Origin of the sequence: Candidatus Chloroploca mongolica (assembly GCF_004762035.2) — a bacterium.
In the GTDB taxonomy this organism is placed as follows: Bacteria; Chloroflexota; Chloroflexia; order Chloroflexales; family Chloroflexaceae; genus Chloroploca; species Chloroploca mongolica.
Window position 1 is genome coordinate 136,501 of the sequence record NZ_SIJK02000001.1, and the last position, 54,834, is coordinate 191,334.

At 58.9% G+C, this 54,834-nt stretch carries 52 protein-coding genes and 1 pseudogene; 4 read left to right on the forward strand and 49 right to left on the reverse strand.

The window, feature by feature from the left end:
- Positions 1-100: 100 nt before the first annotated feature.
- The 12 genes from EYB53_RS00645 to EYB53_RS00700 form a co-directional block, all read right to left on the reverse strand.
- The gene (locus EYB53_RS00645; protein ID WP_135475650.1) at positions 101-343 is read right to left on the reverse strand and encodes a DUF8691 family protein; all 243 of its coding nucleotides are present in this window, start codon (positions 341-343) and stop codon (positions 101-103) included.
- Positions 344-520: 177 nt separating this feature from the next.
- Positions 521-3,322, reverse strand: coding sequence for a winged helix-turn-helix domain-containing protein (locus tag EYB53_RS00650; protein WP_135475653.1), 2,802 nt, complete (start codon positions 3,320-3,322; stop codon positions 521-523).
- Between the two features lie 154 nt (positions 3,323-3,476).
- Entirely contained in the window at positions 3,477-5,195 is a 1,719-nt protein-coding gene (locus tag EYB53_RS00655) for a bifunctional sulfate adenylyltransferase/adenylylsulfate kinase (RefSeq protein WP_135475655.1), read from the reverse strand.
- A gap of 449 nt (positions 5,196-5,644) precedes the next feature.
- A complete protein-coding gene (locus EYB53_RS00660; protein ID WP_135475657.1) occupies positions 5,645-6,775 on the reverse strand; it encodes a nucleotidyltransferase family protein in 1,131 nt (376 codons plus the stop codon).
- Positions 6,772-7,485, reverse strand: coding sequence for a glycosyltransferase family 2 protein (locus EYB53_RS00665; RefSeq protein WP_135475660.1), 714 nt, complete (start codon positions 7,483-7,485; stop codon positions 6,772-6,774). Before EYB53_RS00665 ends, EYB53_RS00660 begins: the two co-directional genes overlap by 4 nt.
- A 38-nt stretch (positions 7,486-7,523) precedes the next feature.
- The gene (locus EYB53_RS00670; protein ID WP_167857176.1) at positions 7,524-8,210 is read right to left on the reverse strand and encodes a glycosyltransferase; all 687 of its coding nucleotides are present in this window, start codon (positions 8,208-8,210) and stop codon (positions 7,524-7,526) included.
- A complete protein-coding gene (locus EYB53_RS00675; RefSeq protein WP_135475665.1) occupies positions 8,197-8,967 on the reverse strand; it encodes a glycosyltransferase family 2 protein in 771 nt (256 codons plus the stop codon). The genes EYB53_RS00670 and EYB53_RS00675 overlap by 14 nt, the downstream gene beginning before the upstream one ends.
- A gap of 44 nt (positions 8,968-9,011) precedes the next feature.
- Positions 9,012-9,686, reverse strand: coding sequence for a glycosyltransferase family A protein (locus EYB53_RS00680; RefSeq protein ID WP_135475667.1), 675 nt, complete (start codon positions 9,684-9,686; stop codon positions 9,012-9,014).
- 2 nt (positions 9,687-9,688) lie between these two features.
- Positions 9,689-10,666 (reverse strand): sulfotransferase domain-containing protein, encoded by a 978-nt coding sequence (locus tag EYB53_RS00685; RefSeq protein WP_135475669.1) that lies wholly within the window; start codon positions 10,664-10,666, stop codon positions 9,689-9,691.
- Positions 10,663-11,334, reverse strand: coding sequence for a glycosyltransferase family 2 protein (locus EYB53_RS00690; RefSeq protein WP_135475671.1), 672 nt, complete (start codon positions 11,332-11,334; stop codon positions 10,663-10,665). The genes EYB53_RS00685 and EYB53_RS00690 overlap by 4 nt, the downstream gene beginning before the upstream one ends.
- Positions 11,327-12,526 carry an ATP-binding protein gene (locus EYB53_RS00695; protein ID WP_135475673.1) on the reverse strand — a complete coding sequence of 400 codons (1,200 nt, stop codon included), beginning with the start codon at positions 12,524-12,526 and terminating at the stop codon, positions 11,327-11,329. The genes EYB53_RS00690 and EYB53_RS00695 overlap by 8 nt, the downstream gene beginning before the upstream one ends.
- Positions 12,527-12,745: 219 nt before the next feature.
- Positions 12,746-13,048, reverse strand: a complete 303-nt coding sequence (locus EYB53_RS00700; protein ID WP_135475675.1) for a hypothetical protein — start codon at positions 13,046-13,048, stop codon at positions 12,746-12,748.
- A gap of 103 nt (positions 13,049-13,151) precedes the next feature.
- Here EYB53_RS00700 and EYB53_RS00705 point away from each other — a divergent pair, with 103 nt between their 5' ends.
- From EYB53_RS00705 to EYB53_RS00715, 3 genes are all read left to right on the forward strand, one after another.
- Entirely contained in the window at positions 13,152-13,505 is a 354-nt protein-coding gene (locus EYB53_RS00705) for a hypothetical protein (RefSeq protein ID WP_135475677.1), read from the forward strand.
- Positions 13,506-13,545: 40 nt separating this feature from the next.
- Positions 13,546-13,944, forward strand: a complete 399-nt coding sequence (locus EYB53_RS00710) for a C39 family peptidase (protein ID WP_254150815.1) — start codon at positions 13,546-13,548, stop codon at positions 13,942-13,944.
- Positions 13,945-14,754: 810 nt separating this feature from the next.
- Positions 14,755-15,228, forward strand: coding sequence for a hypothetical protein (locus tag EYB53_RS00715; RefSeq protein ID WP_135475681.1), 474 nt, complete (start codon positions 14,755-14,757; stop codon positions 15,226-15,228).
- A 35-nt stretch (positions 15,229-15,263) separates the two neighbouring features.
- On the opposite strand, the gene EYB53_RS00720 is transcribed toward EYB53_RS00715, so the two are convergent.
- Complete coding sequence (locus EYB53_RS00720) at positions 15,264-16,028, reverse strand: FkbM family methyltransferase (protein ID WP_135475683.1); 765 nt, start codon at positions 16,026-16,028, stop codon at positions 15,264-15,266.
- A gap of 164 nt (positions 16,029-16,192) precedes the next feature.
- Here EYB53_RS00720 and EYB53_RS00725 point away from each other — a divergent pair, with 164 nt between their 5' ends.
- A complete protein-coding gene (locus tag EYB53_RS00725) occupies positions 16,193-17,152 on the forward strand; it encodes an O-fucosyltransferase family protein (RefSeq protein ID WP_135475685.1) in 960 nt (319 codons plus the stop codon).
- A gap of 24 nt (positions 17,153-17,176) precedes the next feature.
- On the opposite strand, the gene EYB53_RS00730 is transcribed toward EYB53_RS00725, so the two are convergent.
- The 36 genes and pseudogenes from EYB53_RS00730 to EYB53_RS00905 form a co-directional block, all read right to left on the reverse strand.
- A complete protein-coding gene (locus tag EYB53_RS00730; RefSeq protein WP_135475687.1) occupies positions 17,177-17,926 on the reverse strand; it encodes a hypothetical protein in 750 nt (249 codons plus the stop codon).
- A 14-nt stretch (positions 17,927-17,940) separates the two neighbouring features.
- Positions 17,941-19,005 (reverse strand): hypothetical protein, encoded by a 1,065-nt coding sequence (locus EYB53_RS00735; protein ID WP_097654134.1) that lies wholly within the window; start codon positions 19,003-19,005, stop codon positions 17,941-17,943.
- Positions 19,002-20,087 carry a hypothetical protein gene (locus EYB53_RS00740; protein ID WP_135475689.1) on the reverse strand — a complete coding sequence of 362 codons (1,086 nt, stop codon included), beginning with the start codon at positions 20,085-20,087 and terminating at the stop codon, positions 19,002-19,004. The genes EYB53_RS00735 and EYB53_RS00740 overlap by 4 nt, the downstream gene beginning before the upstream one ends.
- Positions 20,074-21,036, reverse strand: a complete 963-nt coding sequence (locus EYB53_RS00745) for a sulfotransferase family protein (RefSeq protein WP_135475691.1) — start codon at positions 21,034-21,036, stop codon at positions 20,074-20,076. The genes EYB53_RS00740 and EYB53_RS00745 overlap by 14 nt, the downstream gene beginning before the upstream one ends.
- A 7-nt stretch (positions 21,037-21,043) precedes the next feature.
- Positions 21,044-21,988: a glycosyltransferase family 2 protein gene (locus tag EYB53_RS00750; RefSeq protein ID WP_167857178.1), complete on the reverse strand. Its 945-nt coding sequence runs from the start codon at positions 21,986-21,988 to the stop codon at positions 21,044-21,046.
- A gap of 1 nt (position 21,989) precedes the next feature.
- Positions 21,990-22,727 (reverse strand): sulfotransferase family protein, encoded by a 738-nt coding sequence (locus EYB53_RS00755; RefSeq protein WP_135475695.1) that lies wholly within the window; start codon positions 22,725-22,727, stop codon positions 21,990-21,992.
- A gap of 20 nt (positions 22,728-22,747) precedes the next feature.
- A complete protein-coding gene (locus EYB53_RS00760; protein WP_135475698.1) occupies positions 22,748-23,611 on the reverse strand; it encodes a glycosyltransferase in 864 nt (287 codons plus the stop codon).
- A 272-nt stretch (positions 23,612-23,883) separates the two neighbouring features.
- On the reverse strand, positions 23,884-25,644 hold the full coding sequence (locus EYB53_RS00765) for a glycosyltransferase family 2 protein (RefSeq protein ID WP_135475699.1): 1,761 nt from the start codon (positions 25,642-25,644) through the stop codon (positions 23,884-23,886).
- A 6-nt stretch (positions 25,645-25,650) separates the two neighbouring features.
- Positions 25,651-26,607, reverse strand: coding sequence for a sulfotransferase family 2 domain-containing protein (locus EYB53_RS00770; protein WP_254150828.1), 957 nt, complete (start codon positions 26,605-26,607; stop codon positions 25,651-25,653).
- Positions 26,608-26,639: 32 nt separating this feature from the next.
- A complete protein-coding gene (locus EYB53_RS00775; protein ID WP_167857179.1) occupies positions 26,640-27,605 on the reverse strand; it encodes a sulfotransferase family 2 domain-containing protein in 966 nt (321 codons plus the stop codon).
- A gap of 97 nt (positions 27,606-27,702) precedes the next feature.
- Complete coding sequence (locus EYB53_RS00780) at positions 27,703-28,206, reverse strand: class I SAM-dependent methyltransferase (protein WP_167857180.1); 504 nt, start codon at positions 28,204-28,206, stop codon at positions 27,703-27,705.
- Between the two features lie 129 nt (positions 28,207-28,335).
- Positions 28,336-28,593, reverse strand: a complete 258-nt coding sequence (locus tag EYB53_RS00785; protein ID WP_135475707.1) for a glycosyltransferase — start codon at positions 28,591-28,593, stop codon at positions 28,336-28,338.
- A 326-nt stretch (positions 28,594-28,919) separates the two neighbouring features.
- Positions 28,920-29,918, reverse strand: a complete 999-nt coding sequence (locus EYB53_RS00790; RefSeq protein WP_135475712.1) for an O-fucosyltransferase family protein — start codon at positions 29,916-29,918, stop codon at positions 28,920-28,922.
- A gap of 318 nt (positions 29,919-30,236) precedes the next feature.
- Positions 30,237-31,040, reverse strand: a complete 804-nt coding sequence (locus EYB53_RS00795; protein WP_135475714.1) for a sulfotransferase domain-containing protein — start codon at positions 31,038-31,040, stop codon at positions 30,237-30,239.
- Between the two features lie 243 nt (positions 31,041-31,283).
- Positions 31,284-31,496 carry a hypothetical protein gene (locus tag EYB53_RS00800; RefSeq protein WP_135475716.1) on the reverse strand — a complete coding sequence of 71 codons (213 nt, stop codon included), beginning with the start codon at positions 31,494-31,496 and terminating at the stop codon, positions 31,284-31,286.
- A 2-nt stretch (positions 31,497-31,498) separates the two neighbouring features.
- On the reverse strand, positions 31,499-32,209 hold the full coding sequence (locus EYB53_RS00805) for a glycosyltransferase (RefSeq protein ID WP_167857181.1): 711 nt from the start codon (positions 32,207-32,209) through the stop codon (positions 31,499-31,501).
- A 73-nt stretch (positions 32,210-32,282) separates the two neighbouring features.
- Positions 32,283-33,359, reverse strand: a complete 1,077-nt coding sequence (locus EYB53_RS00810) for an O-fucosyltransferase family protein (protein ID WP_135475720.1) — start codon at positions 33,357-33,359, stop codon at positions 32,283-32,285.
- Between the two features lie 11 nt (positions 33,360-33,370).
- On the reverse strand, positions 33,371-34,138 hold the full coding sequence (locus EYB53_RS00815) for a class I SAM-dependent methyltransferase (protein ID WP_135475722.1): 768 nt from the start codon (positions 34,136-34,138) through the stop codon (positions 33,371-33,373).
- On the reverse strand, positions 34,138-34,929 hold the full coding sequence (locus tag EYB53_RS00820; RefSeq protein WP_135475725.1) for an FkbM family methyltransferase: 792 nt from the start codon (positions 34,927-34,929) through the stop codon (positions 34,138-34,140). The genes EYB53_RS00815 and EYB53_RS00820 overlap by 1 nt, the downstream gene beginning before the upstream one ends.
- Positions 34,926-36,491 carry a phosphopantetheine-binding protein gene (locus tag EYB53_RS00825; protein WP_371879049.1) on the reverse strand — a complete coding sequence of 522 codons (1,566 nt, stop codon included), beginning with the start codon at positions 36,489-36,491 and terminating at the stop codon, positions 34,926-34,928. The genes EYB53_RS00820 and EYB53_RS00825 overlap by 4 nt, the downstream gene beginning before the upstream one ends.
- Positions 36,492-36,710: 219 nt before the next feature.
- Positions 36,711-37,715 (reverse strand): annotated as a pseudogene (locus EYB53_RS00830) (AMP-binding protein); the annotation flags it as partial.
- Entirely contained in the window at positions 37,633-38,013 is a 381-nt protein-coding gene (locus EYB53_RS00835; protein WP_135475731.1) for an AMP-binding protein, read from the reverse strand. The pseudogene EYB53_RS00830 and the gene EYB53_RS00835, both read right to left, overlap by 83 nt.
- 70 nt (positions 38,014-38,083) lie before the next feature.
- On the reverse strand, positions 38,084-39,631 hold the full coding sequence (locus tag EYB53_RS00840) for an ATP-binding protein (protein WP_135475733.1): 1,548 nt from the start codon (positions 39,629-39,631) through the stop codon (positions 38,084-38,086).
- Positions 39,632-39,745: 114 nt separating this feature from the next.
- Positions 39,746-40,423, reverse strand: coding sequence for a glycosyltransferase family 2 protein (locus tag EYB53_RS00845; RefSeq protein WP_135475735.1), 678 nt, complete (start codon positions 40,421-40,423; stop codon positions 39,746-39,748).
- Positions 40,423-41,823 carry a glycosyltransferase family 4 protein gene (locus EYB53_RS00850; RefSeq protein WP_135475737.1) on the reverse strand — a complete coding sequence of 467 codons (1,401 nt, stop codon included), beginning with the start codon at positions 41,821-41,823 and terminating at the stop codon, positions 40,423-40,425. The genes EYB53_RS00845 and EYB53_RS00850 overlap by 1 nt, the downstream gene beginning before the upstream one ends.
- Complete coding sequence (locus tag EYB53_RS00855; RefSeq protein WP_135475739.1) at positions 41,820-42,536, reverse strand: hypothetical protein; 717 nt, start codon at positions 42,534-42,536, stop codon at positions 41,820-41,822. The genes EYB53_RS00850 and EYB53_RS00855 overlap by 4 nt, the downstream gene beginning before the upstream one ends.
- Positions 42,537-42,716: 180 nt before the next feature.
- The gene (locus tag EYB53_RS00860; protein WP_135475741.1) at positions 42,717-42,962 is read right to left on the reverse strand and encodes a hypothetical protein; all 246 of its coding nucleotides are present in this window, start codon (positions 42,960-42,962) and stop codon (positions 42,717-42,719) included.
- Positions 42,937-43,359 carry a PqqD family protein gene (locus EYB53_RS00865; RefSeq protein WP_167857182.1) on the reverse strand — a complete coding sequence of 141 codons (423 nt, stop codon included), beginning with the start codon at positions 43,357-43,359 and terminating at the stop codon, positions 42,937-42,939. The genes EYB53_RS00860 and EYB53_RS00865 overlap by 26 nt, the downstream gene beginning before the upstream one ends.
- A 401-nt stretch (positions 43,360-43,760) precedes the next feature.
- On the reverse strand, positions 43,761-45,656 hold the full coding sequence (locus EYB53_RS00870; protein ID WP_167857183.1) for a sulfotransferase family protein: 1,896 nt from the start codon (positions 45,654-45,656) through the stop codon (positions 43,761-43,763).
- The gene (locus tag EYB53_RS00875; RefSeq protein WP_135475747.1) at positions 45,653-46,522 is read right to left on the reverse strand and encodes an FkbM family methyltransferase; all 870 of its coding nucleotides are present in this window, start codon (positions 46,520-46,522) and stop codon (positions 45,653-45,655) included. Before EYB53_RS00875 ends, EYB53_RS00870 begins: the two co-directional genes overlap by 4 nt.
- Positions 46,523-46,861: 339 nt before the next feature.
- Positions 46,862-47,842, reverse strand: a complete 981-nt coding sequence (locus EYB53_RS00880; RefSeq protein WP_135475749.1) for a GDP-L-fucose synthase family protein — start codon at positions 47,840-47,842, stop codon at positions 46,862-46,864.
- A gap of 176 nt (positions 47,843-48,018) precedes the next feature.
- A complete protein-coding gene (locus tag EYB53_RS00885; protein WP_135475752.1) occupies positions 48,019-49,566 on the reverse strand; it encodes an ATP-binding protein in 1,548 nt (515 codons plus the stop codon).
- 339 nt (positions 49,567-49,905) lie between these two features.
- Positions 49,906-51,777: an ABC transporter ATP-binding protein gene (locus EYB53_RS00890; protein ID WP_205712548.1), complete on the reverse strand. Its 1,872-nt coding sequence runs from the start codon at positions 51,775-51,777 to the stop codon at positions 49,906-49,908.
- Between the two features lie 3 nt (positions 51,778-51,780).
- Positions 51,781-52,863 (reverse strand): hypothetical protein, encoded by a 1,083-nt coding sequence (locus EYB53_RS00895; protein WP_135475754.1) that lies wholly within the window; start codon positions 52,861-52,863, stop codon positions 51,781-51,783.
- Between the two features lie 121 nt (positions 52,864-52,984).
- Positions 52,985-54,142: a nucleotidyltransferase domain-containing protein gene (locus EYB53_RS00900; protein WP_135475756.1), complete on the reverse strand. Its 1,158-nt coding sequence runs from the start codon at positions 54,140-54,142 to the stop codon at positions 52,985-52,987.
- A gap of 18 nt (positions 54,143-54,160) precedes the next feature.
- Positions 54,161-54,595, reverse strand: a complete 435-nt coding sequence (locus EYB53_RS00905) for a PqqD family protein (protein ID WP_167857184.1) — start codon at positions 54,593-54,595, stop codon at positions 54,161-54,163.
- Between the last annotated feature and the right edge of the window lie 239 nt (positions 54,596-54,834).

The window sequence follows — 54,834 nt, forward strand, 5'->3', positions numbered from 1 at the left end:
CATTTTCAGCGTAACCCTGGTGAGCTATAAGGGTTCCGCATTTTCAGCGTAACCCTGGTGAGCTATAAGGGTTCCGCGGGCGCGGGCGGGTGCTTCGCCCCTACGACGGGCCATTTGGTGGCAGGTAGCGGACTTGCACAATCTGATAGCCCCACATGGCAAGGCGGTTCAAGACACCGAGCATAGCGGCTTGATCGGGCAAATAACCTGTAAGGGTGCTGATGGTGCCGCTTTCGGTCTCGGTGTAGGTCAGTTGCAGTTGTAATTCGGCTTGCCAGTGCGGTTCAACCTTGCCTTGGATCTGGATAACATATGTTGCATCACGATCAGCAACAAGACGCATACGGTTTTGTCCTATTGATTCATTTTTATTTGCTGGCCGTTGTGCCAGCAATGATACATAGTGCCAGTACTGTCTTTACCCACTCCTAAAAAACCCAAACCTCTGGGGTACGGTTAGTATAAATGAGACAATGCTTCAATGCATCACATAAAATGAAGTAGAAGGTGTAGCGGAGGGTTATTCAGGGGGCAACATACCGAGGGCACGGGCGGCGGCAACCGCTTCACGGCGGCTGCTCACGCCGAGCTTGCTGTAGATGGTGCTGGTATGTTTGCGGACCGTATTGGGGGCAATGATCAGATGATCGGCAATCTCTTTGCTGGACCAGCGGGCGGCAAGCAGGGCGAGGATCTCGGTTTCGCGGCGGGTAAGGACTTCGGGGAGATCAAGGGGGGGCGTTGTGATCGGCGCAGATTCAGCAATGATCCCTGATCGTTCTGCGGCCATCAGGATGCGCTTGAGATAGCCTGGGGCAACCCCGCGCTGGGCAAGGGTGGTGAGCAACGGAACAAGAGTTGGCCCGAAATCGACAAAGGTGCGTACTAGTCCACGCGACTCGGCACGTTGAATGGCTTGCTGGAGCGAGGTCAGGGCCGCCTTCGTTTGGCCGTGAACCTGATGCAACAGTGCTTGCATGGTCAGGACAAGGATCGCGATGCGGGTACTGTGGTTGGTCATCGCATGGTGCTGGACTTGCTCAAGCAGTGCAGCGGCCTGGCGGTGTTCGTCAGCGTTACCAGCCACAATGAACGCATAGATCTGCATAAGCTGGGGCTCTTCGAACGAGATGCTCAGGCCAACGTTCGGCTCAGGCTTGATCTGGCGTGCCAGGGCCAGAGCGGTTGAATCATCGTGGCGCAAGATGGCGAGGCGTATGGCGCACCCCAGGGCTTGATTGCGAAACATTACGCTGCCCTCTTCAATCGCAAATGCATTTGCCTCTTGTTCATAGCAAGCCGCCTCGGCATGCAAGCCCTGCACGGCGGCAATCACGGCCAGGCCAATTACGGCATTGAGATACATAATTGGATTGGCCTGATATTTTAAGCGCACAAGCTGGGAAAAATAATCGGCAGCCTGGGCCAGATTCGAGCGTTCATAGGCTTCAAAGCCCAGGGAAATCAGGCCATAGGAGATCCAGGTGGATGCCACCAGGCTATGCTCTTCAACAACCTCAAGCAAGCACTGGGCGTCGCGCTTGAGCGCTGAAAACTCACCAGCCAGCAAATGCATACCACAGAGAGCCGCGAGGCGTCCGACGGTCAACCATGGTGAGCGGGGATCAACGTGCTTTGGCTGGAGTGAGGTGATGATCTGCTGGCCTTCGCCATAGCGATTGGTCGCAACATACGCGAGGCCAAGGTAGATCAGCGTCTGGCGAATCACTGTAAAGGCCGAGCCATGGTGCGCAGCGTATTCCAGCAATTGGCATGCCTCGGTTGTCCTCCCTTGCCAGTAGCGCAAAATTCCCTTGAGGTTATCGCGGTCGGCGAGGAAGGTCGGCCAGGGCAGGATGGTCTCGTCTGGTGATGTTGCAGCGAGTTGGGCATCAATCTGCTCTAACCCTGTGGCGAGTTGAGCCAGATTCAGATTGCTGGAACCTTTACGGGCGGTGAGAAAGGTGAGCCCGGGGCGTTGTGCGATCAACGTCGGTGGCAAGAGATGCAGCAGGCGCGGCGGCATCCAGACTTGGAATTGTTGGATGATCGCCGCGTTGAAATGTTGCTCGATCACGTCGGCGAGCCCAGGCTCGTCACCAGCAGCGAGAAAATGGGTGATCGCCTCTTCGAGCGCATCATTGCGGGCAAACCAGTGGGCGGCTTGGCGGTGCAAAGCGCGTACGCCATCTTCGCCGCTTGCCAGATGCAAGCGACGCAGCAAGAGATCGCGAAAGAGGGGATGAAAGCGATACCAGCGCTGCTCGTGGTCGAGGGGGGCCAGGAACAGGTTGGCCTGGACCAACTGCTCAATCTGCTCGGCCATCCAGAGGTGGCCGGGATCGGCGGTGCTCGCCTGTTTGCCTGCAAGCAATGTTTGCCCTTGTGCGGTGTGTTCTGCTGGTTGATCGGCGGGCCTTGAGTCATCTGCCAATGTGCATCTAGCCAGGGTTGTCGCCAGACCCGCACAGAAACGGCTTGGCAGGGCAAGACGCAACAAGATCTGTTGCACTTCGTCGGTTTGTTGCGCCAACACTTCATCGGCCAGATATTCGGCAATCTGGCGGTTCGCTTTGACGGGCAGGCGATCATAGCCGGTGCGCTCAAATTGACTGAGGGCCGCCATGTGCAGCGCAATCGCCCACCCTTCGGTCTGCTGCAGCACCAGGTTCAGGGCCTGATGGCTGGGCATGTGTCCGGTCATCTTCACCAGAAACGCCCCTGCCTCGGCCTCGGTAAAACGCAGATCATCGGCACGGATGTCGGTAACCTGGTGCTCGGCATAGAGCCGCCCAAGGGGAAGTGGCGGATCAGTCCGGCTGATCAAGACCACAGAACAACGAGGCGGGAGGTTGCGCACGAGGTAAGCTACACTCTGATGCACCGCCTCGGACGTAATCATATGATAATCATCAAGCACCAGCGTCAGCGGCCCGGGGATCTCGCTGAGGTCAACGAGCAGGGCGTGGAGGAGGACATAGAGTGGTGGGGCCGAGGTTTTGAGCAGCGCAACAGTTGTGGTGCATGCATCAGAAAGAACCCTGGTCACGGCACCGGTGAGATAAGCCAGGAAATGAAACCCATCTTGATCATGTTCATCGAGGGTGACCCAGGCGACCCCAGGTTGTTGGGACGAGCCACAGGTAAGCCACTGGGCTACGAAGGTCGACTTGCCAAAGCCTGCCGGTGCAACGACCAGGGTGAGGCGCGTGGAGGGGTGTGGCCCCAGACGTGCGAGCAGATCGGTACGCGGAACAAGCGTATCACGCAACTGCGGCAGCATCAATTTTGTGGGCACGAGCAAGGGCAGTGCGTATGTCAACGTATCCTCCGGCCAGACCTCAGACCTAACCGACACGTAGATCAGTATACGTCACCTTGCCATTGGCAAGCAAGAGGAAGGTTGTTTATTGCTTAGATAAAACCTACGCCAGCTTTGCTGGCGTAGGTTTTATCTAAGCAATAATGGTGATTTATTAGTTGTTTTCGGTAGCGAGAAAAGATCGGTTTTCGAGGTAATTGATGATAATGCGGGCGTTTTCTTCGGGGGTTGTATCAACGGTGGTGAGCCGGAGTTCGGGGTCGAGCGGTGCTTCGTAGGGATCATCGATGCCGGTGAAACCTTTGAGTTCACCGCGACGCGCTTTGAGATAGAGGCCTTTGGTATCACGGGCCTCGCAGACATCAAGCGGGGTATCAACAAAGATTTCGATGAACTGGCCTTCGTTGATCATGTGGCGACACTCGTTCCGCGTCGTGCGATAGGGACTGATGGCGGCGCAGATGACGACGCCGCCCGCTTTGACGACTTCGCCGGCGACAAAGCCAATGCGCAGGATGTTGGTATCGCGATCTTCCTGCGAAAAGCCCAAGCCTTTTGAGAGATGGGTGCGCACGACATCGCCGTCAAGCACGGTCGGAATGCGTCCCTGTTCCTGGAGCAGAATGGTGAGGATCGACGCAATGGTTGATTTGCCAGCGCCACTCAGCCCGGTGAACCAGAGGCAGAAGCCCTGTTGAAAGCGTGGCGGGTGGCGTTGCCGCAGGATTTCGGCGGTCTCGGGGCGGGTAAACCAGGTCGGCAGCAAACGCCCCTGGGCCAGATACTCGTCGCGCACCTCGGTTCCCGAGAGATTGGCGATTTCGGCGTTGGTCGGGATCTCGTCGCGGGTGACATACCGCTGGTGAGTTTTGAGGTACACCAGTTCGGTGAAGGGCACCATCGTGACGCCGATCTCTTCCTGGTGGCTAGCGAGCAGATCCTGAGCATCGTAGGGGCCATAAAAGGGTTGGCCTTGGCTGTCGTTGCCAGGGCCGGCGTGGTCGCGCCCGACAATGAAATGGGTTGCGCCATAGTTGCGCCGGATCAACGCATGCCAGACTGCCTCGCGGGGGCCGGCCATGCGCATCGCGAGGGGCAGCAGGCTGAGCAGCGTCTTGCTGGGGTCGAAATAGTTTTCGACGACGGCTTTATAGATGCGCACCCGCGTAAAGTGATCCACATCACCTGGCCGGGTCAACCCGACGACTGGATGGATCAAGAGGGCCCCCTCAACTTGCTGAGCTGCCCGACGGATCATCTCTTCGTGGGCGCGATGGAGGGGATTGCGGGTCTGGAAGGCGACGACCCGTGCATGGCCGAGGTCAGCAAGGAGACGGCGAACCTGAGCGGGGGTACGGCGCAACTCGACAAAGTCGAAATAGGTTGGCAACGCCAAGACCTTGAGCGCACCGCTGGCATAGAATTTGCCCCAGCGGGTCATCTCGGCCACCAGCGGATGGCGCGGATCGGTTGTGCCGAGCACCTGGCGCATCTCGGCCTCGGGGTCATAGGCAAAGATCTCTTCGAGATCCATGATGGCGAGGGGGGTATGGTACGCATCGCGCAGCACCACGCGGTCGGTGCCGGTGGGTGGGGCTTCGAGGGGGAGCATGATCGGCATCGGCCAGAGGGTATCGTCAGCCAGGCGCATCTCGGCACAGACGCGTTCATAATCGGCGCGGCCCAGAAAACGCGTCAACGGCGAAAAAGCGCCGCACGCGAGCAACTCGAGATCGCAGACACTCCGTGGTGACAATTGGATACTCGGCAGGTGGGCGGCTTCTTCCAGCAAAATCTGGCGTTCTTCGGCGGACGCGATCAGATTGACGAGGTGACCGCCATAGGGCGGGATCTGAGGATCAGGCAGGTTCATCTAGGTCTTCCATCTATAACAGGTTCTTATGCTGACGGCTTATTATAGCAGCACGGCGGCGGGGGGCACGGCACCGCCGTGCCCCCACGGGCGGGCGGGGGGCACGGCGGGGGGGGGCACACGGCGGCGGGGGCACGGCACCGCCGTGCCCCTACGGGCGGGCGGGGGGCACGGCGGGGGGCATGGCACCGCCGTGCCCCCACGGGCGGCGGGGCGGCGGCTGTAGGGGCACGGCTTGCCCGTGCCCTTCCTTCCATGGGGCACGGCTATTAGTACGGGCACGGCAGCGCCGTGCCCCCACGGGCGGCGGGGGCACGGCGGGGCACGGCACGCCGTGCCCCCACGGGCGGCGGGGGCACGGCGGGGCACGGCAGCGCCGTGCCCCCACGGGCGGCGGGGGCACGGCGGGGCACGGCTATTAGTACGGGCACGGCGGTGCCGTGCCTCTACTAATAGCCGTGCGGCAGGGGGAGGCGGGTGGTGAGACGCTGGAGGCTGCGTTTGAGCGTTGCGCGAAGGGTGTCGGTTGCTAGGCGGGTGCGTAGGTAGGCGTAGAGATGGCCTGGATGCGGGGCAAGGTGCTGCATGGCGGCAGTTTGTTGAAAGACGGCATAGCTGAGTTGCATGCGCTGCCAGGCTGTGCGTTCCCACGGGCGGATCTGATCAAGGTGCCACAGCGCACGGGCGTAGGGTGGCACCTTGATCAGCGCGAGTTCTGCCAGAATGGGCGCGGGTACGTCAGTCACGCCGAGTGCGCGCATGGTTGCAAGCTGTTCGTGGAGCACGAAGGCAAGCTGGCTCTGGGTTGCCATCGCAACAAGCCGGGGCCAATCAATGGGGGCGCGGGCGATGAGCCGGGCACCATCCACCAGCGGGATCAATTCCAGGGCGGGGCCAGTGGTTAGCGCCTGCAACAACTGATCGGTCGGATCTAGGGTCTGCGCCTGCAAGGAGGCATGGGCCAGGGGAACGGCCCGTTCAAACCATTGGCTGCCCCATGCAGCAAGGGGGGCATAGGGCAGCGCGTGCCAGCACAGGCGTACCTGATCGACCTCCTGATTGGCCGAGGGCTTGGCAAAGAGATAGCCCGCCTGCCAGCGTGCAAAGCGGGGTTCGGTGAGGCGAGAGGTTGGAGGGCAAGGCTGCCAACCTGCCGCGCTCAACACCTGGATCGCCGTGCCCCGATCTTCGGTGGGCACCAGCACCTGCGGCACCCCAACAGCGCGGAGCGTCTGAGCCTGATCGGCGGCATAGACCGTGAGCGCCAGGGCCGCCGGGCCAATCAAGAGGGCCGCCTGGCCGGACGCCTCGAGCATCTGCAACACCTCACTGGCCGCCCTGATCGCCCGCTGATTGGCATACCAGACCCGCCGATAGATGCCCTTGATCCGCGGGAGCCACGGATGCTCGGGGGCGATGCGCTGGAGCTGCGAAGCAATGAGCGGGAGCAAGTGAAACTGACCAGGCTCTAGCCGATTGAGCTCGGTGGCTGCCAGCCAAGTCTGTAGGGCCTGCGGATGCGGCTCGTCTGGGTATAACACCGCTTGGAGCAGAGCCTGGGTTGATGGCGAGAGGTTCATGGTGTACCAATGTCTGTTGATCCTGAAGATTGACGGCGTTTGCGCAGCAGCGATTGCCGCATCACCACAAACCACTCACGGCGGAACTGCTCGCGCTGGATCGCGTTATTGGCCTCGTGAATGCGTTTGTGCAGCAGAACCTCCTCAACCACATCAGATGGCACCTGCATATCCTGAGCGCGGGCAAACCAGTCCACCTCGAAAGCCACAGCAAAAGCAGGATCAAACAGACCAACGCGATCGAAGACCTCACGCCGGGCTAGCATCGTGCCTGGGAAACGCCCCTCGATCCCTTGGGCAAAGCCTTCTTCCCGAAAACCGGGACGTGGCGGACACCCAGGATCATAGAACAAACGCAACTGAGTCGTCGTATACATCAGGTGCGGCTGGGCCTGCATCGCGGCGAGTTGCACCTGCAACTTGTTTGGTGTCCACAGGTCATCGGCATCAAGAAAAGCGACAAACTCGCCAGAGGCTTGCCGAAGGGCCAGATTGCGCGCATTGGCAATGCCCAGGTCTGGCTGGAGCAGATAACGAACGCCTGGAAAAGCCTGGGCAAGCTGAGCCGTGCGATCCGTGGACTGATCGTCAATCACAAGGATTTCGTCGGGCGGGCGAAATTGTTGCGCAAGACTTTGCAAAGCCTCGGCCAGAAAGCGTTCGCCGTTACGGACGACGACGATGGCGGTGATAGTCGTTATGTGAGCCATAGAGAAAAAGTCTGGTTAATGGCCTGATAAAATCAGAGCTATTCAGCGACACGTTTGCGCAGGACCGAGTGCCTGAGCGCTGACATGATCCATCGGTTCATTTCACGATCCGTGATAGACGAATTATCCTGATGGATACGCTTATGCACCAGTACCTGATCGCATACGTGTCCAGTGATACCATGGTCGAAAACTCGTGCGAACCAATCAATATCTTCAGCGGTTCGGAGTGCCGGATCAAAAAAACCAACCTGGGTAAATACAGAGCGGCGCAGGACCAGCGTTTCCATAATATAGGCAACAGGCTTCTGTTGGAGCAATTCCACCCGGAAACCCAAGGGCGGGGTATCATCCGGCTCTACAAATGGCTGGATGCGACAGACGGTGTACTGACAATCGGGATGCTCGCGCAGATGGCCAACCTGTATAGCCAGTTTGTCTGGCATCCACAGGTCATCGTGGGAAAGGAAGGCGATCAGTTCGCCCTGGGCATGGGCAATGCCAACATTGTAGGCGTTGGAGATACCGCTGTCGGGCTGGCGCAGATAACGCACATCGCCGAAAGATTGAGCGATCGCGGCCGTTCGGTCGGTGGAGTGACCGTCTACCACCAAGATCTCGGCAGGTGGCAGGGTCTGATCCAGGATACTTTGAAGCGCCTCGGCAAGAAAACGCTCACCGTTTTTCACAATCACAATCACACTGACTGAATCAGGTCGATCCATTCTTTTCCTCATCTTGGCGAAAGATTGGCGCATTGGCAAAGATCACCGTTGCTGTCCTCGCATTTGCTTGCGGCGATTGGCGTCGTCTGACCACAGCTCGTTGCAAGGCCAGCAGAAACTGGTGACGACTGGTTGCCAGATTGCCCGTCAGGTTTGTCTCGTGACGACGATAGGTCAAGACGACATCCGGGTGAATGATAAGCTCCACGGGTTGTTCCAGCAAGCGAAGAAACCATTCGACATCTTCATCCCCACGCAGGCGGGGATCAAATGGCCCCACCAAGTCGAAGAGCTCACGGCGGAAGAGGCTCTCTTGCAGCAAGAGGATCGGTCCAGGTCGGCCATGATTGGTTATGGCGCCGTGATCACGGTGATCCACATAGACAATTTGAGAGTAGCCAGTCACCGCGTGCGCCTGAGGATACTGGCGCAACAAAGCGACCTGGAGGGCTAGCTTTTCTGCTGACCAGAGGTCATCCGCATCTTGAAAAGCGATGAGATCCCCCTGCGCCAGGTTTAGACCGCAGTTACGCGCCGCCGCTGGCCCCTGGTTTTCCTGGTAGACATAATGAATCGGTAATCGAGCCGTGCTTGCCAGCCTGTGCACAAGCGTCGCACTGCCATCTGTCGAGCCGTCGTCCACCACGATGATCTTGTCGGGTGGCAGGGTTTGATCGAGCACACTCTGGATTGCCTCGGCGAGGAAGCGTTCGCCGTTGTAGACGGGAATGATGACTGATACGCAGTTCGCATTCATATATCACGCTCGCATCCGCTATAATCATAAGCGTCATATTGCATTCATTGCTTATGTTCGAGTCTTCGTCTCACGAAAGCAATCAGATCGTGGGCAAACGTATCCTGCCTACCCAGCCACATATTGTTCGCATGGTGCCGATACCAGAGTACTGTCTCACGATGCGTAAGCGCGGGTATCCCTAACTCGCTTGAGCGAAGGAACCAATCCAGGTCTTCCCCGTGCCACATGCTTTCATCATATCTTCCTACCTGTTCAAAGACAGTGCGCTGCATCAGTACTGATCCGACATGTGGGCCAGGATGCGGGGGGCCGAGCATAATCTTCTGCTGGTTTTCTATCTTAAATTCCTGAATATACCCCCAAACCAGTCGTGCTGTTTTGTGCTCTGTCAGGAGACGAAGCTGGACAGACAACTTATCGCGATCCCAAATATCATCGGCATCCAGAAAAGCAATATATGCCCCCAGCGCCAGTTGCACCCCATGATTGCGCGCCGCCGCTGGCCCCTGGTTTTCCTGGTAGATATAATGAATTGGCAATCGAGAAGTGCTTGCCAGCCTGTGTACAAGCGCCGCGCTGCCATCTGTCGAGCCGTCGTCCACCACAATGATCTCGTCGGGTGGCAGGGTTTGATCCAGCACACTCTGGATTGCCTCGGCGAGGAAGCGTTCGCCGTTGTAGACGGGGATGATCACGCTGATGGTTGGGGATGACATGCTTACTCCTCTAGCCAGTGGGTCAGGTTGCGCCCGATCAGATCTTGTGTACGAAGTATATCATCACGATACAGGGCGGTGAGTTCGCGGCGGAGATCTGCATCGAGCGGCGGTGGCTGGGTTCGCATTAGCTTGCGATAACTTGGTGCCAGGTATCGATGCATTGGCTTTGGGAGTTGTCGAATGATCCGAGAAACCATATGCTCTGCCTTTCGCATTACCAAGGGGGCAAAGCGCAAACTCGGCCAGGAAGCCGTATTGTGATGGATTGCCATATTTGGAATGAAGCTTTCATCTACACCAATAAAATGAAAGATGTCTCGCATCAAGCCACGAGCATTTTTTTGGAGATCATCGTATAAGCATATCTGAATTTGATTACGCGGAAAACCTTGAAAATAATGTCGAAGTGCGTCAAAATAGAAGCCTCCTGCGAAATTATGTCGTGTTTTGCCGTCCATGCGTCGTACCCGATGCTCGGCTTCGTATTGCAGCGCTCGTCGGAAATCTAGCTCTTCTTCCTGGCGTCTACTTACGTGGTACACATAACTGGAATAGGCTCGATCGGCTGGCTGACGCAGAATTGCGATCAGCTTCGCATCCGGGATATAGGCTTGAATACCCAGAACGGACTGCTCGGCAAAGGCAAGGTAGCAAGGGGAGACATCGCCGCGAGCTTGCGTTTCTGTTGCTTCGGCAAACAGCGCTTCATACGCCTGGAGTGACTTCACAGGCCAGGGGAGCGAGGCAAGGTCGTCTGATGAAAGCGGCGACTGTTGATGCCCTGCATAGGTCAAAAATCGAATCTCTTTGATTCGGCTCATGAATACTTGCGGATGCTGCTTCAAGTAATGGTGAAGTGAGGTCGTGCCGGCTTTGTAGGCACCAATCACCAGGAATGTGGGACGTAATCCATACTTGGCTGAAGCCATTGCTTGCTCTTCTGAATCAAGAGAGATCGCGTGACGAGGCAAGGTCATGCGTTTTCCTCTTCTGACGGACGTTGCCTGACGACCTGCCGCAACGCACGCAAATAGCTCTGGCGGAGGGCCTCTGGTGAACGACCGCCCCCAGAGTTATGGGCGTGGATGCGGCGTTCAAAGACGACATGGGGCAAGATGAACGACCGCAAGCCGACGGTCTGCGACTTGGCATACCAGGCGACAATTTCATTGACGCCTGGATCTTCGGTAAAGGTGCCGACGCGCTCACATGCATGCCGACGGATCAAGAGCGCACCCCGATGGATCGCGGGGCGAGGCGCTTCGGTGCAGTTCTGATTATCTTGAAACTGGCGCACGTGTCCAAAGACCATGTCGAGGGCTGGATCGGCGCTCAACGCTGCGACCTGTCGCTCTAATTTGTCGGGCAGCCAGCGATCATCCGCATCCAGAAAAGCGAACAGGTCGCCGTGAGCATGGCTGAGGCCCAGATTGAGGGCCGCGCCGACGCCCCGGTTGGTTTGGCGCAACAGACGCACCTCTGCAAACCGAGCCGCAACAAGCGCTGCACTGCCATCAGTCGAGCCATCGTCCACTACGATGATCTCATCGGGCGGCAGGGTTTGATCGAGCACACTCTGGATCGCTTCGGCGAGGAAGCGCTCGCCGTTGTAGACGGGGATGATGACGGACAGACGTTCATGCATTGGCAATCTCCCAGGTAGCGATGGTACGTTGGGCCAGATCAACGCCAGCCGTGCCGATGTCGGCGGGGGTGAACGCAGCGAGCAGATAGGTCAAAAAGGCGTGCTCGACCTCGTAGTTGGGATAGCCCAACCGATAGAGACGGCTGGTTGGATCGTAGTGCTTGATAGTTACATAGCCGGTCTGGTAGAGCAGTGGCACGACCGGCAGTTCATCCAGATCGTAGGCGCTGAACGCCAGATCGTCCAGGTCGAGGTTGTCCAACTCTCGCACATCGTAGCCGCGCTGCTCGATCAGCTTGATGAGGAAGGTGGGCGTGCCGGTGTCGAACCAGAAATTGCCAAACCGTCTTTGATTGAGCAGCAACAACAATGAAAAGGGGTTGTAAACCGATTGGCCGTCTGCTGCAAAACAAAATCCGTTGTACCAGTGGCGTACTCGTGTCAGCAGCGCACCAAACTCGCTTTGTTCATGGTCGGCCAATCGCTCTAGGTATCCCGCTGCGCCCGCCAGTAACTCGGCTTCGGTCATGCCGAGCAATGTCGCAAAGTGAGTGTCAAAGCTGATATCCTCCAGGTTATTCAACCCCGAAAAGACGCCGACCTTGCTGAACTTGCTGACGCCTGTCAGCATCACGAAGCGGATGTGGGCGTCCATACCTTTGATGATGCCGTAAAAGCCCCGCAGCACCTCACGCACCCGACGCGCCTCGGCCAGGTCATCCAGTTGATCGAGCAGTGGCTTGTCATACTCGTCTACCAGGATCACCACGCGACCGTCGCCTGCCGTCCGCCAGATCAGTTCCCGAAAACGCTTGAGGTAGTTGCCCGGACCCACGTCAATACCGGCGCGTTCGCCCAATTCGCCCAACATCTCGGCCAGCACGAGTTTGAGGTGTTCGGCGCTCTCAGCGCGGTAGAGGCTAAGATCCATGCGGATGACGGGAAAGGGCCGCCAGTCGTAGGGTTGGTCGTCGAGCCACAGCCCGTGGAAGAGCGCCCGGTTACTGCGGAAGATCTCCTCCAGCGTAGAGAGCAGCAGGCTTTTGCCAAAACGTCGCGGGCGTGCCAGGAAATAGACGCCCGATGGATTGCGGATCAGGTCGTAAATCCAGTGCGTCTTGTCCACATAGAGATAGCCGCCTTCGATGAGCTTGCGAAAATCCTGGATGCCGATGGGCAGTGGTTTGAGCATAGATGCATCTCCTTACCTGGAGTAGATCATCCCTGGCTGGCTTGTCAGCAATTCGAAAAGCGCATTATTGAGCGGGCATACTTGATCAATGGCCCGAGGTTGCGGCGCAAGCGATAGCGCCGTGTGGGCGGACGCTCAATCAACCAGTTTGTCACCAACTCGCCCCCCAATTGGCTCTTGAAGTGGGTGACCTTATCAGGATAGGGAGCGCCAGTCAGATCAGTTCCAGTATACCCCAACGCTGCCAGGTCTTTGATGACCATCCAGCGTAAAATAGGCGAGCAGAGCACGACGGGTAGCCATCTCGCCCCAGCGGCTCGGTCGAAAATAGAGTGGCATCCCACCCACCAGTTCCTCGCCGTGGAAGACCCCGATGATCGTGAAGCGTCCCTTGGTCGCGCGGCACAAGATCGCTAGATAGTCCGTCAGGGCGAAGATACTCCCCGAGGGTGCTGTGCTAACCAGCGCGTTCCAGCGATCATAGTCGGACGCGGTGAGTGAGCGGGTGGTGGTGGTATACATAGCTTTCTCAGGAGGTAGTAGGCAGTAGGCATCTGTGCTAGAATGAGGCGAATGCTCGATGTGTGGTTGTTGGGCAATGCTCGTTGAGAGGAGAGGTCACGCAATGACGATCTTGCTTGAAACCGTTACCCTACCCAAGAGCGGTGCATTTCAGATCGATTTTTCGGTTGCTGGCGAAATTGTTGTTTCTGCCGACGATGCCCGTCGTTCGGTTGGCGTCTATGTTGGCACGATGCTTGCCGATCTGCTCCATGCTGAGGCACCGATCCTGGTGCTGAAGGATCATGGCATCTTCTGGCGCGTCCCTGTGATTTTATCCACGGCATCGCTGGGACGTGTGGGGGCTGTCGGTGCAATTGATGTCGATACCCAAACGGGCGAACTCCTCCTTGACGAACGAAACCTTCACGAGATCGACCAGAATGCCGAACGTCTTGCTGCCGGTGCCGCACTATAGGCAAAGTCGCGACGGTTACTGTCTGCCTGCCTGTGTACGTATGGTGCTTGCCTATTGGGGCGACCTTCGCGACGAAGCAACCCTTGCCCGCCAACTTGGCACAAAGCGGTATGGCACTCCGATGACAGCCGTAACCAGATTGGCGCTTAGGCACCGCTACGAAGTTCAACTTACGTCACTGACAGACACGCTCCTCCAGACCTATCTCGACCGCAGTGTGCCCGTCCTTGCCCGCGTTTGGACGGCTATGTTGCCTGATTGTGATGTTGTGTCATCTCATGTTCTGGTGGTGGTTGGCTACGATGAGGGTGGCGTTTATGTTAATGATCCGGCCTTTGACGCCTATCCCCTTCATGTGCCATGGGCTGCATTTCTGGCGGCATGGGCTGAATTTGATGAGACTGCCGTCATTGTTACGAAGACGGGTGTGAGCAGATGACGCTGGGGGAGCGCTAGGGCGATTGCATGTTCTGCGGTTGCCGTCAACGGCTCGCGGCTTCTGGGTGGGGTGCATTATCGATACGCCCGTGGGCGCAGCAGCGATGCTGGGGCGTTTTCGGCAATGGGGGCGCTGGGGCTGCTGCGCCCCTATTTTTATGCCGCTCACAGGCATGTTACAATTATGCGCATGAAGTTAGTCGTGTGGAACGGAAGTATGCTGGCGTTGTTGGCCGACCACGAATGGGACCACGAAGAAACGAAGAGCGCCTAGAGCCGCCCCTATTCGTTTCATCGACCACTTGCTCAGATCAACAATGCAGAACAACAGCAGCAGGCGGCGCAGGTGCGCCGCTGGTACCGCGAGGTATTCAACGATGTCGAAATGGATTGACCTTTGGGAACCCGCCGCAAGCCGCCGCGCTTGAGCGCGTGCGGTTAGGCGGGTTTCTTGCTGGCTTCAGCCAAAACATTGCCGTCATTGAACTTTTGTGCTATCATGCCCGCAATGTGGGCCTTCGGGCTGCACAGGTGCTCCTTCGGGAGCCGCACCTGAACAGAAGGATATGTTGCGGGTTGCCACGCCCAAATCCTGCGTGGCGTCAAACATGTCAGGTGTTCCTTTGCATGGTGCACCACGTTCCTTCGGGAACCGGGTCGGACAGATCCGTTGGTCGTCAAGCTCGCCACGAGGCGGGTTGGGCCAAGAAGCCGCGCGGCTTTCGCCGCTGCGGAGTGTCACACCATCCACTTTGCGCAGCCACTGATCTGCGTGGCATGCCAGGCCCCGATTGCCTCGACGCAGACCAAGGTGTTCGACTGTGCGCTCGATGACTTTCGCATTGGCGATTGCGTCGGTCACGCCGAGGAACTGCGCGTGGTGCGCGAGCGGCTCTACTGTACTGCGTGTCGCGCTATTGACCAGCAGTTTGTCTACTTCGTCGTGTATCGCGGCATTCTGGTGGATGTTGCGCTGGATCTGGCATCGGCAGAAGCGCAGTTGCGCAGCTTCTCCTTCGAGCGGCTGCTCCTCTGGTATCACGATCTGTACGCCAAGCGTGAGGCCGAGCGCCGTGAGCGGTGGGAGGTGGAGCGTTTCTTGCGCGACGTGGTGCGGTGGTATACCGAAGGGTACGACCAGATGACGCCCGAGGAGCGCGAGCAAAAACCGTTGGGCCTGCTCTTCTTCCACAACCGTGACGTGCTCGCAAGCGCAGCCGATCCGGTGGCTGCGGTGCGTGCGTATCTGGAGGCGCAGGAGAATGACGGAAAGAATAGAACATGATAAGCACCGTGTCAAGCACCGATTGTGTCGGTTGCTCATGTGACAAACCGGACGTAGACATCTCCCCATCCTCTCGGATTCTTCTCTGCGCTGCTGATTAGGTGGTCAAGCAGTTGATTCACCTCAACCCACTCTTCCATGGCCAACACCATGCTCTCACCGCGTGAATAGTTGACTATCAACGGCCCGATCTCTAGCAGCCGTTTCAGGCATGTGCCTATCTGCTGCGGAGTTAGGAGATGATACTCGAAAGAGAGCGCCGGCACTAACCTGGACAACCCGCCAAGAACTTCAAGCTCTCCCCCCTCGACATCAATCTTGATGAAATCCGGCACGCCGAACCGGTCAATTAGCTTATCCAGCGTAGTGACCGGCACCAGGCGATCTTCCACGACTTTACGCGATGGGAAGCGAGCAGTGCGGTCGGTGATTTCCAGCCATGGGGCAGAGAGGGAGGAGAAACTTGATGGTGTACAGACCCGCAGTATCGCCGTTGTCTCGCACGAGCCTAGCGCCGCCTCAAGCACCGTCAACTTTGGGTTAGCCGACCAGCGGCGGTACAAGACGGCTGCCTGCTCGGCGAGTGGTTCTACAGCCACAACCTGTGCCTGTAACCTCAGGAAGCAGGCTGTACGATGACCGACATTCGCACCGATGTCAAAACAGAGCCCATTGCACGGGATGAATTGAGAATAGAAGCGGCACATTCTCTGCTTGTGCTGCCAGTTTCGCCAGGATAAGTATCCTTTTCTAAGGTGCTGGTACAGCCAGGTCGTGCGCAGCAGGCGAGATATTCGCATGGTGTTCTCCCTCTGGTTCGTGGACTGAGTTACAGTATTGTATACTTCTTCCCATGCCCGACCCAAGGACTCGGATCCTTCGCCTCGGTATTACAGAACGGTCGGGGGCGTGCAGAATCGAGAGTTGAGGAGATTGGTCAAATAATCACTGATCAAGGAGAAAGATGAGCCCGCGTATGGATGAGACTCCCGTCCGCACCCTAACTACTGCCTGCACCGCCGGGTTGTGCAATCGTCTCCGTGTCTTGCTCTCAGGGATGGCGCTGGCGGAGGCGACCGGGAGGCAATTCACGATGTTGTGGCCGCGTACAAACGATTGCGCTGCCAGCTTCGCGGAGCTTTTTGCCAATCCGTGGCCGGTACACAATGTGACTTGTGAGGAGTGGGTAAACCGGCGACACACATTCAGCCGTGAACGTGTCAGGTACAATCTGTTGACGGCAGATGTGCCGCAGCTCTCCTTGTGGACGTCGCATTCGCTGTTGATGCCCCAGCGCTTTCCCGCCCATAAGGTTCTCCAGCATCGGATGGGGGAATTGCTTGCCCTCATGCAGCCAATCGAGACGATCATGGCTCGGGTTGAGGCTTTTCAGACCCAAGCATTGCGTACTCGGATGATCGGCGTGCATCTGCGCCGCGGTGATTTTCGGGTCATTGAACCGCTCATCGCAGACAATACCGCAACGGCTATGCAGGCTGTCGATCTTTATCTAGCGCACTGTCCAGATGCTGGTATACTCCTCTGTACCGATGATGGTGCGCTCAATCAGTACGCAGGCACGTCGTTGCCCACCGAAGGTGTCCACGCCAAATTTGTGCAGCGCTATGGCGATCGCGTCGTCTACACGACCCCACAGTCACTCGACCGCCGTGAGCCGAACGCGATCCAGGATGCGCTTGTAGACTTGTGGTTGCTGCGCCAGACGGATTGCTTTGTCGGAACGGTGGGCAGTACCTTCTCCGGCATGGCGGTTTTGGGGCGTTCTGTTCCGGTGACGATGTGCCAATTACAGCATCCGTTGCGTTATCTCATCCCGCTACGCTCCTGGTTGCGCGGAGAGCGTCCGCTAAAATGGCTGGCCCGCTACTACTGGCGGCTTATCCGTCCTCGCGGCCTAGGATGAGGAGGGCTGGCACATCATTTGATGCTACACATCTGATTTGAAAGACGATGCCTCCTCTCCGCTGCATAGTGCATCTCGCAGGAAGCTATTCTCTTCGAAGACTTTGACCAGTTCATCATAATTCGATACAATTTCGCGGTACGATTGGCTCCAAGGTTTTGTGAGCCTCGTGCGTACTGGCGCGTTCGCTACACCCAGATGTGAACAAATACGTTCTACCGTGGCTGCCCAGCGAGCCTCGTCTTTAAGGTCAGCTTCGTACAGGATATCCAGGTGTTCAACATTTGTCAGCGCATGGATGCATTGCTCCCGCTGATTATGCCCGTCAAGCAACGAAGCGAGGAAAGCTTTCGGATCGATGGTGATTATGGGTGGGGTGACGGTTACACCGATGCGGCCATGCCACCATCGCGTCTGACCTGCGACAGCGCCTGACAATGTTTGCTGAAACAAAGATCGACGTTGAAGGTGAATGATCTTCCAGCCACGTCTGTGCATCTCTCTCACCACTGATGCTGGGGCCGCTACCTGATAGGGAAACAGTTTGAAGCCATACAATCCTTTTTGTGTGCGTTTGCGCATAAGTCGGCTGCGATAGATAAAATAGGGATACGGTATTCGTTGCCAGAGATACACCAGTGGCCTGAGAGGGCGTCGCCACTGGCCTAGACGCAGAATCTCTAACTCACAGCAGATGGCAGGATGTGAGTTCAATAAGCTGACCAGCAGTTGACTGCCGCTACGGGCCGTTCCAAAAATTACGAAATTGGTCATCGTGACACCTTGACTTATTCATCCTCACGACGTGCATAGAAGTACTGCTTGACTTCCTGATGAAGCCGAGGCTTTTCGCTCGCCCATTCCCATAGGCCATCGTCATTGAGGCGCAGATCAGTGGCGGGATCGAAGTGGTGGCGCTTTAGAATAGCATTCCGGCGGCCATACTGCCGATTGATGGGGGCGCCGTGCCAGAGATGCAGCGCCATGCCTGGCACACAACCGATCCGCCCCTGGATCTCGTGAGCAAACGGTTGCGCCCAACGTAGGTAGTGGGCAAAGAACGCTTCGTCTGGCGCGGCGACTGGCGACGCGTTGGTGCGGGCCAGATACCATTGCGCTAGCCAGCGCGGCCAGGGGATGCGCAACAGGCGATTGAGGGCCTTCTCCACAACATACGGACGACGACGCAGATAGGCGCACGCAATCCCTCGAACGCAGCGGCTGCTCAGACTGTCGCCGGCGGCATGGGCGAATAACTCATCTCCTCCATCAAGGATCGCTGCATCGTACAAGCCATGCGCTGCGATGAGGTCGCGCCGTGCGGCCCAGGCGATGCCTGGCTGTCCGTGGGCCGCGCCGCCGAGCCGGGCCGACTCGGGGCGACGCTGGAGTTGGCAGGCGAAGCTGCGGCGGGTTCGTCCGCGAAAGACCATCTGCCCTCGCGCCATGCGCCCGACCCGATCTTGGGGCTGTACCAGCGGCCAGCGGTCGAGCAGCGCTGAAGTCTGCTGCGCCCATTCCGGGTTGGTGAAGAGGATGTCGGCGTCCAGCCAGGCAACTTTTGTGACGGAGGAGGGGAGCCGAGCAATAGCCAGATTGATCAACCGTTCCTTCATCCACATCACATCGTGTCCCCGCACCTGGATGACATCGGGGCCAGCTGCTAACTCATACGGCTCATCTCCAAACGCACACTCAATCGTAACGAACGGAATGCCCGCTGCTCGAATTGGCGCGGCGAAGCGTTCGTAGTTGGTGCGCTTCGTCTGATAGCGCACCGGGTTGTAATAGGTCGTCACAACCCACAGATCGTCGCACGGCGCGTAGGACGCAGCAGGGTAAAACGTATTCATATCACGGACCCTTGAGGTTCTCTCTCGAGCCCTCCTTCGATCTCCTGGCGGGTGAAGACCCGGAGCGCAGCCCGCTCATCATGAATGCCGTAGGAGACCAACCAGCGGCCATCGTCCAGGTGAACCAGCCCACACGGGTAGACGACGCGGCGTGGTGCCATGTGGCTTGCGGTCGGACGTTGCCGCCGTCCTTCACGTTCCGGCCAGAGGATCGGGGTGGGCCGGATGAACGTGGGTGCGAACGGCGGCTCGGAGGCAAAGGCATAGACGCCGCCGTAATAGCGTACAGGAGCGAAGTGCTCACGCAGCCAGCGTTTGATCTGGCGCAACCAGGGCAGCCGTTTGAGCGTTGCTACGGCCCGAGGAGGATGAACCGGGGCTAGTCTTTGGGCATGCGTGCGTGAATGGAAAATCGAGATGTAGTGTTCCCCGACCCGCACCGGCGGCGTGCCGCCGCGTAACTCACCGTAGCGCCGGGCATAGGCTGTCGTGTCCCATGCTGTGCGATAGACTGGTCGGCAACGAATCGGCCCGCTGCCAGCCAGGTCGACGTGCAATACGATGTGGGGAGCGACCTGGTACATGGCGAAGAGTTCCCCGTCGTGGGCGAAGAGCAGCCAGTTCTTTTCGCAGGGTTGGCGTGGCCCTTGTAATTCGAGGAGTCGCGCCGGCGACTGTGCCTGCAACGTATCCGGGTCCAGTTCGACCAGAAAAATCTGATTGGGCACCGTATTCCAGTCATTATTGAAATGGACAAAGAGCCGGTCGCCGAAGACGAGAAACCGTGCATCGTAGTGGTTGGCAGCCTCACAGCGGATCGTATCAGACAGCGCTACCACAGATCCTGGAACCACCCGCAGGTGTTCGTCGAGCACGCAGATGGCCGTGGCAACCCGGAACGGCTTCTCGTAACCGAAATCGACACGGTAGGCCATGAGCAGTCGGTTACGGAAGCAGGTGAGGGCGGGGTTGTAGACGGCAAAGCGACTCGACTGTAGCGTACGTACCCACGCTGGAGGAAGTAACTCAGATATGGGGAATTCGTGTTGGACATGGCTAACGGTGCTTTCAGGCAGGGACATTGGTGTCTCCTGCTTCGTTCGCTTCTGCCGGGTTGTAGGGCCGTGGGTGATCGGCCAGCCAATGCCTCAGATCCCGTTGGATTAACTCCTCTAGCCGTTGGATGTCCGCTGCGTAGCTTGCGGTCAGGTCACGGCGCACTGCTGGCAGCAGGGGTGCTGGCCGCACCCACAACCAGGTGTGCAGGCGCGACCGAAGCATAGCTGGTATGCGCTCGCTCAGTGGCCCGCTCAGGCGCCGAGCTTGACGGAGCATCCGCATAACCGTCAGGCTGCGTGGGCGTAAAGACTCGCGGTGGCGACCATTCAGTTCCAGCGGTTGCTCTGCCAGCCCCAGGAACCGACAGATTTCCGCGATGACCCAGGCCGGGCTCGTCGTCCATTCCTCGTAGAGAAAGATGCGGATCTGTTGCGCACCAAACAGGCGGAAATATGGTGCAAGATGGATGGAGTATCGACCATTGTGCCGGTAGCGGAAATCAGGCGTCCAGTTGGTTCGCTGCGGCCGATCTTCAGCCGCCAGGGCCGCAGCAAAGTCAGCCAGCGGCTCCAGGCCTTTTTGTCGCATCATGTTGAAGGCCGAATAGGCCCGGTCGGCTGGCTGGCGCAGAATGGCGATAAGGCGTGCATGCGGGACATAACGATGCATGCAGGCAGCGGTCTGTTCGGGCCAGCAATAGCTGTAATGACTAGAAATGTCCCCCAAAATACGATCATTGAGCGCATTAGCATACAGGGCCTCATACGCTTCCACAGTGGGGATCATGCCAAAGCGTGAGGTGGGCGACTGCGGTCCGCCGTAGCTCGGTGCGCCGCCTTCGAAGGAAAAGAAAGCCGGTTCTGGGAAGGTGGGTAGGTAGACCTGGGGGTGCTGGGCCAGCACATGGCGCAACGCTGTCGTGCCCGCCTTCTGGGCACCGAGCACGATGAATTCTGGTCGTCGTAGCATCATTGCCCCCTCAGCCTTTCCAATCTGGATGCATCGGATGTGGAATCGGCGTCGCCCAAAGCAAGCGCCCAAGGGTTTTCAGGTTGTCCCCTGTTACGCCGAACAAGGGCACGTGACCGCTGAGCCAGAAGAGCAGACCGACGGTCGCATAGGCCCAGCGCAGCAGCCACGCGGCGCTGCGGCCCCAATATTTTTGCGTGTAGCAGTAGCGCGAGCGCAGCAAGTGCGTGCCAATCATCCCGTTGAGCAGCGGCGTATCCGGTGGCGTGCTGGCACCGCGCACATGCGTGATGACAGCATCTGGTACAAGCATAGTTTTCCAGCCCTGTTGATGCGCACGGTAGCAGAAATCGCCATCTTCGCAATACATAAAGAAGCGCTCATCCAGGCCACCGAGTTGCTCGAACAACTCGCGCCGCACCAGCATGACTGCGCCGGTGACTGCCTCGACCGTCTGCGGCGTGTCGGCAGCGATATTCCAGTTGGTGCGACGAAGCATCCATCGCCGCACGCGATGCAGCGGCCCGACGCCAACGCCAAACCAGAAGAAACTCCATGGTGTTTCGAAGGCGAAGCAGTTGTGGCGGAGGCATCCATCGACAGCAAGCACGCGTGGCGCACAGATGCCGACCGACGGATGGCTGTCTAGAAACGCCACTAGGCGGTCGATTGCACCCTCGTAAACCTGTGTATCGGGGTTGAGCAGTAACAAATATCGTCCCCCGGCCAGCCGCGTGGCCTGGTTGACGGCAGCGGCAAAACCGACATTAGTAGTATTTGTCACTAGCCGCAGGCTTCCTGAGCGCCGTATCGCATCCATAGTGTCATCGGCGGAAGCATTGTCAACCACGATGATCTCGTAGGGCACGCGTGTATGCTGCGCCAGCGTATCCAGACACGGGCCGATCTCGTGGGCGCTGTTGTGGGTGATGATGAGAACCGAAACGATATTCACGTTATCCTGCTGCAAATGATTGATCCCAAAATGCCTGTAATTCCACACCCTGATTGGTTTGCATCAGCAATTTCAACTCGGCATAGTTGACCACGAACTCGCTATAGGGCCGTTCCCACGTGCGTTCCCTCGTTGTGGACACCGGATGTGGTGCGAGGTGCAAAGCGTCGAAGATGATGCTGCAAATCCGATTGCGGTCTTCCTCGCCAAGCAGATCTGCCTCATACGTGACTGTGAGATGAGGCAACCCGCCAAACACCGACAACTCTTCCCGCCGGATACGGACACACTGTCCTGCCTGCTGCATGAATTGTTCAGATTGAAACTCGATTGACTTTTCGTGTCGGCGGTCTGATGATGAGTATTCACCAGAGTGTCCGGTGTTCACTGTTGCACAGCGCGATAACGCCAGATCGAACAAACAGCGGCGTTGGATGTGGATGATCTGCCAATGGCGCCGATACAAGAATGAGAGGACGCGCCGGGGGGCTGCGGCGTGCTGGTACAGGAGTTTGAATCCATAGGCTAGCTTCGCGCTTCTTGTGGCTGCCCACAGCAAGTAAGGTTCAGGAAACTGTCTGATCCAACGATGTACCCGGCCACGAAGATACCTTGGGCCTGAAAGCCAGAAGTTGTACCCGAGCAATTCTCCATCACACTGCAACTGAGGGTGCAATTGTAGCAGGTTGACAAATAGGCTGCTACCGGTGCGTGCCTGACCAAAGATAACAAAGTTCATGCGATGCTCTTCTCTACGGACTACTTGCCCAGTATTGTCGCCAGAACCTCTACCGCTCGTGCTACCTGATCTTCAATCTCTACATCCAATAAGGCCGGGGGAAGAGTGAGTGCTTCGTCGGCTGCGAGTGCGTCCGCGACCCTGGCAAAATAGGCGGCTAATTGTTGCCTGCGCTGATCCACACTGCGCTGGACGGGATCCTGCGCCACCTGGTGTAGCACCGCATCGCGATACGTCTGACCGTTCAGCCGGTTGCGGACTCGTCGCAAGACGGCTTGCGCTAGCCTTTTCCAGCGCGGCACTGTGTGTTGGGCACTCCCAGCGTAGATGCTGTAGCTCCCCAGGTGCAGCAGCGCGGTTGTGTCGTGAACACGCAGTGCGCCGCCCTGACGCTGCAAGCAGAGATTGAGCACGCGCCCGGTATCGTAGAAGCGCCGCTCCTGGCCGATCTTCCGCAAAAACTGGCGCGTCCGTTGGGGCAGTTGCGCCCAATAGCCCCGGTTGAAGCCGTCGGGGGCGGCGGCAAGGGCTTGGGCCAGTGCGGCCCGCTCGTACATGGCAAAGTACGAGCCGCCCAGACATAGCCCGGCTGTGGTGTGGCTGTGGCGCCCGCCAATGAAGCTACAAACATCCGACAGCATGCGTTCCTCAGCCTTGATGGTGATGGGCCAGGCCGAAAAGAGGCCCGCAGCACCGGACATCGCCGGGAGCAGTTCCGCCATGAAGTCACCCGTCGCCAGGATGTCGGAGTCCATGAAGCAGAAATAGGGCTCGTTGCTGGCAGTGAAGAGAAAATTCAGCGCCTGGCCATGCTCGACCTTGCACGGCCAGGGCAAACTGCGCCAACGTAATCGCGGCTCGCCAGCGCAACGTGTGCGCAACAAGCTCATCTCCTCGTCATCGCAGCCGTTGCCCACCAAACAGTATGCACAATCAGACCAGCGTAGCAGCGTCTCTACAAAGGGCAGCAGGGTGCGCACGGTATTGGGGGTGTAGATGATGTGAAATAGCAGGGAACGAGCGTTATTCGGCATCGTCATCTCGAAGTAGTGTACACGCCCTTTGCTGGGTGTGAAATTCCATGCGGTAGCGCACGATGTCCCAGCCCAACGAACGAATCGTGCGGCGCAGATGTTTACGTAGGCGCCTCATCATATCAAGCATCATAGCGCTCCGGTCGAAAAGGATCATACGGAATGATCTCTGCCCACTTTTGACGCAAGTATCTTGCCTCGCTTGCTTTGCGCGCTTCGCGCGCTGGCGTATTGTCGCGGCCGCGGGTTGCCCAGTGGTGATGCGTCAGTTCGGCAAAGGGCGTCCAGAGGTTCCAGTAGCCAGCGGCGTGCAGATTGAGACACAGATCTACATCATTGAAGGCCACCGGCAGGCGCTCATCGAAGCCGCCAACCTGGGCGAAGGCGGCCCGGCTTACGACCAGGCATGCGCCGGTGACTGCGATCACGTTGCGCACGGTGCAGAGGGCCAGGGTACGTTGCGCCTGGGCGTAGTCCCGGCCATGGCCGATCAGTTGAGCAGCCCAGGGTTGCTTGAGCTCGATGCCCATGTGCTGGATGCGGCCATCGGGATAGCGCAGCAGTGGGCCGACCGCACCGACACCCGGCTGCAGCGCCAACCCGGCAAGTTCACGTAGCCAGCCCGGTTGCGCCACGCTAATATCATTGTTGAGGAAGCAGAGCAACTCGCCCGTTGCTGCCCGTGCGCCCAGGTTGCAGAGCGCCGAGAAGTTGAAGGGCGCGTCATCGCGTAGGACATGCACGTTGGGCCGCATGGCGAGGTCGGCCAGGTAACGCAACACCTCTGGTGCCTTGCTGCCGTTATCTACGATACGTACTTCCAGTTCAGGAAAATCAGTCTTGGTCAGCAGGCCATCCAGACAGGGCTGCAACAGATCGAGCCGGTCGCGTGTGGGAATGATCACACTGGCCCGGGCTTGCGCTGGCACGGGATAGCAGACATGGTGGATGTAGGGACGGTTTGGTACTGACTCGATCCTGGCGTCAACGCTAACGCGCTGCAAGTGCTCAGCGACAGCCCGGCGTGACACCGCTGCGGCATAGCGCTTGATCTTGGTTCCTGCCGCCGTCGAATCAGGATGAATGCGCCAGTGATAGAGCACACAGGAAATATGGTGGATATGCTGCGGTGGGAGTTGTTCGACCGCGCGCAAGATCAGATCATGATCCTGCGCACCCTCCATCCCTATGCGACAGCCTCCTAGCCGGTTCACCAGATTCCGGCGTATGACCAGCAAGTGTGAGATGTAGTTGTGGCTACGCAGCAGCAAGGGACTGCAGCCAGGCTTGGCGATGGGCCGCACCCGGTGGCCCTGGCGATCCAGGCTGTCCTCGTCGCTATAGAGGAGGTCGACCTGGGGCTGCGCATTGATCGCCAGCGCCACCTGAAACAGGGCCTCTGGCGCCAGGGTGTCGTCGTGATCCAGGAAAGCCACGAACGCACCGGTCGCCGCAGCGAGGGCGCTGTTAGTCGCAGCAGCAATGTGACCGTTTTCAGTGCGATAGACGACCCGAATGCGAGCATCGCGGGCCGCGTAGGCATCCAGGATCACACGCACGTGGGGTTGGGTGGAGGCATCGTCGGCAATGCACAGCTCCCAGTACGGGTAAAGCTGGTCCAGCACCGAATCGAGGCAGGCGCGCAGCCAGGCCTCGGGAGTATTGTAGACTGGCACGAGCACGGAGATCAGCGGCTGGTGGGGAAGCGCGGCGGCTTGCTGGCGGATCTGCTCGTGATCTACAGGTGTGAGGCGATGCGCCTGCACCCAGCGGGTATAGCTATCGCCGCGCAGGCATCGCCGCACAGTGCGGAGTACGCCGACAAGCCCGAATCGGCGCACTAGGCTTAGGATCGCTGTGCGGAGGCGACCTCCAGCTTTCATGTCCGTCTATCTTCTTCTCTGCTGGCTACGATAGGCCGTTCGCCTGCGCCTGACTTCTTCCACCAGCCCCGGCCAGGTGCGACGCAGCCAACTCTTCAGTCGCGACTCGGTCCGGCGCAGGGGGATGCGCAGGCGCGGCGCGATACTGTACGTCCGCTGCGGCTTTGCCCGGTAGCGCGCCCATTGCTGCTCAAATAGCTCGGTGGCGTGGGCATGCAGTTCCAGGTCGTAGCGGTTCAGTTCCTCCAGTCGGGCGACTACGTCTGGCGCGAGTTGATCCCGGTAGCGCATGGCCGGATCGGTGCGCTGCGGGTTGACATTGGCCCGGGGCGGTTCGGTGGGCACAGGAATGCCCAGCAGATCGGCAATGAGCAGCAGCGATTCGGCGTAGCGCTCGGTGAGGCCGACGACGGGCATTTCGTTGAGCCAGGCGCGGGCGTTGCTCAACCGACGAGCATGGTCGGATTGGCCGATCTGGTCAGTCAAATGGTACGGACGCAGCATTGAGTTCCCAGCGGCAGCCTGCGCACCGCCTTTCAGAAAAGGCGCATAGTCAATCTGTTTACCGAGGCAGGTTGTTTGCACATTTGTCAAATAGTGCCGTACGAACTCCTGGTCAATACAGGCCGTAAGCGGCTGGGCAATAACCGGGGCAATCTGTTGATGATACTCCTCGTGATACGTCGCAGGATTGTGTGCAAAAGCGCGCTGCCGCTCATAAAACTCGGAGACGGCGCGTTCTACCGGAGTGCGCAACAGAGTGATGACTGGCAGATCGGAGCGGCCAACCAAGTTGAACATGCCGCGCCCGTGGTGCCAGTCATGATAACACGTGAAGCTGTGCAGTGTTTCCTGGGTCAAGTGGCCCAGCTTAGGTACGCCGAGGTCAATGTAGCTATGCCGACTGTAATTAACGTGCAGCCATTTCCCAAAAGCGGTTCCACCTGTCTTGGGGACGTGCATGAAATAGACTGGTTGTGGTTCAAATGATACTCTCACCGTCTTTCACCCAATCGTTTAGGGAGTGTGTGAATGATCTGCCGAACCCGCGTCTTCACCGGGCGGAGCACCTGGCGAAGGTGTCCTGTAATGCTATACGTCCGCCGGGGCTTGGCCCGGTAGCGCACCCATTGTTGCTCGAAGAGTTCCGTGGCGCAGGCATAGAGTTCCAGGTCGTAGCGGTTCAGTTCCTCCAGTCGGGCGACTACGTCTGGCGCGAGTTGATCCCGGTAGCGCATAGATGGATCGGTGCGCTGCGGGTTGACGTTGGCGCGGGGCGGCTCAACGGGCGCAGGGAGGCCCAGCAAGTCGGCGATGAGCAACACCGATTCGGCGTAGCGCTCGGTCAGGCCGACGACGGGCATTTCGTTGAGCCAGGCGCGGGCTCGCTCGAAACTATCGGCGTCATCTTTCGGCATGTGCTGATCCAGCCAGGGATAGTCAAGCACCGGGTATGCCGCGAAAAGAAGTGTACGTGCGTTGGGTTGAGCTACATCTTGGAATAGTGCTGCATAGGTGCGATGGTTGCCCAACACCCGGGTCTGTGCATTCTCAAGCGGTGCATCTGCCATCCCTGCCTGCACGCACGTTGCGATGTCGGCCGTTCGCCATGGCGGCATCTGGGCCAGGTACGCGGGAGCGATGCGTTCAGGATGATCCAGCCCGGTGCGTTGGTGATGACGAACCGCCGACGCGGACCGCTCGATCGGGTTACGCAGCATGGTTAGGCTCAGTAGATTGCTGTGTCCAATCAAGTCGTACAGCCCTCGTCCCAGGTGCCAAGAGTGAAAACACCTGAAGCCCTTCAGTTCGGCCAGGGTCAGACGATCCAGTTCTTCGGCGCGCAGATCAATGTAACTGTTACGAGCGTACCCCATACGCAGCCAGCGGCCCAGGGCAGTGCCACCGGTTTTCGGCAGGTGCATAAAATAGATGGGTGGTGGTTCGAATTGGATGGCCATGGCAACCGTTCCTTGTTTCTGACTTGTGGGCCGTATTTGCCGGATATGCAGAGAGTGTTCGTGAATCTGTATTTGTATCAATAGGCAGATCGCTAGACTAGCCTGTTTTTCGTAGAACAAATTGACCATTGCGCAGCAGTACTACCGCGACTGCTCGCGCTTGAATGCATTCATCAACTGCCTTTTTTACCCCGCCTTGCCACCAACCACCATCTGTATAGTCGTCACCGGTGATGTATCCACCCAGCTTCACCTTCTTGAAGCAAAGTGCCAAGTCCTTCCGCACGTATTCATAAAGATGATTGCCATCAATATAGACCCAATCAAAGAAATCGTCTGGAAACTCCGCCAGAACATCTCTTGAATAGCCCCGATGAATTTCTACTTGTCCGGCGCGGATAGCATGATCGAATCTGGCGCACACTGCCAGATACCTCTTATCCATTCCTGCCTGCCCATCAGTTACTTGACCGCCGTAACAAGCTGCTTTGTAGATATCCGAGTCTTCATATTTCCATGGATCAACGCAGTGCAGGACTTGCGGCTGAACGATTCGTAAAATCCGCGAGGAGAACGCCCCTGTGTGAACGCCAATCTCCATGCAGACAGAATGCTTTGGAAGCATCCTCAGCAGGAGCTCTCGCTGGTTACGTTTTCGAGGTGTGAAACCAAGGAGGCGTGCGAGTCTCCGTGCGTCTGGCATTTGGCGAAGTAGCCTCCTTATCATTGATCATCTCTCCTTATCGAACTTGCCCTTTGCCAAGAACCAAGCCAAACGACGGGCTTGCTGGAATGCGCTTTCCCAACGGCTAATGGGCAAGCATACGCTCTTCAAACCAACATCAGCGAGTCGCGCCCACCATTCGCCTTCTTCATAACTGACGACCGTCACCTCATGCCCCTGCGCAACGAGATAACCTCCCAGGTTGAGGATCTGCTGACTGATGCCGCCGATACGCATGCTGTCGTGGATCAAAGCAATGTTCATCTAGCTTGGCCCCATTCCACCGTCTTACGCTCGTAATTATGGGCGCGGATCTGATCGCGCACCCACTCGTTCATCTAGCTCGGCTCCATTCCCCCGTCTTACACTGGTTCGCCTGCCTGCCCACAGGCAAGCTGTCGCCTAATCGTGGTATCCAGCAGCGCACCCGGGGCTTGCCGCCAGAGGTCTGTAACTGGGTTGCGGCCATGCTCGGGAGCGTTGCCGCCATCAGATCGAGATAACCGCGCCGACCGTAGAGCATGCGTAGCCAGCGCCCCAGTGCAGTGCCGCCGGTGCGGGGGAGGTGCATGAAATAGATGGGCGGCGGCTCAAAACGGAGCGACATAATTGATCCATTTCCACTTGCGCCGCAGGCGTTGAGCATAATACTGGATGGACTCCAACAACATCACCTCTCTACCACAGCGGCGACAGCCAGAGCGCTGCAAAGAGCCGACGATGCCTGTTTGCATCAGAAGCCATGCCAGCAGTTGATAGCGCCAATCATCGGGTTCGGCCCAGAAGATGGGGACTTGCCGCTCAAAGCTGGCTACATCCGAGAAACTGCTATCCAGTGTGCCGACGAATGCATCAACGCTGCGCAACAACCACAGATCAACGAGCGCTTCTTGTACTCCTCCAACCGTGCTGCGATCGAGACTGCTGGGCCGCCGCACAATCAAGTGTGGGCCGTAGCGCCGCTGATAGGCCGCATGGACACCCGTCGTAGGCAGAGACTGGCCGCTGTTCTCAGGGGTGATGTCATCGCTGCAGAGGAGAACGCCTGCATCGGGCCAGCGTGCGAGCAACTTATCCACGGCGTGAAAACTACTGCCCAGATTGTTAGCCTGCCAGCGTCGCACGACGGTAAAGTCGCCCCGACGCAAATGCACACCGATCATGCGCGGGCGAAAATGGCTGGCTTGAAACTCCGTGACTTTCCGCGCAATCTCTGGAATCGGTTGAAGTTCGGCCAACAACTCAGCACAGCGTGACATGAGCGCGGGATGGGCAGGGTGACAGGATGGCGTGAGTAACCAGTAGGGCGTTCGTATCGTTAGCTTCGGCTCGTCGTCCGCCAAGACGTCGGGCAGCCTGGGCCAGGTAGGTAGTGCATCCACAACCCCAGGGGTGACTTCCTGCACCTGCCAATCATTTTTAAAGAGGTCGTGAAACCCAGCGCCGCACGCAGCAGTCCTTGTCCAGAGGAAGCTGAAGTGACGTTGACTGGCCTCCGCCAGGACCATCCCTGACAGCAGTGGGCGCAGACGATTGCCCAGACCATGGGGCGACGTGACCACAAGGGTGCGTTCTGTGACCGTTGTCATGATTGCGGCTCCTGAACGTCGAGCCAATCTGGGGTAAGGAGTGAGTTTTTCAATGACTGCCGCGCAGCGACAAAAATAGCGCGTATCAATGGCTCTTGATTGGCATGATCCAGTTCCAAGGAAGTTGGGGATGGGATGGACTGGTTCGGTAAGCGGCGTATAAATAAATGGAACGGGCAGTTGTAGTTGATTATGAAGCCAGCGGCGAGTAAAGCGCGAACCTGGTCCATGATACGACTGGGCCAAAGCTTGCTGCGGCCCCGGTGTGTGCTTACGCGAATCGCTATCGATGCGTAGAACCTGTGATGAAACCAGCAGTTACCTCGGTCGAATTTTGTTGTGGTCACGCATACGTAGCCATAATCGACAGAGATGCTGAATCCCTGCCGGACCGGTGAGCGCCATGCGATGAAGCATATGGTGGCTCCGCGTAATCAATAGCGCAATATCGGCTTCGATGTCTGCATTGAAATGGCTCCTCCATTCACCCTCCTCGCCCTGGCGAAAGCGGTTCAAATCCGAATAGCCATAGCGTTCAGTCAAAGCTGCCGGACTGGTAAGTTGGCGAATCTGCTCAATCCGTGCTGCTGTCACTGACACATCTAGAAAGTCTCCGATCCGCTGCACTTCGCCGGTAAAATCCGTTCGCAATCCTGTATAGGTTACACAAGTATAACGCGCAGAACGCACATCCCATATGATTTGATAGTCCAGGACGCGTTGGGCGATCTTTCGTCCCTTTTGCCAGTAATAGGTCGGAAAGTCAGCAAATACTTCGTTGTCAGCGTGCCCTGTGGTGAGCACCCTATGATAATAGGCCGAAACTACCACATCACGAATCTCGCGTTTGATATTGAGCACCCGTACTTGTGGATGGCTGAACAATAGATCGCGCTGGTGTTTCTGGCCGAAGTGATTTTTGAGCAAGACGTTGGCCGATCTGTTGCCGGCATCAGCCAGAAACCTCGCCAGGTGTGCTGGAGATAGGCCATAGATCGGATGGCTGATCCACTTAGGAGAAGCATATTCGGCGGGTGGTGGCCCGAAATTGGTCAACTCTCGGGCAATATGGAATAGCCAGGTTGATCCGCTCTTGGGAGCGCCGTTCGCTACGATAATCATGTTGTATCCTTCACAGTACAAGTTTGCTCAACAGCAAAGAATCTGGCAGAATGTGGCAAAAGGTTGTACTATCAGTGTTTCATAGCGCGTCTCAAGGATGTGCGGGTCGGCGTAATTCCACGCGGCCATGTGCTCGAAGTAAGCAGCCGAGAATTCCAGTTCACACAGCTCACGCCCCTGCTGAATGAGCGTCGCAACGTATGGGACGGTATGGTAGTTGATCGGCAACGTATGCGCAAGTCCTCATCCCTTCGGAAGTAGGGTTGGCGGAAAGGCTTGCGCTTCAAAGATTGAACGTAAGTGAATCCGCATATAGACATGAAACGGCCTTGCCACCAGCGATGCCTGGAGCTTTGGTAGGCAAAGGTCGAGCCAGCGGCCCTGTTTTGGATCAAGGCCGCCGTTGACGATCAGAATTGCGATCTCAGCGTTCATTCGATCATTCTCTGCAATCACCGCTATCGCCACAGCCTTCGGCTGGCGTTGATCGCCTGCTCAAGCAGGGAGCGATCCTGTCCGTCACCAATGATGGTAAGGGTGACCGGTAAGCCCGCTTGCGCGCATATCCTGAGGATTTCTGGCAGCAGCACAATATTCTTGGCACGGTTGGCGAGGCGTCCGACAAAGAGCAAGCGAAGAGGCTTTAACCAGTCTACCCGTTGCATCAAATGCAGATCTGAAGGGAGTGTTACACCGTTTGGTATGCACCGTACTTCTTTGCATGAGAAGCGCTGAGTCGCGATCTTTTCGATCGCAGGACTGACGGCAATCGCCATGTCCCAAACGCCACAGTTAATCGCTGCACGGTCAAAAACCGTAGGCCCAGTGCTGTGCAGAGCCACGAGGCGGATCATTCGCGAAGGTAAAAAAGGTAGACAGTGCTGTCCAGACAAGTTCCGTGTGGGGAGAAAGACCATCACCACATCGAACTTGCCCTTTGCTAAGAACCAAGCCAAACGACGGGCATGCTGGAATGCACTTTCCCAACGGCCAACGGGCAAGCATACGCCCTTCAAACCAACATCAGCGAGTCGCGCCCACCATTCGCCTTCTTCATAACTGACGACCGTCACCTCATGCCCCTGCGCAACGAGATAACCTCCCAGGTTGAGGATCTGCTGACTGATGCCGCCGATGCGCATGCCGTAGTGGATCAAAGCAATGTTCATATAGCTCGGCTCCATTCCACCGTCTTACGATGGTTCGCTTGCCTGCCCACAGGCAAGATGTCGCCTAATCGTGTTATCCAGCAGCGCACCCGGGGCTTGCGCACTCCTCTGCTGGCTGCGCTAGAGGCAGCGCGTGTCGTTGCCAAGCACGCGCATCGTTCATGATAGGTCTTCCACGCCAGCGCCGTCGATGGTAATCCATCAGCCGCAACAGCGAAAGCTCTCGGCCAAAGCGCCGCTGGCTATCCTGTCGCAACAGCCAAGCGATCCCAGACGCATTGAGCAGACCTGTCGCTAGGCGGTAAGGCAAGTTATCTGGCTCGGCCCAGCGGGTTGGAACCGAGCGACCAAAGATTGCCATCTCGGAAAAACTGCTGTCCGGTGTGCCGACAAAGCCATTGGTAGCGCGCAACAACCAAAGATCCACCAGGGCATCCTGGATAGCCGCTGGCTGGCTGCGGTCTAAGCTGGTGGGTGTACGCCAGACGACGCGCTCGCCAAAATGCTGGCGATAGGCGGCGTGGACGCCGGTCACCGTGCGGCGATCCTGGTAGGGGTCGCCGGCACCGTCGTCGCTGCACAGGAAGATGCCGGCATCCGGCCACTGGCGTAGCAAGCTCTCCACTGCGCGTATACTGCTGGCGTCGTTGTTTGCAGCCCCGGCCCCGTAGAAGAGGAAGTCGCCACGGCGCAGATGCACACCGATCATGCGTGGGCGAAAATGAACAGCTTTGAACGCGGCAATTTGGTCAGCCACCAGCGATGCCGGTTCCAACGCGGCCAGGAGCGCTGCACACTTGGGTAGCAGCGCTGCGTGGCGTGGGGAGCGCGTAGGTTCCAGCAGCCAGTGTGGCGTCAGCAGGGCCAGGTGTGGCTCGGGCGAGGTCAACGCGTCCGGCAGCGGTGGGCAATAGTAGCCAAGATAGGGGGGCAGATCCTTGACCGCCGCCAAGGGCGCTTCTTCTACCGGCCACTCGTTCACAAACAGTTCCGTAAAGCTGGCGGCGCAATCACGCGTCCGAGGCCAGAGCATGTTGAAATAGCGGTCGCTGGCTGCCGCTGCGGTCAACCCGGAGATTAACACCCGCAGTCGGTTTCCCAACCCGGCCCAGCACGCTACGGTCAGGCTGCGTTCCGCCAATGTTGTCACGTTCATCCTTTCTATCGCTGGTGCTCTTGGCGATCCAACCAGGCTTCAGTCAGCAACGGGTTAGTCAACGGTTGCCGGGCAGCGACAAAAATAGCACGCGCCAGCTCTTCCTGGGCGGGCTGTACCATCCAGTTGGTGGGGAACTGGGGGTGCGCAGGCTGGATTATGGGCAGGTAGACGTGCGGGAAATGCTGGCGCAGTTGCTGCCAAAGCCACCTGCGGGTGAAACGTGCGCCACATCCGTAATAAGATTGACCAAGCCGGGCCTGCTGTTCATCTGCTAGGACGAAATCCTCTTCATCGCCATAGATGACCTGGGATGAAACCAGCATCAGGTCGCTGCAGCAGTCGCTAAGGTAGGCGATGGCCTGGGCCGGGTGCTGCAGGTGATAGAGTACGCCGTAACAGAAGACCACCTCGAAGGGCGCATCCGCAAGTGACGTTGGCTGTTCGAGATCCAGGCACCGAATGTCCTGCCCTGGATAGCGACGTTGCAGATAGGTCAGCAATTCCGGGCGCACGTCGGTGATGGTTGTGCGGCACGCACGATCAAGGAAGAAGCTCGAAAAGTCGCCCACACCAGCACCAACTTCAAGTACGCTCCTGTTGCGCACAGGCAAATCCATGCTCGCCAGATGCTCTAGGGTGCGCATCGTCAAGCGCAGGTAGTGATGGGTGTGAAAGGTCTGTTCAATCGTATATGTGGGGTCAAGCCGCTTCACGCTGGTAAGCAACTTTCGCCAGGCCGAGGTGGTTTTGCGTCTGAGCCGGTTTCTCATCACTTATGCCTCATTGAGGTGCGCGCCGCGCCCACCTGGACAAAACGAACATAGATGTCGCCGAACTGAAGCACATCGCGCTCAATATCCGCACATAGTCTCGGGAAGAACGGGTCAGGTTCCAACCAGTCTGACAACGCCCACGTCAGGCTCTCGCCCCGTGAATAGTTCAGCATGATTCTTCCCAGTTTCGACAGATGGTTCACACAAGCGATTGCTTGATCCAGCAACTCGGGCGTGTATTCGAAAGAGAGCGCCGCCACGGGTTGCGACAGACCCTTGAGCACGTCCAGTTCATAGCCTTCCACGTCGATCTTGATAAAATCGGGGGTTCCATACTCTGCCATCATCTGGTCGAGCGTGGTCAGAGCAACCCATCGCTGCTCGACAACGCGGCGCGATGGAAAACGCCCGCTCTGCTCGGTCGCGTCTAGCCATGCATCTGAGACACAGGAGAAGACCGAGGGCTGGCAGATATGCAGAACCACAGCACCTTTCTGCGCCCCTAGCGCCGTCTCCAGAATAGTGAGCGCCGAATGGGCCCCGTGTTGCTGGCGCAAGATTGCCGCAGTTTCGGCTACTGGCTCTGCTGCCACGACGTGCGCCCCCAGGGATAGAAATAGGGCAACTCGGTCGCCTATATTGGCCCCGATATCGAAACAGAGTCCCTCGCGTGGGATGAACTGGCGATAGAAACGCCGCCGCTGACTGCTCCTCCGCCAGGCCATCGCCTGGCGGCGTGCGTGTTGCAGCAAACAACGGGGTAGCTGCAAGATGCGAATTGGCGTCATGATTCGGTGATGACTGGTTGACGCAGATGTTGGGCCATAATCCCCTTGCTGACCTCCGACGGCATCTGCCGCCAGGTTTCGGTCTGCACCCGCCCATATGCGCACATGATCGCTTCTATCTCCTTGTTACGGTTGCGGCTATGTTTCCAGACCAATGGCGGCGAGATCAAGATACAGATGCGCCCGTCGCGCAACAGCGTTGTGTATATAGGTACAATCGATGCCCCACTAATAAGCGCCAACTCGGCGAAGCCTGGTGTCAAACGGTGGAGTCGATTGCCGATTGTCACCGGTACGCCCTTTTCGGCATTCTGCTCATCGCCGGCGATAAAGACCAAACCACCTTGTGCTAGGGTTTTTAGCGCGTCCCTAGCGGCCGTAGATCGTGCTGCACCCCAGACGTGGTTGCCATACAGATGTAAACTTTGTATGCGCCTTTGATAGTCCTGACGACTCAAGGCCGTCTGGGGAACAGACCAAAAAGGCAGGTAGTGCCAGATGGCATAGCGTGTCGGCGAGTGTACTCCCACAGCGATTACACCGTTCCCTGTCTGGATGGCTTGCGTTAAGTGGCCTAACCCATCGACGCTGAAGAATTGACACGATTGGCTGCTTTCAGGTTCACTCTGCAACGCCTCCACCAGTTCTGTAATCAGCACGGATTTCGGCTGACCAGTTTTAGCGTGGGATCTGGTTTCTGTTATGTAGCCCCTCAGGATGACATCACTGGCCAAGCTCAACCGGACTTCTCGATCCACCCTCCCCACCGGTGTCCCCATGCTCTCAGCAAAACGACGCACGAGGCGACTCTCCTGCGGATAGAGCAATGCCTGTACCCAGGATCGCCCGCACCAGTTGAGCAACCACTGTATTCCTTCGAAGTAGGTTTGGCGAAAGGCATGCGCCTCAAAAATTGAACGCACCTGCACGCGCATCCGCTGAGGCGTCGCCCGCAGATGTCGTGCCAAGCGCCGCGCTGGATGGGCGGCTGGCCGACGGGGTACGGTTGGCTGGGCCGGGGCGTCTGTGATCGGGGGAGTGACGGCGGGCGTTGCTGCGGTCAGGTGTTCGCCTGCCAGCAACCGTACCAGGTGTGCGACTGTCGGCTCCCGAAAAAACTCTGTAGGCACACCAACCTCACATTGCTCTTCCACCGCCAGCACCAAGCGCAGCATCATCAGCGAGTCTGCGCCGGTCACGAAGAGGTTGTCGTGTGGGCCTAAATTGGACACGCCGATCATCTGCCCAGCCAGCGCCAGCAGTGCCACTTCCAGCGCAACGGGGTTGGCCAGCAGCGTTGGCGATAGCGCGGTCGTGGGTGGCTGCGGTCGATAGCCGGCGGCCAGATAGTTCTCGCGGGTAGCGCTACGGGCGACCTTGCCGCTCGTGGTGCGTTCCACCAACCCGCGGGCGAAGCACACGTCGGCCAGGGCAACATCCAACTCGGCCAGCACGCGCTCCCGTACCTGCTCAGTCAGTCGCGCCTGTTCCTCATCACCCGGGTTACCACGCAGTTCGCACACCAGCACCGGCAACTCGGTGCCTAGCGTCGCGTCAGCCACGCCAAAGGCAATGACGTGCCTGACCCGCTCGGCCAGGATGTCGCGGGCGATGGACTCGATGCTCTCCGGGAAGATATTTTTGCCGCCGACAATGATCAGGTCTTTGAGCCGGTCGCAAAGATACAGCTCGCCGTCGGCCAGGTAGCCCAGGTCACCGGTGTGGAACCAGCCGTCGCGCCGCGTCTGGGCCGTGCGCTCGGCGTCGCCGAAGTAGCCAGAAAAGAGCGACGGGCCGGCGATGACGATTTCGCCTACGTGGCGTTCGGGCAGCGGCTGACCGGTGTCGTCTACAATCCGCACCTCGACGCCGGGGAGGGGTGGCCCGCAACTAGCGATGGCTTTGCCGCCGGGCTGATCTGGGGCAATCGGCCTGGCATAGCGTTCTGTTTGCAGATCAGAAAAAACAATTCAATCTGCTTTCGAGAGTTGATCGATTGGCGTTAGCGTAATATCTACGACATTTTCGGCCATGCCGTAGCCGACAGTCAGGGCCTGTGGATGAAGTCTCCACGGCGCAAAACGCTCGGCAAAGCGCTGCAACATAGCCGGCTGCACCGGCTCACTGCCGTTGCCCAGGATGCGCCAACTGCTCAGATCCAGCCCGGCTAGCTGTTCGTCGCGCATCATGCGCAGGCAGTGGTTAAAGGCGAAGTTCGGCATCCAGGTCATCGTGCCCCGGTAGCGATCAATTGCACGAAAAAGCAACTGCGGTCGGCGCAGCCAGAGAGGAGGTGGCATGGTGACCGATACGGCCCCCGTTAGCAACGGAAGCAGTAGCGCGGTGACTAGTCCCATGTCGTGGAAGAAAGGGAGCCAGCTGACACTGACATCTTGTTCGCTGAACCGTAAAGCGGCACCAAAGGCTTGCCCATGCGTGAGCACCGCCCGGTGCGATAACATCACGCCCTTGGGGGTGCCAGTAGAACCACTGCTGAACTGGATGTAGGCGATCTCCTCGCCACTGCGCGGTGATAGCAGCGCTTCAGCGAGCGGCTCGGTCTCCCCCGCCAGGGCCAGCGCCCTCGTCGCCTGCCCGTCGAACCAATGCGCGACGTCCGCCTGAGCTGTCGGTGGGCAAAGCACAGCCTGCGCATCGGTAAACGCGGCCAGAGCCACGAGACGCTGCTGCCGTGCTTCGCCGCTACCGGTTGCATCGGGGTACGGGAAGATGGTCGGCACGGCCCCCGCGTAGAGTGCCCCCCCAGAACGCGGCCACCAACGCATAGCGGTGCTCGAACGCGACGATCACCAGGTCGCCCGGCTGCACGTCGTTCGCCTGGAGCAGGCCCGCATAGCGCCGTGCGTCCAGGTCAAGTTGGCCGTACGCGATCGTCTCAACCGAATCGTTCGACCCGATGAAGATCAGCGCATCACGCTGCGGATGGCATTCGACGTGGGCGCGCAGCGCCTCGACAAGAGAGCTTGGTGTTGTCATCGTTTCCCGGCGCATGCCGTCTTCTTCTTCCACCGCCTGACGCAAAGACGCAAAGACGCAAAGACGCAAAGACGCAACGTTCCACATGCCGATCCATCATCACCCCTCTGCGCCTTTGCGCCTTTGCGTCAAACCCCTCTGCGCCTTAGCACGAGCCTCACGCCCGTATCACGGTCACTGTCCGCCCGGCGGGACTGACCGCCATGGTGTGGTGGGTACGCTCGCTGATCCGCGGCTGGTCGCGACGCCGGTCGAAGATGACGAGCCAGCCCGTTGCGAGCCCGAGACCGTTCAGATAGGTGTCTAGTTGGGCCAAGCCTTGCTCCAGCGGATCGCGCTCGCCGTCGCGCCAGACTTTCAGTTCGAGGCCCAGCGTGACATCCCCATAGCGCAGGCAGAGATCCATGCGTCCGCTGCCGATGGCGTATTCGCGCTCGAGGGTGCCGCCGCCGTTGACGACCCGGTGCAGGAAGGCCATCAACACCAGGTGCGGGGCGATCTCGTGATAATGCGCGCTACCCAGCAGCGGCTGCCCATGCTGGCGCCAGAAGGCGAGGAACGCATCCAGCAGTGTGTCCGGGTCAAGACCGCCGTCGGGCCGCAGCCAGGTGGGACGGATGTGCGGCAATGAGGCTTGGGAGGGAAAGGCCAGCACCCGCGGGATTACCTCGCGGTAGATCGGGTTGGCGATGACCAATCCGCCGGCCGGATCCGCCCGGCACAGCCCCAGGTCAAGCACGAAGCGGATGTCATCGGTTGGCACATCCGTCAAGGATTGCCCGGCCAGCAACGGCTCGATGACGTGACGCACGCGTGCCTCGCGCAGCCGCTCGGCCAGGCTATCCAGGTGCGTGTCCTGGCGCTGGATCAGCAACTCCTTCGCTTGTTTGATGGCCATCACGTCAACTGGCTGCGCCGGATCGCGGACAACAACCTGCACCGCCTGGCGCGCCAGGGCGTTCACCAACCACGGCTGCCCCTGGGTCAGGTCGAAGGCCAGCCGCAGCGCCTCCGGCGTGAAGACCTGGCCGGTGTCGGCGGTGTGCTGAGCGTAGAGTTCCGCCACCTCTGGCGCGGTGAAGTTGCGCAAGGTCAGCGCTTCGACTTTGACGTTGAAGGGACTAGCGGTGTGCAGTCGCTCACTGCCACCGGATGCAACCTTGTAATCACGCACGTCGCGTAGACCGATCAGGGCCAATGCCCAGGGGAAGGCCTCAGGCCGCCGCTGAAAGCCAGCCCGCAGTTGGCGCAACGCTGAAATTAGCGCCGCATCCTGGAGGGCATCAATCTCGTCAACAAACAATACGACGGGCCGGGAGGACGCCATGCACCAGGCGGTGAGCGCCGCACCGAGCCGCCCACCGGCCTCTGCGTCAGGCCAGGGTGGTGGCTGCAACTCTGTCGGCAACTGCCAGACCAGCGCGGCCCGCCAATCTTCGAGGATCGCCAACTCAGCCGCGCCGGGGTCATCGTTGAACGCTGCCCCTACCTCCATCGAGACCAGTGCGGCTACATAACGACCGGACGCCGTCACCTGACGGGCCAGTTCAAGCATCGCCGTCGTCTTACCGCTCTGGCGCGGGCCATGCACGACAAAGTAGGCCTTCTGGTCAAGCAACGTCTGCACATCGGGCAGCCGTGCGGTCGCCGGCAACATGTAGTGATCTTCAGGATTGCAGGGCCCGGCAGTATTAAAAAAGCGCATGGCAGGTTTCCTTGGTGGCTGACCTGATAACGTTGGCGTCTGGCTCAGTGCTCGGATTATAGCATAGCGCCATGGGCGATCCTTGTTGCCCTGCTCTGCCTTCCAGGGCTATGCTCAGATAACCCCTCGTCGTTGCAGTGATCGTCGTGCTACGGTCAGTAACTCGCGCTGGTACGCGGCGATGCTCGCCGATAGGTTGCTGGTGTGGATGCGTTTGTGCAGCACAAGCTGTGGGACAAAGCTCAGCACAGCACCGGTGTCCTGGGCACGGGCCAACCAGTCGCTGTCGCAGCCGATGCGTAACTGTTCGTCGAAGGGGCCAACTGTTTCGCAAAAGCTGCGGCGCACGAGCACGGCTCCTGGGGTGTAGCCAGGGACAGGTTGGTCGAGCCAGCCGTTGGCATAGGCGGCTGGCTCGGGTGTGCCTGGCTCGACAAAGCGTTGGACGTACCCGCTGACGTAGGGCGCGTCGGGATGCGCGTGCAGATAGGTGATCCGCATCGAGAGGCTGTCGGCAGGCCAGTGATCGTCGGCATCGAGGAAGGCGATTAGGTCGCCTCTGGCGGCAGCGAGGCCACTGTTGCGGGCAGCACCTAAGCCTGTGCCCGCCTGTTCGATCAGGCGCACCTGCGGGAAGGCGCTGGCAACTTCGCGACTTCCGTCGGTCGAAGCACCATCGACCACTAAGATCTCCAGGTGGGGGTATCCCTGCGCCATGATGCTCGCTAGTGCCTCTGGCAAGTACGGCATTGCGTTGCGCGTCGGGACGATTACCGAGAGCAGGTTGTGCATCAGGTTGCCTCCTCTTGAGGTTGCCCGTCAAACAGCGTTGGTCGAAGCACCCCGCCTGCCGCTGCGGCCTGAAATTCCATGGCGGCACGCGCTGGTTGCCCACGGTGCGCCAGCACAAGCCCCGCCCACAGGCGCAGGTAAGGGTCGTCAGGATAGGTGTTGCGGTAGTGGAAAATGCCGCCTTCGCCAGAGACGAGCAGATCAGCGGAAGCCGCGATTGCTGCTTCTGCGGTGTCACGCTGATCCCCAGGGGTGCCGCTGCGACTGATGGCAAAAGGGGTGGCATGCTTCCCCAGAGAAACAATAAATTGGGCAGCCGGATTAAATGTATATTCAGACGTATTTTCAGGCCATAGAGGGATGCGTTTGGGGTGTGCCATTTGCATCGCGAAGAGGTCGGCGAACTGTTGTGACAACCGCTCGGGGGCGAAGGTGCGGCGGGCATAGGCCTGTGCATTGCGCCCGAGTCGCTCGCGTTCGTCAGGGTGCTGATATAACCAGGTGATAGCGGCAGCGTAGTCGGCTTCGCGCTCGACGACAAGCCCGGTCACGCCATCTTCCACCAATGCGCGAACGCCAGGGTGGGCCAAAACGACGGGTGGCACACCGACCCACATGGCCTCTTGCAGCACCTTTTCACTGGTGGCATAGGTTGTGGGGTTGAGGGGATAGCCAAAGACATCACAGACTTCGAGCACAGTACGAATGTTTTCCACATACCCGTGAAACGTGAAGCGATCACCAAGCCCGTGGGCCTCGACTTGCTGGCGGATCTCTTCACCGCCCCCGCCGCAGATGATAAAGTGGGCCTCAGGCAGCTGCACGGCCGCACTCATCGCAACAAACGAGGGGTGCAGCTTCGTGGCATCAAGCGAACCACCAATTGTGCCGATGTTAAAGCCCTCGTGAGGTCGGGGCGCGAAACCTGCCAGGCGGTCGAAGTCGGCCATCCCATATATGACAGGCATACCTCGCTTGGCAAACTCAGGCAGATCCAGCGTTGCGGAGGTGGTGGCGACGACCAGATCCGCCATATCCAACAAGGCCGCAGGCACGACCTGAGGCGGGTATGCACCAAGGATCTTGAGCCAGATGATTAACCGCAGCGGCGGCAAAGGGCCGCGCAAGAATTGCCAGAGCGCCGGGTTGTTCCAGAAATGGATCAGCACGATGTCGGCCTGGGTCAGCAATTCCGTGCGGAGCGTCGGATCTGGCCCTAGCAGCACCCGTACGCCGGCCTGCCGCGCCATAATGACCGCTACGGGCGAGCCAGACTTCTCCAGCGTGCAAACCAGATGCTCCTGCTCCAGACCAAGCTGCGCGGCATATTTTGCTGCCGCAATGAGCGATCGCTCTGGTCCGGCGCTGGAAAAGCGCTCGATGATGTGGACGATCTTCATGGGTGGGCCACCAAGGCAGCGAGATCGGCCTTGAGCCGGTGAAGCCGGGGATTGTCGGTCATAAACGGTGTAACATAGTCGAGGATCGCCAGGAGTTCGGTGGGACGTTGCAGTGGGGACAGGAGTGTGCGTGTGTAGGGAGGCATGCCTGGTATCATGAGATTTGGCGTCCGTTCGAGGGCGCGCTGCCAAAGACTGAGGGCGCGGATGTTGCGATAGGCGTTCAGCACTTCCATAAGAAAAAGACTGCGGTCGAATTGCTCGTCAACTTTGCTTTCGCCTGGGTTGGCCTCATACGCCGGCCTTTGCGGTGCGCAGCCGCGCTTTATATATTGACGTAGATCATCTTGGAATCTCGTGTGCGTGGCAGTCTCGCCGAAGCCTAGGTTCGTGATCAAATTGACGCTAGGGCTGATCCAAAGCCCGCCAATGTGGTTGCAGGTGACTGCCCAGTGAATGTCCCAGGGCATGGTATCCTGTGTAGCGCAAACTGCAAAGGTTCGAGTGCGATAGTCAATATGCTGGGGATCAGAGAGGCGCAAACTCAACCTGCTTGCCAAACTCATTGCGCGTATGGGATCACGCCAATGCTCAAATTGTTGCCAAGCTCGTCGCCATGTCGCCCAGCCCCAAGTGGCGGTCCAGCGATGCAGGAAATGGTCACTGTCCTCAGAGCGCCACTCACCCGCAGTGTTGAAACCACCGACACCCATCACCCGTTCATCATCCCGGTAGCGAGCCAATAAGGTCTGACAGAAGGGAAAGAACGAAGGATCGGGCAGGATATCATCTTCCAGAATAATCGCTTCTTCGACCTGAGTAAAAACCCATGTGATCCCGCTGGCAATCCGTGGGTCGCAGCCGAGATTGCGTTCGGCATACTCGCGCTCGACCTAACAGGGCCAATCCACCTGTTCAACGATGGCGCGGCATGCGGCACAAAGCGCCGCATCTTCCGGGTGATCGAGACGCGGGCCGTCGGCAATGATAAAGAGACGGCTCGGGCGCACCGCGCGGAGCACCTGCCACACCTGTTGCACAAGTTCGGGGCGATTAAAGATGATCAGAACAACAGGGGTCGTGAGTCCAACGCCCCCTTGTGCTTCCGGTTGCTCAAGCACGACGCGGCCAGCCTTCATCGCTCACGTCGTGAATGGGATCCATCAGCAACAGGTCGTTCATATCGGTAAACTTTTCCAGCACCGGTGGTACATAGCCCTCGCCGTCAGCAAAAACAAGCGCAGCAACTGCGCCGGGAGCCTCCTCGGTCGGTACGATCATCTCTTCGGTCAGGAGTTGCGCCACAAAGTCCTCGACGTGTGGGCGCAGCAAAGCCGCGTCGATGCCGAACGTGGCTGCTACCTGTGCGGCCAGATCTGCGATATGTGCGCCCTGATCCAGCATCTGCATGATCAGATAGCCGCTACCGGTGATACTGAAATAAATGCCAGTTTCGGTGTCAATCACCACCGTTTCTTTTTCAATAGTCTCATGGATCATGCGAGGCGCGTTAAATTTATAGACGACTTGGGTCATAGACATCGATACCCTTTCCTGATGTTTTCATCCTCGGAATGTGACGGAATTGTATCACAAAGCTGATCGTCCGACCTGAGGCGCATCATGAGGCCCCGTCCCTGGCTGTACCGGCCAGAAGCGCAACACCAGTGCAGTGAGGCATTTCAGGTACGCCGTAAGATTTTTGCAGATTTGGTAGCCAGCCGTCTTGCAAGCTGCAACAAATTCCATCCGACGATAATAAGGCCTGCCAGAAACTTCTCACGAAGAGTGATGACCTTCATGTTCGGCTTCCTCGGTGTTGTGTTGGAACACCTCCGTTGGGGCCAGAAATCAGGCGATGCCAGGTCGCGTTCATAAACAAGATGTAGATGGGGCACACTGGCTGCAATTTCTCGGCAACGCTGTGCGCCCTGTTCTCAATTTCCCTCTATCCCGATAAAATCCGGCCAAAGGTTGAGATCGATCTCCGGGCAGAGCGCGACGACCCGTTGCACATCCGCTTTGAGATACGCAGCCAGCCGCGCCCGCTCATCGGCATCTGGTTTGGGAACGAGGTAGCTGCCCTGGTTGACAGGTTGGTGATACGTTTTGGGATGAAAGCGGTCATCTATATCCAGAAACCGGTAGGTGCAGGCCAACTCTGTTTCAGGCGATTGCACCATCTGCTCGAATTGCAGCACCAGCACCTGTTCGCGGTCGAAATACTCAAACAGCCTGGACAGCCCGAGGCCATAGAAACTATGGAGCATGGCTTCTGTATACAGCGAAAAAGTGTTGTAGCTATAGCGTTGCTGTGGACTCAATGTTCCAAACAACATTTTCCCCCGGTTGCTCATCAGGTGATTCCAGTGGGAGATAAAGCGATCAATTGGATTACGTAGGACTACCAGGATCTTGGTCTCTGGTGCTGCGATAGCAAGATGTTCCAATAGGGTGGGATAGAGAAGATACAGAACGGAGAACTCACCACAGATTGTGCCCGGTGGTGTAGAAAAAGCGCTGCGATAAAGGTTCAACGCCTCGGCACTCATGTTGTGATACTGAAAGTGTAAAAAGTAGTACGTCTCCTTGTTGTACCGGTTGTCCAGATGAACCCGATGGGGGACAACCTGGGGGTGTTCTGTTAAGAGCGAAAACCACCAAGTAGTGCCACTTTTAGGTGCGCCGATGCCCACAAAATCGGGAGGCCGCACCTTCCAGCCGTGCGCTGTCGCAGGGTAAAGATTCTGCGGGCCGAAGGAGTGCGCCAAAGTTTTACATGGAGGTACTTCGTCCACTTTGCGGTTGGGATTCACGGAACGCGTCAGCTTCCTCCCCCTTTGTACAACTTTGGCGATGAGCCGATGTCGTTTTGCTGCAGCTTGGAGCCGTTTCTTGATTCGCTGCCGCACGTCTGCGTGCAGATGTCCTGAACGCACCCGCCGCAACCACCAGGCAAGGCTGCGAGTACCTTCCGCCCGTTCCATCAATTGCCGCATCTTTTGTTCAAAAGTGCTCTCAACTGCCCGCCCCTGCAGCCAATCCATATAGGCGTCGTACTGGTTGAACAGAATTTCTGCGGCTGCATCCCGCAACTGCCGATGCTGATCGCTTTGCGCCTGTCCCTTGGCGCTGTTGTGAAAGACGACGGTGCTCCGGCTAGCAGCCGCGTGATGATAGATCAGGTTGCCATAGATGCCGCCCATCCAGTAGTGGAACGCTCGCTGATTGCTCCGTGTTACCTTATGGATAGGCAAGCCCTGGGCCTCGGCTACCCAGGTGAAATGGGACAGGGTGTCGGTACGTTCTAGGCTGTGGGTGTTATCGAAGTCAAGGCGGAGTTGGTAGCGCTCGATGAAATCCACGGTTGTACAGAGACAACTGGGGTGAACATGGGGACGGATCGCCGGAACCATCTCGTCACGCCAGACCCCGGCCAGGGCTGATCCCGCCTCCAACGCGGCCAGTAAAATGGTCAGCCAACCGGAACATAGGGGGTGGGCATCGCTGTCCAGGGTAACGACATACATCGCCCCTTCTTCTCTGGCCAGGTGATAGAGCCGCTGTAGAGGCGTCCGGTGCAGGTGATGCAGCCGCTCATAAGCGGCGGCCGACAGCAAGGTCAAGCGGGGCTGCGCCAGGAGCCACACTTCCAATGTCGGCGCGCCAAGCCGGTTGTTCCAAAGATAAATATGATAATCCGGATAGTCGGTGTACCTGGCGATTCGATCCAGGCACAGACGTATCCAGCGGTCGTCCCTGGGTGTCTCGCCGCCATTGACGATCAGGATGGCGACCCGGCCAACATGTGTTGTATCAGTTTCAGCATTCATCTCGAAAACCTTTGCGATCGCCAGGGTGCATTTTCTATCAAACCCGGGCGGGCTACAATAACGTGCTCTCCGGAATGACATTCACACTCAAAGCCGTGTGTCGCGGTGTAGAAATTCAAGGCGCAGCCCCGCACATAACGATCATGTAATTCGATGATGATGACTCCGACGCGTTCAATCCACGCTGTCGGCGAGGCAAACACCTCCCTTTCTGCGCCTTCGATGTCCACTTTCAACAGATCCACAACATCAAGGTTGTAATCGGCCAACAGTTGGGGCACGGTAACAGAATTCACCTGTCCAACAACCGGGAAACGGCCATCCGCTTCGAGAGGTTGAACGCAAAAAGCGCCATAGATCCCAGAACTTTTGGCCGGGTTAGCTAACGCCAGTATAATGGGTGTATCCCACAGCGCCGCCTGGAGAGGGATGATCTGGGGATAAGCGGCGACATTTTTGCGTAGCTGGCTGAAATTGGAGGCTTCTGGTTCCAGGGCCAAAATGCGCGCCGCCGGGTATCGATTGGCATAATAGATCGCCGTCAAGCCAATATTGGCGCCCGCATCAATGATCACCCCGGGTGGGCGGCTCAAAGGTAAAGTATACTCTTCCCGCGCGATAACCTGGCCGTAGATCCGAAAATCTGATGTCCCCAGGCGCAAGGTGAGGGGCGCACGAAGCTGACGGGGATGGACGGTCACCTCACCCCGAGGGTTCAACAGCGAAGCGACAAAAACACGCAGCCCTTCACGCCGGCCAAACCATCGCATGTATTGGCGCAGCAAAGAGATGAAATGGGCGGCGCGCTTGGAAGATCGTGCTGCCCGCGCCCGCAGCGCTACAACAAGAGCATTGAAAACCATCATATTTACATTCCCCACACCATGATCGCCAACCCATCCTACTGCTCCGCCCGCGTCCGTCCCGTGCGCCAGTCGAAGACCACCAGGTGCGCCGCTCTGCGGTGCAGCGGTCGGCGTATTCCCACGTCTGCGCCAAACCCTTCATCAGGGTGGCGTCCAGCGACTTGTGCAATACTTCGCCCCCAAACGGCCAGAGCACGAGCAAGTCCGTCCGCCGTCGGCCCAGGCCATCCTCCCGTTCGACCCGTCTCCTGGTGTTGATGCTGTCGGTCAAGAAGTCAACTCCTGCAGCAGGATCTCGCGGTAGATCGGGTTGGCTCCCTGACAAAGCAATGTGGCATCTCACCCTTGCTCATACCACCTGACCGTCTCCGCCAGCCCCTCGGCAAAGCTGGTCTGCGCCCGGAAGCCAAATAGCCGCTCGGCCCGCGAGGTCTCTAGGCAGCGGCGGGGTTGCCCATTGGGGCGCGCGGTGTCCCAGACGATGCGGCCTTCGTAGCCCGTCAGGCGGGCCAGGAGGGTGGCGAGTTCGCGGATCGCAATTTCTTGCCCGCTCCCCAGATTGACCGGTTCCGCTTCGTTGTAGTGCTCAGCCGCCAGCAGGATGCCCTCGGCGGCGTCGGCCACATAGAGAAATTCGCGGGTTGCGCTGCCGTCGCCCCACAGCGTGACCTCGGGCTGCCCCGTTGTACGCGCCTCGACAAAACGTCGGATCAGCGCCGGGATGACGTGCGAAGAGGTCGGGTCAACGTTGTCGCCAGGGCCGTAGAGGTTGACGGGCAGCAGGTAGATCGCATTGAGGCCGTACTGTTGTCGGTAGGCTTGCGCCTGCACCAGCAGCATCTTTTTGGCAAGCCCATACGGGGCGTTGCTCTCTTCGGGATACCCGTTCCACAAATCCTCTTCCCGAAAGGGCACCGGCGTCACCTTTGGATACGCGCAGACCGTGCCGACAATGACACATTTGTCGATCGCCCATTGCCGCGCCGCCTCGATCAACTGCGTGCCCATGATCAGGTTGTCGTAGAGCAGTTCACCTGGCCGTTCGAGGTTGTAGCCGATGCCGCCAACATTGCCTGCCAGATGGATGAGCAGCACCTGGGATGGATCCGCCGCCTGTGTCGCGCAGGTCTCAGCCAGCAGCGCCTGGATCGCCTCCCAGCGGCGCAGATCATACTGAGCGCGCCGCGGAACAACGATCTGCGCCTCGGCCACCCCGCGCCCTCGCAGCGCTGCCACCACCGCACACCCCAGAAACCCCGCGCCCCCGGTGACAATCACCGTCTTGCCGTGCCAAAAATCAGCCGCCGGTTGCGTTGTCATAGCTCCTCCGCGCCGCTGTGTTACACATAAGATTGACGCAAAGGCGCAAAGGCGCAAAGCTGCGCATGCTTCATTCAACCCTCTGCGCCTCTGCGCCTTTGCGCCTCTGCGTTAAAACCCTCTGCGCCTTTGCGCCTTTGCGTCAAAAAAACCGGCCTCATTCAGCGGCACAAGCCTCACGCCCGTATCACGGTCACTGTCCGCCCGGCGGGACTGACCGCCATGGTGTGGTGGGTACGCTCGCTGATCCGCGGCTGGTCGCGACGCCGGTCGAAGATGACGAGCCAGCCCGTTGCGAGCCCGAGACCGTTCAGATAGGTGTCTAGTTGGGCCAAGCCTTGCTCCAGCGGATCGCGCTCGCCGTCGCGCCAGACTTTCAGTTCGAGGCCCAGCGTGACATCCCCATAGCGCAGGCAGAGATCCATGCGTCCGCTGCCGATGGCGTATTCGCGCTCGAGGGTGCCGCCGCCGTTGACGACCCGGTGCAGGAAGGCCATCAACACCAGGTGCGGGGCGATCTCGTGATAATGCGCGCTACCCAGCAGCGGCTGCCCATGCTGGCGCCAGAAGGCGAGAAATGCTTCCAGCAGTTTGTCCGGGTCAAGACCGCCGTCGGGCCGCAGCCAGGTGGGACGGATGTGCGGCAGGGAGTCTTGGGGGCCGCTGGCTAAGACACGTGGGATTACCTCACGGTAGATCGGGTTGGCGATGACCAACCCGCCGGCCGGATCGCGACGCACCAACCCCAGGTCAAGGACAAACTGCCGGTCGTCTGCGGGCACGTCAGCCAATGCACGCCCGGCCAGTAGCGGTTCGATGACGTGACGCACGCGTGGCTCGCGCAGCCGCTCGGCCAGGCTGTCGAGGTGCGTGTCCTGGCGCTGGATCAGCAACTCCTTGGCCTGATTGATCTCCGCCACATCCACCGGTTGGGCCAGGTCAGGGACGACCACCTGCACCGCCTGGCGCACTAGGGCGTTCACCAACCATGGCTGCCCCTGGGTCAGGTCGAAGGCCAGCCGCAGCGCCTCCGGTGTGAAAACCTGGCCGGTGTCGGCGGTGTACTGAGCGTAGAGTTCCGCCACCTCTGGCGCGGTGAAGTTGCGCAGGGTTAGCGACTCGACTTTGACGTTGAAGGGACTGGCGGTGTGCAGTCGCTCACTGCCACCGGATGCGACCTTGTAATCACGCACGTCGCGTAGACCGATCAGGGCCAATGCCCAGGGGAAGGCCTCAGGCCGCCGCTGAAAGCCAGCCCGCAGTTGGCGCAACGCTGAAATTAGCGCCGCATCCTGGAGGGCATCAATCTCGTCAACAAACAATACGACGGGCCGGGAGGACGCCATGCACCAGGCGGTGAGCGCCGCACCGAGCCGCCCACCGGCCTCTGCGTCAGGCCAGGGTGGTGGCTGCAACTCTGTCGGCAACTGCCAGACCAGCGCGGCCCGCCAATCTTCGAGGATCGCCAACTCAGCCGCGCCGGGGTCATCGTTGAACGCTGCCCCTACCTCCATCGAGACCAGTGCGGCTACATAACGACCGGACGCCGTCACCTGACGGGCCAGTTCAAGCATCGCCGTCGTCTTACCGCTCTGGCGCGGGCCATGCACGACAAAGTAGGCCTTCTGGTCAAGCAACGTCTGCACATCGGGCAGCCGTGCGGTCGCCGGCAACATGTAGTGATCTTCAGGATTGCAGGGCCCGGCAGTATTAAAAAAGCGCATGGCAGGTTTCCTTGGTGCTAGCCTCTATCCCTTGCCAAAAAAGATTGCCTCGTGTTGACGCAACGGCGCAAAGACGCAAAGCTGCGTATGGAGATGGATCAAACTGTAGCGCCTTTGCGCCGTTGCGTCAAACAACCCGTCTTGCTGTGCCAAAAATCAGCCGCCGGTTGCGTCGTCATGAGCTCCTCCGCGCCGCTGTGTTACAAACAATACCTTGCACATAAGGTTGACGCGGATTGACGCAAAGACGCAAAGGCGCAAAGTTCCATATGCTTCATTCAACCCTCTGCGCCTTTGCGCCTTTGCGTCAAAAATCCTCTGCGCCTTTGCGCCTTTGCGTCAAAACCCCTCCGCCGACACCTCCCGCATCTGCATGTTCCACGAGCTCGCATAATGCCCCCCCAGCGCCACAAGCTCGCTGTGGGTTCCCGATTCGATCACCCGCCCGCCAACCATCACATGGATGATGTCGGCTTGCATCGCGGTGGTAAAACGATGCGTGATGATCAATGCGGTACGTCCGGCAATCAAATCGCGGAACCGCGTCATCCACGCATGCTCGGCCCAGCTATCCATTGCGCTCGTTGGCTCATCAAGGATCACCAGGTCGGCCTGGCGCACAAAGGCCCGCGCCAACGCAAGGCGCTGCCATTCGCCGATGCTCAATTCGGTGTACCCAAACCAGCGCCCCAGGATCGTTGCGTACCCCTCGGGTAGCTTGTCAATGATCTCGGCGGCCCCGCCAGCGTGCGCTGCCGCCTCGATCGCCGCCTGCGTGGGCTCGCTCCCCATGTCACCAAAACGGATATTGTCGCCCGCGCTGTCGTGGTACGGGAACGGCTGTTGAAAAAGCACGCTGATCCGTCGGCGTAGCTCGTCCTGGGCGAGTTCGCGTAGGTTAACGCCATCCCAGGTAATCCGGCCCTCCTGCGGATCATAGAAACGGCAGAGCAATTTGATCAAGGTGCTCTTGCCCGCCCCGTTCTCCCCCACAATCGCCACAATCTGACCCGCCGGGATCGTCAGATTGAACTTCTCCAGCGCGTTCCGCTCGCTATCCTCATAGCGAAAGGTCACCTCTTCCATCCGAATGCCTTCACCTAAACCCGGGGCCAGCGTCGTTGGTACCGCCGGATCGACGATCTGGGGCTCGAGTTCGAGAAAGGTGAAGAGATCCTCCAGGAAGAGCAGGTTGCGATAGATGTCGCCGACCCCGGTGAGCAAGCTGCGCATCAGACGGAGACCCTGGTTCATGGCTTGCCAGAACATCGCTAGGTCGCCCAGGTTAAAGCGCCCGCGCATCGTCTGCAAGCCCATCCAGCCGAGCCCTCCTGCCAGGGCTACTAGCCCAACCAGTGCCGCTCCGATCTGGGCCAGCATCTGTTGACGCGCAAGCCCGAGCCGCTCTGCGTGCAATTGGCGACTCAGTTGATCGTACGACTGCTTGAAATAATCGCCCAGGCCAAAGATGCGCAACTCCATCGCCGCATTCACCAGCGTCACTACTCGCTGGAAATAGACCAGCCGGCGTTGATGCATCGTATTCTTTTGTCGCCAGCGATGAAAGATCCAGGTCGACCGCAACGCCACCCAGAGCGCCGGCAATGTACCGGCCAGCAGAACGAGCGGCATCCACCATGCAAAGATGAAGAGCACGCCGCCCATCGCAACCAGGGTGATCGTGTGCTGCAACAGGCCATTCAGGTTCTCCAGCAGGGCCAGCGGACGATCAATCGCATCCACGCTTGCCCGTTGCAACTGGTCATAGTAGGTCGGCGACTCGTAGAAATGGAGATCGAGGGTGATCGCTTTGCTGTGGATCAGGTTATTCATATAATCGCGGGTACGCTGGGCCAGCAGCATGCGCACATACTCCTGCACACTGCCCAGCAATTCCCCGGTCACCAGCACCAACCCCATCAGCACAAAGATTGGCACCACCGCCTGGATCGCCTCAGACGTGCCGCCACGCTCTACGACTGCGACCAGCCCATTGACGAGTTCACGCGTCAGATAGACCGTCACCACCGGCAGCACGCCCTGGATCACCAGCAACACCGTCGAAGCGAGGGTCCAACCCCGCGCCGCTTGCCAGACGAGGCGCAACGCTTGGGGCACATAGCGCAACTGCCGCAGTTGACTGCGCACGCTAAGCAACCGCTTCAGACGCTGATCCTGTACAGGCGGGCCACGGTGTCGGTGCATACTCATCGTTTACCTATTGGCTCTATCTATCAAGGCATCTTGATGTTCCGCCAGCAACGCCGCAATCGCCGCGACATTCTTCCCTGGGTCGCTCGCCAGTTCCAGGTGATAACAGGGCAAACGTCGGGTTAGTTCGGCACTCAGCCGATAGCTCTCTGCTTCAGCCCCGGGCAACCAGATCACCGTGCTGGGGCCTAGCTGACGAAAGAGCTCGCCTGGGGCCGCCGGCCGAAGCCTGGCCTCGGCGCGGTGCGTCACCTCGGGCAAGAGCAATGCCTTGATCGGGAATGAGGCCACCATCTGCGCAGCGTAGGTCGGATACAAAAAGGCGAGCCCTTTGCTCGCCTTGTAGACATCGTCCCACCTGTCAAGCAGCGGGCGCAGGTAGCTCAGCCGGTCGAGCATATCAACTTTGAGCTTGGCCGAATTGAAGAGCATTGCCGCCCGCGGCTCAGGTTCCACCCGCACCAGGCATTTATCATCGCTCAACAGGCGCAACGCTGGATAGGCCAGACAGCTCAGGGCCGTCGAGGACTTGCCCGCCCCCGAGTTGCCAATCAGCAAGACGCCACCCTCATCAGTGCCAAGCGCCGCTGCATGGATGACCTGCCAGCCCGTTTCGGCCAGTGCCCAGTGGAACAGGGTCTGGAGTGGCGCAGCGCGTTCGTAAATCGAAAGCTGCGCAGCCTCATCAACCCACCAGAAACCCTGGCGCGTGCTGCGATCATACGCAAAGAGTTGCCCTGACGTCGGCGCATGCATCAATGCAAGCGTCCCGGCATACAGCACCGCACGTTGCCCATAACGCCGATAATCCGTGGGAGCAAAGGGAGGCGCTGGCGGGCGCACCCCCGTGGTTGCCCCGTCCCACAGATGAAAGCTCATCGCTTCACCTTCAGCCGGTGCGCCAGGCTCCCCCAGCAAATGGGCCAGCGCTGGCAGCACAACCCCCTCGAGTGCTGCGCCAGCCATGCGCAGTTCAAAGGCAACCCCTTGTACCTGCACCGAGCGCACCTGCCCATCCACAGATGCCCACGCCTTCGCAAACGCCGCTTCCAGTTGGATCAAATAATCGCCAGCCATTGCGCTCATCTGCCTACACTTTCCCCGTGCCCGTCTTCTTTCGCGGCGGGGTGCGGGGGAACCGGGTTCCCCCGTATTGCTACCCGTTCCCTCGCGGCGGGGTGCGGGGGAACCCGGTTCCCCCGCTTACCTACACTTTCCCCTGCAACACCCCAAGCGTATGCTGCAACCGCGTCCGCAGATCACTCGACCCATAACGCCTGCTGAGCCAGCCAGTCTCAGGCCAGAGTGCCCCACGCAACAGGCGGAGGGTGTCACCTGGGCGGTCGATCAACGCCAGTTGAAAAAGCAGCCGCTGCGGCGAGGCCGAGAGATCGTAGCCTTCCAGGATGCGCTGCGCGTCGGTAAAATGGGTAATCAGCCGTTGGTGCCGTACCGAAAGCGGGAGCAAGGCCAGCCCGGGCAAGATCTCGGGAACATGGTAGATCTCCGCGACGAGCATACAGACAAGGCCAACCGTTGTTGCCAAACCCCACGCTCGTGTACGCTGCGCAAGCACGTCCCAATCGATCCCCTGCCGCGCCAGCAAGGCCACATCAAGCAGCGAGCGCAGCGCATTGCCCGAGAGTTGATGATTGATCACGGCATGCACCGCAAGCTGGATCAGCGCATCTTCGTTGGCAAGCCGATAGACCGGGTGCCCCACCAGGGTGATCGGCTCAATCCGCTCGCGCACACTCGCCCGATCGACCGACGAGGCCCAGCGCAACCACTCGCCCGCAAAGACGCCCCAGTGCAACTCGATCAGCCCGTGTCCTGGCGCATCGCTATAAAACTGGATCTCGCCATCGCGCTCGCGTTGCAACGCCAACGGACGCCGCGACTTCGAGCGCTGCTGATAGCCCAGCCCCTCCATTGCTTGCCACGCAAGGGGGACCTCATCGTCAGTGATCCAGAGATCAATATCCCCCATCGGGCGACAACTGGGCTCGGGGTAGAGCGTATGCGCCACCAGAGCCCCTTTGTAGACGACCGGTTGCACCCCGACCGCGCCGAGGGCACGCAACACCCGATGCAACTCAGCCTGATGGATAAGACCCCGCACCGCAGCCATACGCTGGATCCGGCTCACCTCTGCCCGCACATGCGCGGGCACAACATCCGCCAGGGGAGACTGCTTGAGCCGCCAGACCAGCATGCCAACCAGATTATGCCGCGCCGCCGCCGCGATCAATGCCGACCAGGCCACGGGCGTCATTGTTTCCAGCGATGCCAAAACGTGGCGATCATCCTCTTGCGGAACCAACCAGGCGGGCCAGGTCGCACGCGGATTCAAGGTAGGTTGCACGATAGGGTTTCCTCACCGTCAATGACGCTTTGGCGCAGGTTGTGGCCAACCAGTTTCCGCATCAACTTCATGGATCGGGTCAAGCAAGAGCAGATCGGCCATATCGGTATACTTCTCAAGCAGAGGAGGAGTGAAGGTTTCATCAGGTGGGAGATCAATCGATAAAGGGGGCATAGCCTCAGGCGGGTTCGCGGCGGGAACAACCAGTTGCTCAGCAAGCAATTGATCAATGAAGGCATCTACCTCATGTGCAACCGCCGCTACCGGCACCGCGTAGACCTCACCGAGCAGGGTGGCAATTGCCTGCGCATCCTTGCCGTGAAGCAGGGCCGCCCAGATCACCCCGGCAGTGGCGCGCATACTATAGTACGCACCACTTTCGAGATTGACCACAATCGCCTCGCCATCAACGATCTCACTAATCACTGCTGGCTGATTAAGACGTAAATGCATATGCTTTTCCATAATGCTTCTCCTGTACGGGCACGGCGGTGCTGTGCCACCGCCGTGCCCACCGCCGTGTCGTCGCGTCCCGTGTCCATCGTCGTGCCCCGCGCCCGTCCCGTGCCCATCGTCGTGCCCCGCCGTCGCGCCCGTCCCATGGCCGTAAGGCCGAAGCACGCGCCCCGTACCTGTGCTGTCACCCCACGTATGGGTGGGCGCGTGCTTCGGCCCTACGATATCGTTGTGTT

Coding starts and splice junctions, on each gene's coding strand:
- EYB53_RS00730 (WP_135475687.1), bottom strand. CDS start 17,926: ATGACCAATTTCGTAATTTTTGGAACGGCCCGTAGCGGCAGTCAACTG.
- EYB53_RS00895 (WP_135475754.1), bottom strand. CDS start 52,863: ATGAGCGCAATGGCTGGCGATTATTTGATCCAACTGGAAGCGGCGTTT.
- EYB53_RS00835 (WP_135475731.1), bottom strand. CDS start 38,013: ATGTGGAACGTTGCGTCTTTGCGTCTTTGCGTCTTTGCGTCTTTGCGT.
- EYB53_RS00815 (WP_135475722.1), bottom strand. CDS start 34,138: ATGAGAAACCGGCTCAGACGCAAAACCACCTCGGCCTGGCGAAAGTTG.
- EYB53_RS00770 (WP_254150828.1), bottom strand. CDS start 26,607: ATGCACGTCCCCAAGACAGGTGGAACCGCTTTTGGGAAATGGCTGCAC.
- EYB53_RS00705 (WP_135475677.1), top strand. CDS start 13,152: ATGACGATCTTGCTTGAAACCGTTACCCTACCCAAGAGCGGTGCATTT.
- EYB53_RS00670 (WP_167857176.1), bottom strand. CDS start 8,210: ATGGATCGACCTGATTCAGTCAGTGTGATTGTGATTGTGAAAAACGGT.
- EYB53_RS00795 (WP_135475714.1), bottom strand. CDS start 31,040: ATGATTATCGTAGCGAACGGCGCTCCCAAGAGCGGATCAACCTGGCTA.
- EYB53_RS00880 (WP_135475749.1), bottom strand. CDS start 47,842: ATGACAACGCAACCGGCGGCTGATTTTTGGCACGGCAAGACGGTGATT.
- EYB53_RS00700 (WP_135475675.1), bottom strand. CDS start 13,048: ATGTATACCACCACCACCCGCTCACTCACCGCGTCCGACTATGATCGC.
- EYB53_RS00840 (WP_135475733.1), bottom strand. CDS start 39,631: ATGCGCTTTTTTAATACTGCCGGGCCCTGCAATCCTGAAGATCACTAC.
- EYB53_RS00875 (WP_135475747.1), bottom strand. CDS start 46,522: ATGATGGTTTTCAATGCTCTTGTTGTAGCGCTGCGGGCGCGGGCAGCA.
- EYB53_RS00805 (WP_167857181.1), bottom strand. CDS start 32,209: ATGAACATTGCTTTGATCCACTACGGCATGCGCATCGGCGGCATCAGT.
- EYB53_RS00820 (WP_135475725.1), bottom strand. CDS start 34,929: ATGACGCCAATTCGCATCTTGCAGCTACCCCGTTGTTTGCTGCAACAC.
- EYB53_RS00775 (WP_167857179.1), bottom strand. CDS start 27,605: ATGGCCATCCAATTCGAACCACCACCCATCTATTTTATGCACCTGCCG.
- EYB53_RS00660 (WP_135475657.1), bottom strand. CDS start 6,775: ATGAACCTCTCGCCATCAACCCAGGCTCTGCTCCAAGCGGTGTTATAC.
- EYB53_RS00865 (WP_167857182.1), bottom strand. CDS start 43,359: ATGACCCAAGTCGTCTATAAATTTAACGCGCCTCGCATGATCCATGAG.
- EYB53_RS00685 (WP_135475669.1), bottom strand. CDS start 10,666: ATGACCTTGCCTCGTCACGCGATCTCTCTTGATTCAGAAGAGCAAGCA.
- EYB53_RS00655 (WP_135475655.1), bottom strand. CDS start 5,195: ATGAACCTGCCTGATCCTCAGATCCCGCCCTATGGCGGTCACCTCGTC.
- EYB53_RS00845 (WP_135475735.1), bottom strand. CDS start 40,423: ATGCACAACCTGCTCTCGGTAATCGTCCCGACGCGCAACGCAATGCCG.
- EYB53_RS00740 (WP_135475689.1), bottom strand. CDS start 20,087: ATGTCCCTGCCTGAAAGCACCGTTAGCCATGTCCAACACGAATTCCCC.
- EYB53_RS00860 (WP_135475741.1), bottom strand. CDS start 42,962: ATGAAGGCTGGCCGCGTCGTGCTTGAGCAACCGGAAGCACAAGGGGGC.
- EYB53_RS00725 (WP_135475685.1), top strand. CDS start 16,193: ATGAGCCCGCGTATGGATGAGACTCCCGTCCGCACCCTAACTACTGCC.
- EYB53_RS00645 (WP_135475650.1), bottom strand. CDS start 343: ATGCGTCTTGTTGCTGATCGTGATGCAACATATGTTATCCAGATCCAA.
- EYB53_RS00855 (WP_135475739.1), bottom strand. CDS start 42,536: ATGGGTGTCGGTGGTTTCAACACTGCGGGTGAGTGGCGCTCTGAGGAC.
- EYB53_RS00665 (WP_135475660.1), bottom strand. CDS start 7,485: ATGGCTCACATAACGACTATCACCGCCATCGTCGTCGTCCGTAACGGC.
- EYB53_RS00885 (WP_135475752.1), bottom strand. CDS start 49,566: ATGCGCTTTTTTAATACTGCCGGGCCCTGCAATCCTGAAGATCACTAC.
- EYB53_RS00870 (WP_167857183.1), bottom strand. CDS start 45,656: ATGAATGCTGAAACTGATACAACACATGTTGGCCGGGTCGCCATCCTG.
- EYB53_RS00780 (WP_167857180.1), bottom strand. CDS start 28,206: ATGGAGATTGGCGTTCACACAGGGGCGTTCTCCTCGCGGATTTTACGA.
- EYB53_RS00680 (WP_135475667.1), bottom strand. CDS start 9,686: ATGTCATCCCCAACCATCAGCGTGATCATCCCCGTCTACAACGGCGAA.
- EYB53_RS00695 (WP_135475673.1), bottom strand. CDS start 12,526: ATGCTCAAACCACTGCCCATCGGCATCCAGGATTTTCGCAAGCTCATC.
- EYB53_RS00720 (WP_135475683.1), bottom strand. CDS start 16,028: ATGCGAATATCTCGCCTGCTGCGCACGACCTGGCTGTACCAGCACCTT.
- EYB53_RS00850 (WP_135475737.1), bottom strand. CDS start 41,823: ATGAAGATCGTCCACATCATCGAGCGCTTTTCCAGCGCCGGACCAGAG.
- EYB53_RS00790 (WP_135475712.1), bottom strand. CDS start 29,918: ATGACAACGGTCACAGAACGCACCCTTGTGGTCACGTCGCCCCATGGT.
- EYB53_RS00690 (WP_135475671.1), bottom strand. CDS start 11,334: ATGCATGAACGTCTGTCCGTCATCATCCCCGTCTACAACGGCGAGCGC.
- EYB53_RS00675 (WP_135475665.1), bottom strand. CDS start 8,967: ATGAATGCGAACTGCGTATCAGTCATCATTCCCGTCTACAACGGCGAA.
- EYB53_RS00735 (WP_097654134.1), bottom strand. CDS start 19,005: ATGAATACGTTTTACCCTGCTGCGTCCTACGCGCCGTGCGACGATCTG.
- EYB53_RS00710 (WP_254150815.1), top strand. CDS start 13,546: ATGGTGCTTGCCTATTGGGGCGACCTTCGCGACGAAGCAACCCTTGCC.
- EYB53_RS00765 (WP_135475699.1), bottom strand. CDS start 25,644: ATGAAAGCTGGAGGTCGCCTCCGCACAGCGATCCTAAGCCTAGTGCGC.
- EYB53_RS00905 (WP_167857184.1), bottom strand. CDS start 54,595: ATGCATTTACGTCTTAATCAGCCAGCAGTGATTAGTGAGATCGTTGAT.
- EYB53_RS00755 (WP_135475695.1), bottom strand. CDS start 22,727: ATGAACTTTGTTATCTTTGGTCAGGCACGCACCGGTAGCAGCCTATTT.
- EYB53_RS00890 (WP_205712548.1), bottom strand. CDS start 51,777: ATGAGTATGCACCGACACCGTGGCCCGCCTGTACAGGATCAGCGTCTG.
- EYB53_RS00745 (WP_135475691.1), bottom strand. CDS start 21,036: ATGATGCTACGACGACCAGAATTCATCGTGCTCGGTGCCCAGAAGGCG.
- EYB53_RS00785 (WP_135475707.1), bottom strand. CDS start 28,593: ATGAACATTGCTTTGATCCACGACAGCATGCGTATCGGCGGCATCAGT.